Annotated in this window: 44 protein-coding genes and 1 tRNA gene (1 of these 45 cut by a window edge); 24 read left to right on the top strand and 21 right to left on the bottom strand. The window is 60.8% G+C overall.

Annotated elements, in window-relative coordinates:
- Positions 1-159: 159 nt before the first annotated feature.
- On the bottom strand, positions 160-582 hold the full coding sequence (locus G7025_RS16740; protein ID WP_009045862.1) for an OsmC family protein: 423 nt from the start codon (positions 580-582) through the stop codon (positions 160-162).
- 247 nt (positions 583-829) lie between these two features.
- Here G7025_RS16740 and crp point away from each other — a divergent pair, with 247 nt between their 5' ends.
- Complete coding sequence (gene crp / locus G7025_RS16735; RefSeq protein WP_181080255.1) at positions 830-1,474, top strand: cAMP-activated global transcriptional regulator CRP; 645 nt, start codon at positions 830-832, stop codon at positions 1,472-1,474.
- On the opposite strand, the gene G7025_RS16730 is transcribed toward crp, so the two are convergent.
- From G7025_RS16730 to G7025_RS16715, 4 genes are all read right to left on the bottom strand, one after another.
- Positions 1,471-2,163 carry a lipoate--protein ligase family protein gene (locus G7025_RS16730; protein ID WP_181080254.1) on the bottom strand — a complete coding sequence of 231 codons (693 nt, stop codon included), beginning with the start codon at positions 2,161-2,163 and terminating at the stop codon, positions 1,471-1,473. The genes crp and G7025_RS16730 overlap by 4 nt on opposite strands.
- 142 nt (positions 2,164-2,305) lie before the next feature.
- Positions 2,306-3,142 carry an indole-3-glycerol phosphate synthase TrpC gene (gene trpC, locus G7025_RS16725; RefSeq protein ID WP_181080253.1) on the bottom strand — a complete coding sequence of 279 codons (837 nt, stop codon included), beginning with the start codon at positions 3,140-3,142 and terminating at the stop codon, positions 2,306-2,308.
- Complete coding sequence (gene trpD, locus G7025_RS16720) at positions 3,139-4,188, bottom strand: anthranilate phosphoribosyltransferase (protein WP_181080252.1); 1,050 nt, start codon at positions 4,186-4,188, stop codon at positions 3,139-3,141. Before trpD ends, trpC begins: the two co-directional genes overlap by 4 nt.
- 9 nt (positions 4,189-4,197) lie before the next feature.
- Positions 4,198-4,791: an aminodeoxychorismate/anthranilate synthase component II gene (locus G7025_RS16715; protein ID WP_181080251.1), complete on the bottom strand. Its 594-nt coding sequence runs from the start codon at positions 4,789-4,791 to the stop codon at positions 4,198-4,200.
- A 418-nt stretch (positions 4,792-5,209) separates the two neighbouring features.
- Between G7025_RS16715 and estP the strand changes: the two genes are divergently transcribed.
- Positions 5,210-7,132 carry an esterase EstP gene (estP, locus tag G7025_RS16710; RefSeq protein ID WP_181080250.1) on the top strand — a complete coding sequence of 641 codons (1,923 nt, stop codon included), beginning with the start codon at positions 5,210-5,212 and terminating at the stop codon, positions 7,130-7,132.
- Between the two features lie 51 nt (positions 7,133-7,183).
- On the opposite strand, the gene trpE is transcribed toward estP, so the two are convergent.
- The 10 genes from trpE to G7025_RS16660 all read right to left on the bottom strand — a co-directional run bounded on the left by trpE (position 7,184) and on the right by G7025_RS16660 (position 18,842).
- Complete coding sequence (trpE, locus tag G7025_RS16705) at positions 7,184-8,665, bottom strand: anthranilate synthase component I (protein ID WP_181080249.1); 1,482 nt, start codon at positions 8,663-8,665, stop codon at positions 7,184-7,186.
- A gap of 69 nt (positions 8,666-8,734) precedes the next feature.
- Positions 8,735-9,553 carry a phosphoglycolate phosphatase gene (locus G7025_RS16700; protein WP_181080248.1) on the bottom strand — a complete coding sequence of 273 codons (819 nt, stop codon included), beginning with the start codon at positions 9,551-9,553 and terminating at the stop codon, positions 8,735-8,737.
- The gene (gene rpe / locus G7025_RS16695; protein ID WP_181080247.1) at positions 9,550-10,224 is read right to left on the bottom strand and encodes a ribulose-phosphate 3-epimerase; all 675 of its coding nucleotides are present in this window, start codon (positions 10,222-10,224) and stop codon (positions 9,550-9,552) included. Before rpe ends, G7025_RS16700 begins: the two co-directional genes overlap by 4 nt.
- An 84-nt stretch (positions 10,225-10,308) precedes the next feature.
- Positions 10,309-11,457: an iron-containing alcohol dehydrogenase gene (locus tag G7025_RS16690; RefSeq protein ID WP_181080246.1), complete on the bottom strand. Its 1,149-nt coding sequence runs from the start codon at positions 11,455-11,457 to the stop codon at positions 10,309-10,311.
- Between the two features lie 139 nt (positions 11,458-11,596).
- A complete protein-coding gene (locus G7025_RS16685) occupies positions 11,597-12,421 on the bottom strand; it encodes an ABC transporter permease (RefSeq protein ID WP_024077705.1) in 825 nt (274 codons plus the stop codon).
- Between the two features lie 12 nt (positions 12,422-12,433).
- On the bottom strand, positions 12,434-13,681 hold the full coding sequence (locus tag G7025_RS16680; RefSeq protein ID WP_181080245.1) for an ABC transporter permease: 1,248 nt from the start codon (positions 13,679-13,681) through the stop codon (positions 12,434-12,436).
- Positions 13,682-13,776: 95 nt separating this feature from the next.
- On the bottom strand, positions 13,777-14,817 hold the full coding sequence (locus G7025_RS16675) for an ABC transporter substrate-binding protein (protein ID WP_181080244.1): 1,041 nt from the start codon (positions 14,815-14,817) through the stop codon (positions 13,777-13,779).
- Between the two features lie 44 nt (positions 14,818-14,861).
- Entirely contained in the window at positions 14,862-15,974 is a 1,113-nt protein-coding gene (locus G7025_RS16670; protein WP_040267156.1) for an ABC transporter ATP-binding protein, read from the bottom strand.
- 225 nt (positions 15,975-16,199) lie between these two features.
- Positions 16,200-16,829, bottom strand: a complete 630-nt coding sequence (locus G7025_RS16665; protein WP_034101058.1) for a response regulator — start codon at positions 16,827-16,829, stop codon at positions 16,200-16,202.
- An 18-nt stretch (positions 16,830-16,847) separates the two neighbouring features.
- Positions 16,848-18,842, bottom strand: coding sequence for a PAS domain-containing sensor histidine kinase (locus G7025_RS16660; RefSeq protein WP_181080243.1), 1,995 nt, complete (start codon positions 18,840-18,842; stop codon positions 16,848-16,850).
- A 77-nt stretch (positions 18,843-18,919) separates the two neighbouring features.
- On the opposite strand from G7025_RS16660, the gene G7025_RS16655 reads away from it, so the two are divergent.
- Positions 18,920-19,894 (top strand): alpha/beta hydrolase family protein, encoded by a 975-nt coding sequence (locus tag G7025_RS16655; RefSeq protein ID WP_181080242.1) that lies wholly within the window; start codon positions 18,920-18,922, stop codon positions 19,892-19,894.
- A 28-nt stretch (positions 19,895-19,922) separates the two neighbouring features.
- Here G7025_RS16655 and G7025_RS16650 read toward each other — a convergent pair whose 3' ends face one another.
- The 3 genes from G7025_RS16650 to G7025_RS16640 are packed head-to-tail and all read right to left on the bottom strand — an operon-like array spanning position 19,923 to position 22,388.
- Positions 19,923-20,690, bottom strand: coding sequence for a TerB family tellurite resistance protein (locus G7025_RS16650; RefSeq protein ID WP_181080241.1), 768 nt, complete (start codon positions 20,688-20,690; stop codon positions 19,923-19,925).
- A gap of 1 nt (position 20,691) precedes the next feature.
- The gene (gene murU, locus G7025_RS16645; RefSeq protein WP_181080240.1) at positions 20,692-21,366 is read right to left on the bottom strand and encodes an N-acetylmuramate alpha-1-phosphate uridylyltransferase MurU; all 675 of its coding nucleotides are present in this window, start codon (positions 21,364-21,366) and stop codon (positions 20,692-20,694) included.
- Positions 21,363-22,388 (bottom strand): aminoglycoside phosphotransferase family protein, encoded by a 1,026-nt coding sequence (locus G7025_RS16640; RefSeq protein WP_181080239.1) that lies wholly within the window; start codon positions 22,386-22,388, stop codon positions 21,363-21,365. The genes murU and G7025_RS16640 overlap by 4 nt, the downstream gene beginning before the upstream one ends.
- Before the next feature lie 130 nt (positions 22,389-22,518).
- Between G7025_RS16640 and G7025_RS16635 the strand changes: the two genes are divergently transcribed.
- From G7025_RS16635 to G7025_RS16585, 11 genes are all read left to right on the top strand, one after another.
- The gene (locus G7025_RS16635) at positions 22,519-25,332 is read left to right on the top strand and encodes an LPS-assembly protein LptD (RefSeq protein ID WP_181080238.1); all 2,814 of its coding nucleotides are present in this window, start codon (positions 22,519-22,521) and stop codon (positions 25,330-25,332) included.
- Positions 25,307-26,647 (top strand): peptidylprolyl isomerase, encoded by a 1,341-nt coding sequence (locus G7025_RS16630; RefSeq protein ID WP_181080237.1) that lies wholly within the window; start codon positions 25,307-25,309, stop codon positions 26,645-26,647. The genes G7025_RS16635 and G7025_RS16630 overlap by 26 nt, the downstream gene beginning before the upstream one ends.
- Entirely contained in the window at positions 26,644-27,633 is a 990-nt protein-coding gene (pdxA, locus tag G7025_RS16625; protein WP_181080236.1) for a 4-hydroxythreonine-4-phosphate dehydrogenase PdxA, read from the top strand. Before G7025_RS16630 ends, pdxA begins: the two co-directional genes overlap by 4 nt.
- A complete protein-coding gene (gene rsmA / locus G7025_RS16620) occupies positions 27,630-28,442 on the top strand; it encodes a 16S rRNA (adenine(1518)-N(6)/adenine(1519)-N(6))-dimethyltransferase RsmA (RefSeq protein WP_181080235.1) in 813 nt (270 codons plus the stop codon). Before pdxA ends, rsmA begins: the two co-directional genes overlap by 4 nt.
- 106 nt (positions 28,443-28,548) lie before the next feature.
- Positions 28,549-28,929 carry a Co2+/Mg2+ efflux protein ApaG gene (gene apaG / locus G7025_RS16615; protein WP_181080234.1) on the top strand — a complete coding sequence of 127 codons (381 nt, stop codon included), beginning with the start codon at positions 28,549-28,551 and terminating at the stop codon, positions 28,927-28,929.
- Positions 28,929-29,780, top strand: coding sequence for a symmetrical bis(5'-nucleosyl)-tetraphosphatase (locus G7025_RS16610; protein WP_181080233.1), 852 nt, complete (start codon positions 28,929-28,931; stop codon positions 29,778-29,780). The genes apaG and G7025_RS16610 overlap by 1 nt, the downstream gene beginning before the upstream one ends.
- A gap of 32 nt (positions 29,781-29,812) precedes the next feature.
- On the top strand, positions 29,813-30,142 hold the full coding sequence (gene glpE, locus G7025_RS16605) for a thiosulfate sulfurtransferase GlpE (protein ID WP_181080232.1): 330 nt from the start codon (positions 29,813-29,815) through the stop codon (positions 30,140-30,142).
- Positions 30,143-30,427: 285 nt separating this feature from the next.
- Complete coding sequence (locus tag G7025_RS16600; protein WP_181080231.1) at positions 30,428-32,350, top strand: PrkA family serine protein kinase; 1,923 nt, start codon at positions 30,428-30,430, stop codon at positions 32,348-32,350.
- 115 nt (positions 32,351-32,465) lie between these two features.
- On the top strand, positions 32,466-33,737 hold the full coding sequence (locus tag G7025_RS16595) for a YeaH/YhbH family protein (RefSeq protein WP_181080230.1): 1,272 nt from the start codon (positions 32,466-32,468) through the stop codon (positions 33,735-33,737).
- Positions 33,734-35,299: a SpoVR family protein gene (locus G7025_RS16590; RefSeq protein WP_181080229.1), complete on the top strand. Its 1,566-nt coding sequence runs from the start codon at positions 33,734-33,736 to the stop codon at positions 35,297-35,299. The genes G7025_RS16595 and G7025_RS16590 overlap by 4 nt, the downstream gene beginning before the upstream one ends.
- Positions 35,300-35,362: 63 nt before the next feature.
- Complete coding sequence (locus G7025_RS16585; RefSeq protein WP_181080228.1) at positions 35,363-36,592, top strand: multifunctional CCA addition/repair protein; 1,230 nt, start codon at positions 35,363-35,365, stop codon at positions 36,590-36,592.
- Here G7025_RS16585 and folK read toward each other — a convergent pair.
- Together folK and folB are read right to left on the bottom strand one after the other, a co-directional pair.
- Positions 36,587-37,105: a 2-amino-4-hydroxy-6-hydroxymethyldihydropteridine diphosphokinase gene (folK, locus tag G7025_RS16580; RefSeq protein WP_181080227.1), complete on the bottom strand. Its 519-nt coding sequence runs from the start codon at positions 37,103-37,105 to the stop codon at positions 36,587-36,589. The two genes, G7025_RS16585 and folK, sit on opposite strands and share 6 nt — an antisense overlap.
- Positions 37,096-37,449 carry a dihydroneopterin aldolase gene (folB, locus tag G7025_RS16575; RefSeq protein WP_181080226.1) on the bottom strand — a complete coding sequence of 118 codons (354 nt, stop codon included), beginning with the start codon at positions 37,447-37,449 and terminating at the stop codon, positions 37,096-37,098. Before folB ends, folK begins: the two co-directional genes overlap by 10 nt.
- Before the next feature lie 74 nt (positions 37,450-37,523).
- Here folB and plsY point away from each other — a divergent pair, with 74 nt between their 5' ends.
- A complete protein-coding gene (gene plsY, locus G7025_RS16570) occupies positions 37,524-38,093 on the top strand; it encodes a glycerol-3-phosphate 1-O-acyltransferase PlsY (RefSeq protein ID WP_181080225.1) in 570 nt (189 codons plus the stop codon).
- A gap of 20 nt (positions 38,094-38,113) precedes the next feature.
- On the opposite strand, the gene tsaD is transcribed toward plsY, so the two are convergent.
- On the bottom strand, positions 38,114-39,139 hold the full coding sequence (gene tsaD, locus G7025_RS16565; protein WP_181080224.1) for a tRNA (adenosine(37)-N6)-threonylcarbamoyltransferase complex transferase subunit TsaD: 1,026 nt from the start codon (positions 39,137-39,139) through the stop codon (positions 38,114-38,116).
- 202 nt (positions 39,140-39,341) lie between these two features.
- On the opposite strand from tsaD, the gene rpsU reads away from it, so the two are divergent.
- From rpsU to pqqF, 9 genes are all read left to right on the top strand, one after another.
- The gene (gene rpsU, locus G7025_RS16560) at positions 39,342-39,557 is read left to right on the top strand and encodes a 30S ribosomal protein S21 (protein ID WP_002551877.1); all 216 of its coding nucleotides are present in this window, start codon (positions 39,342-39,344) and stop codon (positions 39,555-39,557) included.
- Positions 39,558-39,999: 442 nt separating this feature from the next.
- A complete protein-coding gene (gene dnaG, locus G7025_RS16555; protein ID WP_181080223.1) occupies positions 40,000-41,973 on the top strand; it encodes a DNA primase in 1,974 nt (657 codons plus the stop codon).
- A 67-nt stretch (positions 41,974-42,040) separates the two neighbouring features.
- Positions 42,041-43,891, top strand: a complete 1,851-nt coding sequence (gene rpoD / locus G7025_RS16550; RefSeq protein ID WP_181080222.1) for an RNA polymerase sigma factor RpoD — start codon at positions 42,041-42,043, stop codon at positions 43,889-43,891.
- A 122-nt stretch (positions 43,892-44,013) separates the two neighbouring features.
- Positions 44,014-47,754, top strand: a complete 3,741-nt coding sequence (locus tag G7025_RS16545; protein WP_181080221.1) for a bifunctional diguanylate cyclase/phosphodiesterase — start codon at positions 44,014-44,016, stop codon at positions 47,752-47,754.
- 15 nt (positions 47,755-47,769) lie between these two features.
- Positions 47,770-47,846 (top strand) — tRNA-Ile (locus G7025_RS16540).
- A 248-nt stretch (positions 47,847-48,094) separates the two neighbouring features.
- Complete coding sequence (locus G7025_RS16535; protein WP_181080220.1) at positions 48,095-48,541, top strand: Lrp/AsnC family transcriptional regulator; 447 nt, start codon at positions 48,095-48,097, stop codon at positions 48,539-48,541.
- Positions 48,542-48,687: 146 nt separating this feature from the next.
- Entirely contained in the window at positions 48,688-50,391 is a 1,704-nt protein-coding gene (locus G7025_RS16530) for a flavin monoamine oxidase family protein (protein WP_181080219.1), read from the top strand.
- 11 nt (positions 50,392-50,402) lie between these two features.
- Positions 50,403-51,200 (top strand): carbon-nitrogen hydrolase family protein, encoded by a 798-nt coding sequence (locus G7025_RS16525; RefSeq protein WP_181080218.1) that lies wholly within the window; start codon positions 50,403-50,405, stop codon positions 51,198-51,200.
- Between the two features lie 48 nt (positions 51,201-51,248).
- Positions 51,249-53,274, top strand: partial view of a pyrroloquinoline quinone biosynthesis protein PqqF gene (pqqF, locus tag G7025_RS16520; RefSeq protein WP_181080256.1) — the 5' portion only. Its footprint extends 347 nt past the window's final position; 2,026 of the gene's 2,373 nt are visible here — the first part of the coding sequence; the start codon lies at positions 51,249-51,251; its stop codon lies beyond the right edge, outside the window.

Raw genomic sequence — 53,274 nt, 5'->3', positions numbered from 1 at the left:
GTGTCTTGGGAGCCAAGAAAATGATGCAACTGATGGGCTGAAGAGCCTTTTTCAGCACAAAAACAAACGCCCCGAACAAGTCGGGGCGTTTGGTCTAAGGCCTGTCAGTGTGTTTTCACACAGTCTGTCAAAGCGCCCTTTTCTTTTGCCGAGTGTTGATCAGCCTAACTCGACAATCTCGTAGTCATGGGTAATGGCCACACCGGCCGCGCCCAGCATGATCGATGCCGAGCAGTATTTCTCAGCCGACAACTCGATGGCGCGCTTGACCTGGGCTTCTTTAAGACCGCGCCCCTTCACCACGAAATGCATATGGATCTTGGTGAATACCTTCGGATCTTCAGTGGCGCGCTCGGCGTCCAGGAAAGCTTCGCAGCTTTCCACGGCCTGGCGGGATTTCTTCAGGATACTGACGACGTCGAAATTGCTGCAACCGCCTACACCCAGCAGGAGCATTTCCATCGGGCGTACACCCAGGTTACGACCACCGGCTTCCGGCGGGCCATCCATGACCACCACATGGCCACTGCCCGACTCACCGAGGAACATGGCTTCGCCCGCCCATTGGATGCGTGCCTTCATCGCCCAGACTCCACTGCTTAAAAAGGGTTGCCAGCTTAGCACAGGGCCCGATCACGGCAGTGCATCCCATCAAAGTGATAGATAACGGGGCGTTGCCCAGTAAATTCCCTGATCGAGTCAGAATGCCTCTGTTAAGCTGGCGCCAAATCGATGGCTCATTGCCACACTTTATCCAGCCCGTATCTGTGCCGATACCGCTGCATACAACAACGCCAACCCCCTTGCGACGCCTTTTCGGGATACAACCATGGTTGCCCTTACTCCCATACCCAAGATCAAGAACCTCGACAAGCTGCTGATGCATTGCCAGCGCCGACCCTACCCGGCCAAGCACAACATCATCTGCGCCGGCGAACGCTCCGAAACGCTGTTCTTTATCGTCAAGGGTTCCGTCACCATTCTGATCGAGGATGAGGACGGTCGGGAGATGATCATCGCCTACCTCAACACCGGAGACTTTTTCGGCGAGTTGGGCCTGTTCGAACAAGCAGGTAAGGAGCAGGAGCGCAGCGCCTGGGTGCGCGCGAAGGTAGAGTGCGACGTGGCCGAGATCAGCTACGCCAAATTCCGCGAACTGGCCCAGCACGATCCCGACATTCTGTACGCCCTCAGCGGCCAGATTGCTCAGCGCCTGCGCGATACCACGCGCAAGGTCGGCGACCTGGCGTTCTTCGATGTCACCGGCCGGGTGGCCCGCTGCCTGCTGGAGCTGTGCAAGCAGCCGGACGCCATGACCCACCCCGACGGCATGCAGATCAAGGTCACGCGCCAGGAAATCGGGCGCATTGTCGGCTGTTCGCGGGAGATGGTCGGTCGCGTGCTCAAAGACCTGGAGGAGCGCAACCTGGTGCACGTCAAAGGCAAGACGATGGTGGTGTTCGGTACTCGTTAGGCCAGGATGCCGGCCAGCATCTGGCGGTACAAGGTATCCAATCGGCTGATGGCGTCCGGTGCCGGGAACGCTTCGTGCAGGGCGATATGGCTGTCGGCGCGCACTCGCTGCTCCAGACCACAGGCCTGATTGAAGCGGTTGACCGCCGCAATCAGTGCTTCACGATCGTTCTCCAGTAACAACGCTCCATGCACCAACCCCACCGGGCGACCGCCGCTCTGACGCCAGCGTTGGGCGGTGCCGACCATTTTGCGGCCATTGAGGTTGACGTTGTAACGGCCGTCGCAGAATGCCCCATCGATCTCGCCGACCGAGGCATCGCCGCCCAACTCGATCAACAGATCGCAAATCGGCTGGCATAAACGCAGGTAACCGGTCTCGATGCGGTTCTGGTCGCCTTCGCTGCGTGGCGGCGCGTAGACCAGTGCGATGTTGACCGTAGCCGCCGATTGCGGCACAGGCTCGCCGCCGGTTTCGCGCAAGAGCACCGGCCAACCGGCATCCGCAGACACGCGACTGGCGACATCGAAAGCAGGCAATCTGCTCAAACGGCGTGGCATCACCAATGCCTGGTCACTGGGCTGCCAGAACAACAACCCAAACCCCTGCTCACCCGCGCAAACGGCGGCCAATAAGGCTTGCTCGGCGGCAAGGCCTGCTTCAACACGCATCGACACTGGCTGGATCAATGAGCACCTACCTATCTGAATAAACACAAACCCGAATGTGAGAGGGGCTTGCCCCCGATAGCGGTATGTCAGTCAAGGATGCTCCAACTGAATCGCCGCCATCGGGAGCAAGCCCCCTGCCACACTTGGATCGCATTTCAAATCAATCGAGCGTGGAACCACTGACCGGCACGCCGCGCTCCGGGAAGAACAAGCGCTGCAATTCAGCCCCTGGATTTTCCGCGCGCATGAACGCCTCGCCGACCAGGAACGAATACACGTCGCTGATTTCCATCAGTTCCACGTCGGCACGGTTGAGGATGCCACTCTCGGTGACCACCAAACGGTCGCGCGGGATACGCGGCAGCAGGTCGAGAGTGGTCTCCAGGCTGACCTCGAAAGTGTGCAGGTTTCGGTTGTTGACGCCTATCAGCGGTGTGTCGAGGGTTTTCAGGGCGCGTTCCAGCTCATCGCCATCGTGCACCTCCACCAATACATCCAGGCCGACGCTTTTGGCCACGGCGGCCAGTTCGGCCATCTTCACGTCATCCAGTGCGGAAACGATCAGCAGTACACAGTCGGCACCCAAGGCACGGGCTTCGACGATCTGGTACGGGTCGACCATGAAATCCTTGCGGATCACCGGCAACTTGCATGCGGCGCGAGCCTGCTGCAGGAACAGATCGGCGCCCTGGAAATAGTCAATATCGGTGAGCACCGACAGACACGTCGCCCCGCCCTTTTCATAGCTCACGGCGATCTCGGCCGGCACAAAATGCTCACGGATCACGCCTTTGCTCGGCGAAGCTTTTTTGATCTCCGCGATCACCGCCGGCTGCTTCTTTTTAGCCTGCTCCAGCAGGGCCTTGGCGAACCCTCGCGGCGCGTCAGCCAGCTTGGCTTGGTCTTCCAGTTCAGCCAGGCTGACGCGGGCACGGCGCTCGGCGACTTCTTCGGCCTTGCGGGCCAGGATCTTTTCCAGAACGGTCGGCACACTCATCCTTCATTCTCCATCTTGAATACGGCAGTGAATGCTCCCAGCTCCTCGAGCTTCTCGCGGGCCAGACCGGTGTGCAGTGCATCGTGAGCCAACTCGACACCTTCTTTAAGACTATAGGCATGGTCCGCTGCGTAAAGTGCCGCGCCAGCATTCAGAACAATCATCTCCGCAGCCTTTTGACCGTTTTCGGTCTTACGGCGCCCCAAGGCATCACGAATCAATTCAAGGGAGGCGGCCGGGCTTTCCACCGCCAGGCCATGCAGGCTCTGGCTCTTCATCCCCAGGTCCTCAGGCTCTACCCAATATTCGGTGACCTGATCATTCTTGAGCTCTGCGACAAAAGTCGGCGCGGCCAGGCTGAACTCGTCCAGACCGTCCTTGGAGTGCACCACCAGCACGTGCTTGCTGCCCAGACGCTGCAACACTTCGGCCAATGGTCGGCACAGTGCCTGGCTGAACACACCCACCACCTGGTGCTTCACGCCGGCCGGATTCGTAAGCGGGCCGAGCATGTTGAACAGCGTGCGCAGGCCCAGGTCTTTACGCGGGCCGGCAGCGTGTTTCATCGCACCGTGGTGAGACTGGGCAAACATAAAACCGATGCCGACGTTATCGATGCAGCGCGCCACTTGCACCGGCGTCAGGTTCAGGTAGATACCGGCCGCTTCCAGCAGGTCGGCACTGCCGCTCTTGCCGGACACCGCACGGTTACCATGCTTGGCCACGGTGCAACCCGCCGCCGCGACGACAAAAGAAGCAGCCGTCGATACGTTGAAGATGTTCGCCCCATCGCCGCCGGTGCCCACCACATCGACCACGCCGTCGAGGGTCCTGAGTTCGACCTTGTCCGCCAGCTCGCGCATCACCGACACAGCGCCGACAATCTCGTCGATACTCTCGCTCTTCATGCGCATCGCCATCATGAACGCGCCGATCTGCGCGTCGGTGCATTGGCCGGTCATGATCTCGCGCATCACATCGCTCATTTCGGCGGTGCTCAGGTCCAGATGGCCGACGATACGGCTCAGGGCAGTCTTGATATCCATGGAAAGTCCTTAGCGCGTGCCGCCGCTCTGCTTGAGAAAGTTGGCGAACAGCTCGTAGCCCTGCTCGGTCAGGATCGACTCGGGGTGAAATTGCACCCCCTCGATATTCAATGTCTTGTGGCGCAGGCCCATGATTTCATCGACGCTGCCGTCTTCCAGCTGGGTCCAGGCGGTCAGTTCAAGGCATTCAGGCAAGGTCTCGCGCTTGACCACCAGCGAATGGTAGCGAGTGACCGTCACGGGCAGATTCAAGCCCTGGAAAACGCCCACGTTGTTATGGAACACCGGGCTGGTCTTGCCGTGCATCACCTGGCGCGCGCGCACCACATCGCCGCCGAAGGCCTGGCCAATGGACTGATGGCCCAGGCACACGCCGAGGATCGGCAGCTTGCCGGCAAAATACTTGATCACGTCGAGGGAAACACCCGCCTCGGTCGGTGTGCACGGCCCCGGCGACACCACAATGCGCTCGGGGTTAAGTGCCGCGATGTCGGCCACAGTGAGCTCGTCGTTGCGCACCACTTTGACCTCGGCACCCAGCTCGCCCAGGTACTGCACAACGTTGTAGGTAAAGGAGTCGTAGTTATCAATCATCAGCAACATGGGAGCAAACACCTCTGGAATTCACTGATTTCTAGCCACGGCCTTCAAGGGGATACCCGCTGCCAGGCGCACGTTCCGGTTGCCGGCGTCGCAGGCAAGGGGCGTCAAACAGAGGGTGAAGAAGGCCAAACGGTACAGGTCCGGCGGAGCCGGTGGAGAAAAAGTCAGGCGCGCCAACGCCAACGGGCGTGTGCCTTGACGACTCGCATTAAGAGTTTGCTGATGATCAACACGGGGAGGGTCTCGTCCATACGTTCAGGCACAGTAACGTAGCCTCGGCAGCGGTGCAATATGGAGCAGCAAATACTGGATGCGCGACGCAGAGCATGCAGGAAAAAACGGTTTTCATTGAAGGCAACCCTTACTACATTGCTCATGTTTCGTCACCTTTACAAAAACAACTAAATGGATTTTCGCTATGTTCAGACCCACGGTATTCGCCCCTCTCGCCGGCTGCCTGCTGTCACTGGCCTGTGCCCAGGCGCTTGCAGCGCCAGCGCCGTACTCAACCATGGTGGTGTTCGGCGATAGCCTGGCCGATGCCGGCACATTCCCCGACGGCTCCAACGGCGCCACATTGCGCTTTACCAACCGCACCGGTCCGACGTTCCAAGGCGATTTCGGCCTGGTTTCATCGACCCTGCTCGGTTCACGGCTGGGCGTGCCCACCCACGATCTGAATGCCTCCACCTCCCCCGTTCGGGCCGCCCAGGGCCTGCCGGACGGGAACAACTGGGCCGTGGGCGGCTACCGTACCGACAACATCCTGGACTCCATCACCTCGGTCTCCAACGCCACGATCCCGCCCAACAACCCGGGTGGCGGCACCGTGCTGCGCAGTCGACAGGGCTACCTGCCGGCGAACGGCGGGCGCGCAGACCCGAACGCGCTGTATTTTCTGTCCGGTGGAGGTAATGACTTCCTGCAAGGGCGCGTCCTCAGCCCAAGCCAGGCCGCAGCCGCGGGCGGGCGTCTGGCCGACAGCGCGGACGCCCTGCAACAGGCCGGTGCGCGCTACATCATGGTGTGGATGCTGCCCGACCTGGGTTTGACTCCGGCCCTCAACGGCACGCCGCTGCAGGCCTCGAGTTCGGCGCTGAGTCGCGTGTTCAACCAGGCGCTGGTGCAGCGATTGTCACGTGTCGATGCCCAAGTAATCCCGCTGAACATCCCACTGCTGCTTCAGGAAACTTTCGCCGACCCTGGCCGCTTTGGTCTGGGCATCGGGCAAAACCTCACGGGAACGTGCTTCAGCGGCAGCGGCTGTACCGCCAATCCCACCTATGGCCTCGGCGGCACTGCCCCGGACCCGACCAAGCTCATTTACAACGATTCCGTCCACCCCACCATCGCCGGGCAACGACTGATCGCCGACTACGCCTATTCGCTGCTGGCCGCACCCTGGGAGCTGACCTTGCTGCCGGAAATGGCCCAAGGGACATTGCACGCGCATCAGGACGAACTGCGTAACCAATGGCAAGGCGACAACGGCGCGTGGCAAGCCATCGGTCAGTGGCGCGCGATCGTAGCCGCGGGCGGCCAACGCCTGGACTTCGACGAGCAAAACCACTCGGCCGGCGCCGACGGCAGCGGCTACAACCTCAATATCGGTGGCAGCTATCGGCTCGATGAAGCCTGGCGCGTCGGCGTCGCGGCGGGTTTGTACCGCCAGACTCTGGAAGCAGGCGCCAGCGATTCGGACTACAAGCTCAACAGCTACATGGGCAGCGCATTCGCTCAGTATCAATACAACCACTGGTGGGCCGACACCGCGCTGACCGCCGGCAAGCTGGATTTCGACAGCCTCAAGCGCAAGTTCGCCCTGGGCGTCAGCGAAGGCGCCGAGAAAGGCGACACCGATGGCTGGCTGTGGGCCTTGAGTGGCCGCCTGGGCTATGACATCGCCGCACCGGGCAGCGAATGGCACCTGTCGCCGTTCGTCAGCGCTGACTATGCGCGAGTTCACGTCGATGGCTACGCAGAGAAGGACAACCGCTCAACTTCCTTGACGTTCGCCGATCAACAGCGCGACTCCAAACGTCTCGGCGTCGGCCTGCAGGGCAGCTACCGCGTGACGCCACTCACCCAGGTTTTCGGCGAAGTGGCCCACGAACATGAGTTCGAAAACGACACCCAGAAGGTAAAGATTTCGCTCAACAGCGTGCAGGGGATCGATTTCAAACTGGATGGCTACACGCCGCGCAGCAATTCGGACCGCTTGAGCCTGGGGGTCAGCCATAGACTGACCCAGGAGCTGGCGCTGAAGGCCGCGTATAACCTGAGAAAGGATGACAACCTGACCCAGCAAGGGGTCAGCGTCGGTGTCAGCCTGGACTTCTGACGCGTGCGAACCAATGTGGGCCGGTGCCCCGTTCCCACATTGTGGCCGCCATCAATCCTGCGGGGTCTGTTCGGCCAACGCCACGGCGCGGAACATCGCGCGGCGCTTGTTCAAGGTTTCCTCCCATTCGAGGGCCGGCACCGAGTCGGCGACAATGCCGCCACCGGCCTGAACGTGCAGCTCCCCGTCCTTAATCACCGCAGTGCGGATCGCAATCGCGGTATCCATGTTGCCGTTCCAGGCGAAATACCCTACCGCACCGCCATACACACCACGCTTGACCGGCTCCAGCTCGTCGATGATTTCCATCGCCCGAATCTTCGGCGCACCCGACAACGTACCCGCCGGCAGAATCGCCCGCAGTGCGTCCATTGCGGTGAGCCCGGCTTTCAACTCGCCGGTGACGTTGGACACAATGTGCATCACGTTGGAATAGCGCTCGATCACCATCTTCTCGGTGAGCTTGACCGAGCCGATTTCCGAGACACGCCCGGTGTCGTTGCGGCCCAGGTCGATCAGCATCAGGTGCTCGGCGATTTCCTTGTCGTCGCTCAGCAGGTCTTCCTCCAGCGCCAGGTCCGCTTCTTCGGTCGCGCCGCGCGGGCGGGTACCGGCGATCGGGCGCACGGTGATCAGGTTGTCTTCGACACGCACCAGCACTTCCGGCGAACTGCCCACCACGTGGAAGTCGCCGAAGTTGAAGAAGTACATGTACGGCGTCGGATTGAAGCAGCGCAGCGCCCGGTACAGGTCAATGGGGGCAGCCTTGAAATCGATGGACATGCGTTGCGATGGCACCACTTGCATGCAGTCACCGGCGAGGATGTATTCCTTGATGGTGTCGACCGCGCGCTCGTAGTCATTCTGGGTAAAGCTGGAGCGGAACACCGGGTCGGCCGCCGGCGGACGGCTCAGGTCCAGACCGCGGCGCGGGGTGATCGGTTGGCGCAGCTTTTCCAGCAGCGCTTCAAGGCTGGCCAGGCCTTGCTCGAACGCGTCAGGCTGGGACGGGTCGGCGAGGACAATGGCGTGCATCTTGCCGGCCAGGTTGTCGAACACCACCACTGCGTCGGAGACCATCAGCAGGATGTCCGGTACGCCCAGGGGATCCGGGTTCGGGCACTTGCCCAGGCGTTGCTCCACATAGCGCACGCAGTCGTAGCCGAAATAGCCCACCAGGCCACCGTTAAAACGTGGCAGGCCGGCAATGGTCGGCACGTTATAGCGCGCCTTGAACGCCTCGACGAAGGCCAGCGGGTCTTCTACATCATGGCTTTCGATCTCGACACCATCATGGGTGATGCTGACGTGGTGGTCATACACCCGCAGCACGGTGCGGCACGGCAGGCCGATGATCGAGTAACGGCCCCACTTCTCGCCGCCCTGTACCGATTCCAACAGATAGGAATTAGGCTGGTCGGCCAGCTTCAGGTAGATCGACAGCGGCGTATCGAAGTCGGCCAGGGTTTCGCAGGCCAGGGGAATGCGGTTATAGCCGGCAGCGGCCAAACGCAGGAATTCTTCACGGTTCATGAGGTGCCTCGTGGTGTGAGGGTCTGACGGTCAGGTAGGCAACGTGCCGCAGGGCGCGGCCAGGATCGGTCAGGCGCGCCAACGCCAGCGGGCCAGGGCCTTCATGACTTTCATCCAGAGCTTGCGAGTGACCACCACGATGGCATTTCCAGAAGGGGACGGATCAAGGTCGGGCAACGTTATCTCAGCGCCCGCTCCCAGGCAACCGGGGATTAGCCGTCGCAGGTCATCGATCACCAGCGCCGGCGATTCTTCAGCAATCGGCCGACCATGGTTGTAGCCGTAACTGAGCGCCACACACTGCACGCCCGCCGCCTTGGCCGCCAGCACGTCACTGCGCGAATCGCCGACGAACAACGACTGGGAGGCCGGGATATTGGCCATTTTCATCACAAAAAACAGCGCCGCCGGGTCTGGCTTCTTCTGCGGCAAGGTATCGCCGCCGATGATCCAGCGGAAATAACGACCGATTTTCATCTGGTCCAGCAACGGCGCGACAAAGCGCTCCGGTTTGTTGGTGATCAGGGCCATTTCCACGCCCTGCTTGCTCAACCATTTGAGGGTGTCCCGCACGCCGGGGTAGACCACGGTCAGCTCGTGGCCGCCTTCATACGCTTCGTTGAACAATTCCAGCGCCCGCTCGGCCTCGACGTCATCGACACCTTCGGCATCGATGTGATTGGCCAGGGCGCGGCGCACCAGCATCTGCGCGCCGTTGCCGACCCATTCGCGCACAGCCTCAATGCCCACCGGCTTGCGCCCCAGCTTGAGCAGCATCTGGTCCACCGCCGCCGCCAGGTCGGGCACCGAATCGATCAACGTACCGTCCAGATCGAACATCACCAGCCGTGGCAATTTGCCGGGGAACAACTGCTCAAAGCCGCTCATGGACGCGCCAGCGCCAGTTCGGCGCGCATCGTGGCGATGACGTCCTGATAGTCCGGGGCGTTGAAGATCGCCGAGCCGGCCACAAACGTGTCGGCGCCGGCGGCGGCGATTTCGCGAATGTTGTTGACGTTAACTCCACCGTCGATTTCCAGGCGGATATCACGCCCCGACGCATCGATCAGCGCGCGGGCTTCGCGCAGCTTGTCGAGGGTGCCGGGGATGAACTTCTGCCCGCCGAAGCCTGGGTTGACACTCATCAGCAACACCATGTCGACCTTGTCCATTACGTACTTGAGCACGTCCAGCGGCGTGGCCGGGTTGAACACCAGGCCGGCCTTGCAGCCGCCTTCGCGGATCAACTGCAGAGTGCGATCCACATGCAGCGAGGCTTCCGGGTGAAAGGTGATGTACGTGGCGCCGGCGTCGACGAAGTCGCCGATGATGCGATCCACCGGGCTGACCATCAAGTGCGCGTCGATCGGCGCGGTGATGCCGTACTTGCGCAGCGCCGCGCAGACCATCGGGCCGATGGTGAGGTTGGGCACATAGTGGTTGTCCATGACATCGAAATGGACAAAGTCGGCACCGGCGGCCAATACCTTGTCCACTTCTTCGCCCAGGCGGGCGAAGTCGGCGGAGAGAATCGATGGGGCAATGACGAAGGGCTGCATGACACACCTTTTCTGAGCTAAATCACGATGGCGCGCATTGTATACCTCATGCTTTGCCGCGCGCACCGTGACCTGGCTCAATGGCTAGTAGGCGGCCCGGTAGATTTTCTCGATGTCGGCCGCGCTGAGCTTGCGCGGGTTGTTGCGCATCAGGCGCTCGATACCTGCCGCCTCGGCCGCCATGGCGGGGATGGCATCCTCGGTCACTCCGAAATTGCGCAGCCCGGAGGGAATCTCCACATCCGCGCACAGGCGCGTCATCGCGTCGACGGCCCGGTCGGCGGCCTCAGTGACGCTCAAGCCTGCCACTTCTACCCCCATCGCCTCGGCGATGTCGCGCATGCGTTCGACACACGCCAACTTGTTCCAGTGCATCACATAGGGCAGCAGCAACGAATTGCTCACGCCGTGTCCGACGTTGTAGCGCCCACCCAGCGGATAGGCCAGCGCATGCACGGCACCCACGCCGGCGTTGCCGAAAGCCATCCCGGCCATAAGACTGGCGGTGGCCATATCATCGCGCGCCTGCAGGTTGGCCGGATTGGCGTAGGCCTTGGGCAGCGCGTTGACGATCAGCTTGATCGCGCCAATGGCCAGCGCATCGGTGATCGGCGAGGCGTTGAGCGACAAGTAGGATTCGATCGCGTGCACCAGCGCGTCCACGCCACTGGCGGCGGTGACGCTGCGCGGGCACGTCAGGGTCATCTGCGGGCTGATCAGCGCGACATCCGGCAACAGGTAGTCGCTGACGATGCCTTTTTTAAGCTGGGCGACCTTGTCGGAGAGGATCGCCACATTGGTCACCTCCGAACCGGTGCCGGCGGTGGTGGGAATCGCAATCAGCGGCGGGCCTTTGCGCGGCACCTGGTCGACGCCGAACAAGTCTTGCAGCGCACCGTGGTAACCGGCATAGGCGGCCACGCTTTTGGCAATGTCGATGGCGCTGCCGCCGCCCACGCCGATCAGGCCGTCGTGCCCACCGTCACGGTACGCCTGCATGCAATCCTCGACGATGGCAATCTCGGGGTCGGGCTTCACGCGGTCGAAAATCTCGTAACTGCGCTCGCCCAAATGTTCAAGCGCCAGCGCCACCGTGCCGGACTGGACCAGTGCAGCATCGGTGACGATCAGCGGGTTATCCACATCCAGGCGCGTCAGCTCGGCGGCCAATTGCTCGATGGCACCGGCGCCGGTCAGTAGTTTGTGGGCGATCTTGAATGAGGAAGTACTCATGTGCGCGGCCTCTTTTTAATGGATGGGCTGGCACAAGAGTAGCTGACTGAAACAGGTTGTCTTCCATTCAGCGGCTGAATGGTCAAGGAACCTACGTGGGAGGGGCAGGCCTCTCCCGCAGTTTGATCTGTATTGACCTTTAAACCTGGGCGGTGCGCAGTTTCTCGCTACGCCCGCGCAACCACTCAAGGGTCAGCAACAGCAGCACCGAGAAGGCAATCAGCAACGTCGCCGCTGCCGCGATGGTGGGGCTGAGGTTTTCGCGAATGCCGCTGAACATCTGGCGAGGCAAGGTCGCTTGCTCGGGCCCGGCGAGAAACAGCGTCACCACCACCTCATCGAACGAGGTGGCAAAGGCAAACAGCGCTCCGGAGATCACCCCCGGCGCGATCAACGGTAATGTCACCCGGCGAAACGCCGTCAACGGCGAAGCCCCCAGGCTGGCCGCCGCACGCACCAGGTTATGGTTGAACCCCTGCAAAGTGGCGGACACGGTGATGATCACGAACGGCACACCCAGCACCGCATGCACCACGATCAGCGAGAAGAAACTGTTGCCCAGGCCCAACGGCGCGAAGAACAGGTAGCTGGCCACGCCGATGATCACCACCGGCACCACCATCGGCGAAATTACCAGGGCCATCACCAGCGCCTTGCCGGGGAAGTGCCCACGGGTCAGCCCGATGGCCGCCAGGGTGCCGAATACCATGGCCAGCACCGTGGCCGCCGGGGCGACGATGATGCTGTTTTTCAGCGCGCGCATCCATTCCGCCGAAGCGAAGAAATCCTGGTACCAGTGCAGGGAGAAGCCTTGCAGCGGGTACACCAGAAAACTGCCGCTGTTGAACGACAACGGGATGATCACCAGCACGGGCAGTATCAGAAACAACAGAATCAGGCCGCAGAGAATCCGCAAGCTGTAAAACCACACCCGTTCCACCGGTGACATATAAGGGCTCAGCATCGCAACGTCTCCTCAGCTCAGGCGCAGGCGGCTGGCGCCTACCAGCCGGTTGTAGATCAGGTACAGCAAAACCGTCGCCAGCAGCAGCAGGCCGCCCAGCGCCGTGGCCATGCCCCAGTTGATGCTGGTGTTGGTATAGAAGGCCACGAAGTAGCTGACCATCTGGTCGTTCGGGCTGCCCAGCAGCGCCGGGGTGATGTAGTAACCAATCGCCAGGATGAACACCAGCAGGCAACCGGCGCCGACGCCGGCGTACGTCTGCGGAAAGTACACGCGCCAGAAACTGCTGAACGGATGGCAGCCCAGGGAAATCGCCGCACGCATGTAGGTCGGCGAGATGCCCTTCATCACGCTGTAGATCGGCAGAATCATGAACGGCAGCAGGATATGCACCATCGAGATATAGACTCCGGTGCGGTTGAACACCAGCTCCAGAGGCTTATCGATCAAGCCCATGCTCAACAGCGCGCTGTTGATCAGGCCACCGGATTGCAGCAGCACGATCCATGCCGCCACCCGCACCAGGATCGAGGTCCAGAACGGCAGCAGCACCAGGATCATCAGCAGGTTACTTTTGCGCGCCGGCAGATTGGCCAGCAAGTAGGCCAACGGATACGCCAGCAGCAAACAAATGGCGGTGATCACCAGACCCATCCAGAAGGTACGAGCGAAGATATCCAGATAGATCGCCTGGTCTGGAGTGGCCGGCGCCACTTCGCCGAGGTCGTCGATACGGTGATCCACGGCCGCCAGCAGGTAAAAAGGCGTGACGCTGCTGGTATTGCGCCGGATCGCCTGCCAGTACGCCGGGTCGCCCCAGCGCTCATCAAGGTTTTCCAGCGCTTCTTTATAAGAGGCGGGCGCGTCGGTAAACGGCAGCGCCCGCGCGGTTTTAGTCAGCAGGCTGCGATAGCCGGCCAGTTCCATGTTCAAGCGCTTGGACAGATCGCCCAGGGTCTGGTTTTTGCGCGCCTCGCCCAAGTCCTCGCTGAGGGCCTGGTACACCGGCTCACCCGGCAGGCCACGCCCGTCCCACGCCTTCACCGCCACCACGGTACGCGGCAAACCGCCCACCACTTCCGGGTTGCCGACGCTTTTGTAGAGCAGCGCAACAATCGGCACCAGGAACACCAGCAGCAAAAACAGCACCAGCGGCGCAATCAAAGCCTGGGCTTTCCAGCGATTGAGCCGCTCCGCACGCGCCAGGCGCTGCTTGAGGGTGGGGCTGTCGACCTCGTTAGAGGGAACGGCGATGGCCATGGCTGACTCCGAAACTTGAAAATGAATGCAATCGCTCACACACAAGAAATCCCCTGTGGGAGTGGGCTTGCCCCCTCCCACAGGGTTATGCGGTGTTACTTGGCAGCCCAGGAATTGAAGCGCTGCTCGAGCTGCTCGCCGTTATCCGCCCAGAAGCTCACGTCGATCTGCACCTGGTTGGCGATGTTTTCCGGGGTGGTCGGCATGTCCTTGAGGATGTCCTTGGCCAGCAGCGGGACGGCTTGGGTATTGGCCGGGCCGTAGGCGATGTTTTCCGAGTAGGTCTTCTGCTGCGGCGGCGCGACCGAGAAAGCGATGAATTTCTTCGCCGCTTCGGCACGGTCCTTGGCCAGGCCTTTTGGAATGGCCCAGGCGTCGAAGTCGTAGATACCCCCGTTCCACACCACTTTCAGGTTGCTTTCTTTCTGCACGGCGGCGATGCGACCGTTGTAGGCCGAGCTCATCACCACGTCACCGGAGGCCAGGTACTGCGGCGGTTGAGCGCCGGCTTCCCACCATTGAATCGACGGCTTGAGTTCATCGAGTTTCTTGAACGCACGGTCCTGGCCATCTTTGCCGGCCAGCACTTTGTAGACGTCCTTCGGCGCAACGCCGTCGGCCATCAGCGCGAATTCCAGGGTGTATTTGGCGCCTTTGCGCAGGCCGCGCTTGCCCGGGAATTTCTTGGTGTCCCAGAAATCCGCCCAGCTGGTTGGCGCCGAAGTCAGTTTGTCAGCGTTGTAGGCGAGCACCGTCGACCATACGAAGAAGCCCACCCCGCACGGCTGGATCGCGCCCTTCACGTAGTCGGCGGTGTTGCCAAACAGTTTCGGGTCCAGGGGCTCGAACATGTCTTCGTCACAGCCACGGGACAGTTCCGGCGACTCCACTTCCACCAGGTCCCAGGACACGCTTTTGGTGTCGACCATGGCTTTGACCTTGGCCATTTCACCGTTGTATTCACCGGCGACGATCTTGCCGTTGCCTGCGCTTTCCCACGGTGCGTAGAAGGCCTTGACCTGCGCCGCCTTGTTCGCGCCGCCGAACGACACGACGGTCAGGTCCGGGCCGGCCATGGCATGCGTTGCGCCCATCAAGCCAATTGCCAGGGCCGAATACTTCAGGGATCTCAACATTGTTGTTCTCTCCACGTGCAGGGTTGGTGAAGCCATGGGGGCGATCAATTCGCCTCTAGAAGTGGGTCGAGTGCGCGAACGTGCTCGACTTGCCAGCCAATCGGTACCACGTCGCCGACGGCCAGCGCTGGGTCCAGCTCGGCGATCGGTTGTTTCACAAAAAAATCGGTCTTGCCGCAGACTTCCAGGCGCACGCGCACGTGGTCGCCCAGGTAGATGAACTCCGCCACGCGCCCCGAGAAGCGATTGACGCAGCTTTCGCTGGAGCCATTGAGGCTGACGCGTTCCGGGCGCACCGACAGCGTCACCGGGCCGCCGACCTGGCCGACGTTCACCGCCAGCGCCTCGACCTTCTCGCCCCGCGCCAGCTCAACCACGCAACGTTCGCCGCTGCGGCTGTGCAGGCGGCCGTTGAGACGGTTGTTTTCGCCAATGAAGTTAGCTACGAAGGTGTTCTTCGGCTCTTCATACAGGGTGCGCGGCGCGGCGATCTGCTGGATCTCGCCTTGGTGGAACACCGCCACGCGGTCGGACATGGTCAAGGCTTCGCCCTGGTCGTGGGTCACGTACACCACGGTTACGCCGAGGCGCTGGTGCAGGTGCTTGATCTCCATCTGCATGTGTTCGCGCAGTTGCTTGTCGAGGGCGCCGAGGGGTTCGTCCATCAGCACCAGTTGCGGTTCGAACACAAGCGCCCGGGCCAAGGCCACGCGCTGTTGCTGACCGCCGGAGAGCTGCGCCGGGTAGCGCTGGGCGAAGGCGTCGAGTTGGACCATGCTGAGCACGCGCTTGACGCGCTCGCTGATGTCGGTCTTGCTCAAACCGCGCACCGACAATGGGAATGCGAGGTTCTCGGCAACGGTCATGTGTGGGAACAACGCGTAATTCTGGAACACCATGCCGATATCGCGCTTATGCGGCGGCACGTTGTTGATGGAGCGCCCGGCCAGCTGGATTTCACCGGCGGTCGGCGTTTCGAACCCCGCGAGCATCATCAGGCTGGTGGTCTTGCCCGAGCCGGAAGGCCCAAGCAAGGTGAGGAACTCGCCCTTGCGAATCTCCAGGTTGAGGTCTTTGACGATCAGGTTCTCGCCGTCGTAGCTTTTCTGCACGCCACGAAAGCTGACCAGCACATCATTTGAATCCACCTCGCTCATACCCGCACCTTTTATTTTGGACTGCTGTGGCACAAGCGTAGTCCAGGCGCGAAGCCCCGGAAATCGGGGGCCAGGAGAGAATCACATCAGCCGGCTGGAAGGTTGGGGGTAGGGATCGCCCTACACCGATGGCGGGTACCGGACAGTGCGGCGGCAAGAACCCCGCTGCAAGCGGCAAGAATGGGTGCGGCGCGGTTTTGCGGGGTGTCGCAAATAGATATGCCGCTACAGAAGCTTGTGTTCCATGGCGTACCGCACCAGCTCGGCCAGGGAGGTGATATTAAGCTTCTGCATCAGGCGCGCCTTGTGGGTGCTGATGGTCTTGCTGCTGAGGGCCAGTTGCTGGGCGATGTCATTGACATTGGCGCCCTGCGCCAGGCGTTCGAACACCGAGAACTCGCGCTCCGAAAGCAATGAATGCAGGGGGCGGGCATCGGTGAGGCCGACTTCGAAGACCATCCGGTCGGCCAGGTCAGGGTCGATATAACGCCCGCCGGCCGCCACCTTGCGAATCGCCGTGAGCAGCAACGCCGGATCACTGTCCTTGGTGGCGTAGCCGGCGGCGCCGACCTTCAAGGCCCGCGCGGCCATCTGCGCTTCGTCATGCATCGACAGCACCAGGATCGCCGGCGGGTTGTTCAATGCACGAATCCGCGCAATCGCTTCCAGGCCATTGACGCCGGGCATTGAGATGTCCAGCAGCACCACCTCACAGGCGACGTGGCGCAGCGTCTCCAATAACTGCTCGCCATTGCTCGCCTCCCCCACCACCTGCAGGTCTTTGGCCAGGCCGATCAATTGCTTGATGCCTTCACGGACGATGGTGTGGTCTTCGGCTACCAGTACACGTATCACAAGGGCTTCCTCTTATTGTCAGGCATCCAACGGCACCGTCACGCTCAGGGTGGTGCCCTCCCCCTGCTCGCTGTGCAGGCTCAGTTGGCCGCCCATGATCAACACCCGCTCGCGCATGCCGACCAGGCCGAACGAGGTCGCTCGACCTTGGGCCGGAACGAAGCCGACACCATCGTCACTGATGGTCAGGCGCAGGTCGGCGCCTTCGATCGCCAGGCTCAGTTCCACAGTATGCGCCTGGGCATGGCGCATCACATTGGTCAGTGCCTCTTGCAGGATGCGAAACAGGCCGACGGCCTTGGCGTCGCTCAGCGCCGGCAGGTTATCCGGCACTTGCACCAGGCAAGGAATGTGCGTGCGCGCTTCGAAGCGCCGGGCCTGCCACTCGATGGCCGAGGCAATGCCTGCGTCGAGAATCGGCGGGCGCAACGCGGTAGCCACGTCGCGCACCAGTTGGAACAGCTGAGCGATCAGGCGCTTCATGCTGTTCAAGCGCTCATGCAGGCCGGGGTCCAACTGCGCGTAGGCCAGCTCGCACATCGAGGTTTCCAGCTTGAGCACGGTGAGCATCTGCCCGAGTTCGTCGTGTACTTCCCGGGCGATGCGGGCCTTTTCTTCTTCGCGCACGGTTTCCAGGTGGGCCGACAGCTCGCGCAGTTGCGCCTCGCTTTGCAACAGGGCGGCCAGGGTGCGGCGCAGTTCGGTGACGTCGTTGAGGTAGACCACCAGGTATTCGGCGTCGGCAAAGCGTACAAAACTCAAGGAGACGTTAGCCGGCAGGATGCTGCCATCGGCGCGCACACAATCGGTGGCGAAATTCTGCGGCCCCTCTTCGCTGGCCCGCGCGCGCTTCCACAGGTTGAGCCAGCGGTCCATGTCCAGCGTGGGGTCAAGGTCGACCAGCGGTCGCTCGATCAAAGCGCCGGGGCCATAACCGAGCATGGTCTCGGCCGCCCGGTTGGCATAGCGTACATGGCTGTCCCAGTTGACCCAGAGAATGCCGACAGTGCTTTGATCGATGGAAAACTGCGTCAACCGTAACGCCTGGGCACCGGCGGCGCGGGCGGCGCTTTCTTCACGGGCGGCCAGCAGATCGTGTTCCAGCTGGCGCTGGTGGCGGCGCTGCCAGACCACCACCGCCAGGCTGGCGAGCAGCAGCAGGCCCAGCAACAGGCTGAGGTTTTGCCACAGCCCGGGAGATTGCGACAGCCGAGGGTATTGGGGCTGCAGCCAACGGGTGTGCAGTTGGTCCAGGTCACGGGCGGGGATGGCGCGCAGCGCGCTTTCCATGATGCCGGCCAGCTGCGGCCATTCGCGGCGGGTGGCCACGCGCAAGAGTTGCGGCAGGCCGATATCGCCCACCACCGCCAGCCCGGCGAATTCCGCCTCCGCTGATAAACGGCTCAGTTGCGCTTCATCCACCACGGCGTAGCGCGCCTGCTGGCTGACCAGCAACTGCAGGGCCTGACGCTCCATGGGCACGCCTTGCAGATTCAGATTGGGGTACGTGCTGCGCAGGTAATCGGCCACGGCGCTGGGCATGCGCACCGCGACGCGAGATTGATCATCGAGTTTTTCCAGCTCCACCGCACCGCCGCCCTCCCGAATGCCGACCACACGCTGGGGCACGCGCATGTAGGGGTCGCTGAACAACCACAGGCGCAGGCCGGCCGGGGTTTGCTGCAGGCCGGGCGCGATGTCCACTTCACCTTCGCGCACAGCCTCTTCGAGCTGCTCCTGAGAGGGAAAATTGCGCCAGGTCAGCTCGATATTCAGCGCCTTGGCCAGCCACTGCATCAACTCAACGTTGGCCCCGGACAAGCGCTGCAGGCGCCGATCGTATTGCGCATAAGGCGCTTGCAGCACCACACCCACGCGCAGTTCCGGGTGCGCCGCCAGCCATTCGCGCTGCTGCGCGGTCAACTGCGCCGGCCCGACGGCAGACGCGGGAGCGGCGTTTGCCATCAAGGCAACGCACCAACAGCCGATAACCAGCAGACAGCGAAAACCCATGATCCACGTCTCACATCACTGACAAATACTGACCAACCCATTAGGCTGCTGGAATCACTTCTGGCCGGGAATTAACGATGCCCTTTCACCACCGCTCGGCACTGCCAGCATTGTGCCTGTCGCTGCTTTTTACCAGTGCCTTTTCCGTACAGGCCGCTGACGCTCCCGCGCCAGAAGCCGAAAAGCCCGTGGAACGCCAACCTCTGCCCGAACGCAGCCAGGCAGAGGCCAGCGCTCTGGAACGCAAAATCCCGCAACAGGAGCAACAGCAATTACAGGCCGGCAGCGATTCTTTCCTGGCCCTGTGGAAACCGGCCAACAGCGCCGAACCCGAAGGTCTGGTGATTATCGTACCGGGCGCCGGTGAAAATGCTGACTGGCCGCAGGCAATCGGCCCGTTGCGCCGCAAATTGCCGGACGCCAATTGGGGCAGCCTGAGCCTGTCGTTGCCGGACGTCAGCGTAGACACGCTGCCGCCGCGTGTCATGGAAGCGCCCAACGCCACGGTCGACACCAGCAGCAAGGAAGCCAGCACCGCCGACAAACCCATCGAGCAAGCCGCCAGCGCCGAAGCCGAGGGCACCGACCCTTCGGTGGTTCCGGGTGCCGACGAGCAGGATAAAACCGATGCGTCGCGTATCTTTGATCGCATCGACGCCGCCGTGGCGTTCGCCCAGACCCAAAGCGCACGCAGCGTGGTACTGCTCGGCCATGGCACCGGGGCCTGGTGGGCCGCGCGCTACTTGAGCGAGAAGCAGCCGGCCCAGGTGCAGAAACTGGTCATGGTCGACGCCAAGACACCCCGCGGCCGGCAGCCGGATGTGCAGCAACTGGCCCCAGGCTTGAAACTGCCGACCGCCGATGTCTTCTATCAGGATATCCCGCAAGCCAGCAAAAACGCCGTGGCCCGCCTGCAAGCGGCCAAGCGTTTGAAGAATGACGGCTATAAGCAGGTGTCGCTCAAGACCCTGCCCGGCAACAGCGCCGCCGAGCAGGAGCAGCTGTACCGCAGGATCCGCGGCTGGTTAAGCCCCCAGGCCAACACAGATTGAAGAACAGCACTCCCTTGAACGGCGGCGACTAACGAAAATCCCGGCGTTCGCGAATCAATGCGTAGGCGTTATGCAACTCGCGCGTGCGTTCGGTAGCTTCACGCACCTGCGCCGGGCTGGCGCCGGTGCCGGCGATCTTGTCCGGGTGGTGGCGGCTGAGCAGGCGGCGATAAGCACGCTTGATCGCCGACGGTTCCGTGGTAGCCGTTACTCCGAGCAGGCGCAAGGCGTCTTGATAACTCGCGCCTCGGTTCGCCAACGGCTTGCGCTCGGGGGTGTAGTCAGCGGCCAAAGCCTTGAGCTGTTGCGGTGTCCAGCCGAGCCAGCGGCCCCATTGATTGATCAGATCGCGCTCGGCATCGTCCGCGCGACCGTCCGCCCAGACCATCCGCCAACACGCTCGCAATACGCCTTCGGCGGCATGGGGTTGAGCCTTGAGCACGCGCAGGTACCTGCGCACACGGTCAGAACCGGACTTGCCCCGGTTGAACGCCGCAATCGCCCGACGCTGGGCCGATGCGCTCATGTCCAGCGCGCGCATCTCTTGCCGCGCCTGCTGGATATGCCCGTCCACGACGCGGCCATTGCTCTTGGCCAGCCGCCCCAACAACACAAACAGCAATTCGTCATTGCGTAACGCCGGGCGGCCGCCCAGGCGTTCGCGCAACTGCGCCCAACTGTGCAGTTGCAGGCGACGATCCAACGCCTGCCCCAACAGCGCCCCTAACAAAGCCCCCGGAATACTGGCAATGGCATAGCCAGCCCCGGCGCCGATCAGCGTCCCTGGCCACAACATGCTACTGCCCCGCTGTGAGCAGGGTTTCGACTTGCGCCAGGCGCTCCAGCGTGCCGACATCAATCCAGCGTCCTGCCATGTGCTCCCCCGTTACCTGACCTTTCGCCATGGCCGCCCGCAACAGCGGCGCCAGCTTGAAGGCACCCGCGCTGCAACCCGCGAACAACTGAGGGTGGAGCACGGAAATGCCACTGAAGGTCAGGTTATCGGCACCGGGCGCCGCATCATGAAGCAGACCGTGATCCAGGTAGAAGTCACCACCCGACGGGTGATGCGCCGGGTTATCGACCATGACCAGGTGCGCCAGGCCCTGGAGCGGTTGCTTGAGCCGGCTGAAGTCGTAATCGGTCCAGATATCGCCATTGACCACCAGGAAGGGTTCGTCTCCTAACAAAGGCAGTGCCTGGAAAATCCCGCCGCCGGTCTCCAGCGGCTCGCCTTCCGGGGAGTAACGGATGCGCAGACCAAATTGCGCGCCGTCGCCCAGGTAGCTTTCGATCTGCTGGCCAAGCCAGGCATGGTTGATCACGATGTCGGTGAAACCGGCCCTGGCCAGTGCCTCCAGGTGATACTCGATCAAGCGTTTGCCGCCGGCCTGCACCAGCGGCTTGGGCGTGTGCAAGGTGAGCGGACGCATCCGCTCGCCTTTGCCGGCGGCCAGGATCATGGCCTTCATACCACCGCCTCCGCGGGCTGGCGCAGGCTGGTCAACAATTCGGAGAGTTCGCTCAGCTCCGAACGCTCAGCCAAGACCGCCTCTATAAAGGCGAAGAAGCGCGGCACGTCCGCCAGATAACGAGGCTTGCCGTCGCGATGGCAAATACGCGCAAAAATACCGATCACCTTGAGGTGGCGCTGCACGCCCATCAGGTCGCTGGCACGCAGGAACTCATTGAAATCCGTCTGCACCGGAATACCCAGTTGCACGGCGCGCTCCCAATAAACACGCTGCCATGCCCGCACACGGGCCTGGGGCCAGCTGAGAAAGGCGTCCTTGAACAGGCAGGTGATGTCGTAGGTGACCGGGCCGTAGACCGCATCCTGGAAATCCAGCACGCCGGGGTTCGGCTCGCTGATCATCAGGTTGCGCGGCATGTAGTCGCGGTGCACCAGCACCTTCGGCTGCGCCAGGGCGCTGTCGATCAACTGGTCGCTGACGCGCTGCCAGAGCGCTTGTTGCTGGGTATCCATGTCGATACCCAGGTGGCGGCGCACGTACCACTCGGGAAACAGTTCCAACTCGCGACGCAGCAGGGCGACGTCGTAACTGGGCAGCGGTGCATCCATTGGCAACTGCTGGAAGGCCAGCAAGGCATCGATGGCGTCGGCGAATAATTGATCGGCGTTGTGCTCGTCGATCACGTCCAGGTAGGTTTTTGTGCCCAGGTCATTGAGCAAAAGAAAGCCTCGCGGCAGATCCTGCGCATAAATTTTTGGAACATTTATGCCCGACGTCGCAAGTAAATGGGCGATATCGACGAAAGGTTTGCAGTTTTCCTGGGGGGGCGGCGCGTCCATTACCACGAAAGTCCGGCCACCGCCCTCCCATCGAAAGTACCGCCTGAAACTCGCGTCGCTGCTGGCCGCGGTCAATGTGGCCGGGGGTACGACGCCCCAGTCCTGAGCGTTGAAAAGGATCGGCAACTGCTCATCCAGCCAGACTTTCAGCTGTTGTAAACGTAGATCTTGCTCGGGCATTACAAGGGTCTCCGACGGCGCTAGCCGTCAAGCGGGTCATGCTTTATTATCACGCATCTTTTTCAGACCATCGAGAGGCGTGCGGCCCACACCGCGGGCAGATGGCACGCAGGAAGCCCGGACTAATAAGATGGCATTGAAATCCCCCGCGTTTCGTAGAAAATTTCCGTTGCTGGTAACCGGCAGTCTGCTGGCCATGCAACCCTTCGCCACCTCATTCGTGGTCGCCGCGGAACAGTATGACTGCTCAGTCTCTGCTTCGGGTGCCTGGGATTGCGCGCCGAAAACCGCCGCAGCCCCGCTACCACCGCGTCCGGTGCATGACGGCGCTGCCGTCAGCTCGGCCAACAGCACGGCACAGGCCGAGGCGGGTGGCAGCACCGAGGCCGAGCCCAAGACCGCACTGGTCACCGAAGCCAAGGGCCGCGGCCTGCGTTCGCGCAGCGCCGACTACAGCCACCTGGATTGGGTGCCGCGCGACAAGCTGACCGCAGCCCAATTGGCCGAAACCGGTCCATATTGCGGCGGTGCGTACATCGAACCGACGCGTCCGGGCATGAACGACAAGACGAACAAGAGCGACGCGCCGACCTTCATCGGTGCCAAGGCCTCTCGTTACGAGCAGGAATCGCAAGTCGCGACCCTGGCCGGTGATGTCGTCATGCGCCAGGGCAGCATGCAGCTCGAATCCCAGGAAGCCAGCCTGTACCAGGCCGAGAACCGTGGCGAGCTGAACGGCAACGTGCGCCTGCGTGACAACGGTGCGCTGATCGTCGGCGACCACGCCCAGGTTCAACTGGACACCGGCGCCGCGCAGATCGACAACGCCGAATATGTGATGCACAAGTCGCGAATCCGCGGCAACGCGCTGTACGCCAAGCGTGCCGAAAACGCGATCATCCGTCTCAAGGACGGTACGTACACCACCTGCGAGCCGGACAGCAACGCCTGGCAGCTCAAGGGCAACAACATTACGTTGAACCCCGCCACCGGTTTCGGCACGGCGACCAACGCGACGTTGCGGGTCAAGAACATCCCGATCCTGTACACCCCTTACATCTATTTCCCGATCGACAATCGTCGTCAGTCCGGTTTCCTGCCGCCGAGCTTCGCCACCGGTGGCGAAACCGGCTTTGCCCTGACCACGCCGTACTACTTCAACCTGGCGCCGAACTACGACGCCACGTTGTACCCGCAATACATGACCAAGCGCGGCCTGTTGATGGAAGGCGAATTCCGCTACCTCACCAAGTCCAGCGAAGGTCAGTTCGGCGGCGCGTACCTGAACGACGACAACGACGAGCGCAGCAAGCAGACCGATTACGAGAAAACTCGCTATATGCTCAATTGGCAGCATAAGGGTGGGTTGGATTCGCGGTTGTCGACTCAGGTGGATTACACCCGGATCAGCGATCCTTATTACTTCCAGGATCTGAAAAGCAACCAGATTGGGGTGGAGTCTCAGGACTACTTGAACCAGCAAGGTGCATTGACCTACCGTGGCGACACATATACAGCGCGCTTGAGCCTCCAAGCGTATCAATTGGCGACTATCTCCCAGATCACCCCTTATGACAGACTGCCGCAGATCACATTCAGTGGCGCACTGCCGTACCATCCCGGTGGTTTAAATTTTTCCTATGAGACTGAAGCCGTAAGGTTTGACCGTGACCTAAAAACAGGTACGTTCACGGGGGAGAATGGCGTTCCAGATAAGCGATTGGATGAGTATGTTTCCGGGTTGAACCGCGTCAATGGCAACCGTTTGAACGTAGCGCCCACAGTTGAGCTACCACTCAACTGGACGTATGGTTTTATTACCCCCAAGCTCAAGTACGTCTACACCAAATATGATCTGGATCTAGACAGCCGAGGCCAAAACGACCTGATCGCAGCGCAGGATGCCGCTATGGCAGCCAACACTCGCTACACTGGCAGCAAGTTCTCGAGTTCTCAGGATCGAGCGATCCCCATCGCAAGCATTGACAGCGGTCTTTATTTCGACCGGTCGACGCAATGGTTTGGTAAGAATTACTCCCAAACCCTCGAACCTCGCTTGTTCTATCTGTATGTGCCCAATAAAGACCAGAACGACATACCTATTTTCGATACTGCGGAAACCTCGTTCAGCTACGCGTCGCTGTTCCGAGATAACCGGTTTGTCGGTAACGACCGTATCGGTGATGAAAACAAGTTGTCCTTGGGTGTAACCAGCCGCTGGATTGAAGAAAACGGTTTCGAACGGCAGCGCATAAGCGTAGGCCAGGCACTTTATTTCAAAGACCGCGAGGTTCAATTACCAGGTATCTTGGCCGCTGACCGTGCTGATTCCCAGACAGACATATCCCCTGTTGCACTGGACTACGAGTTCCGCTTCAACCGCGACTGGCGCGCCACTGCCGACTACAACTGGGACACCGAAGAACACAGTCCTCGCTCCGGCAGTGCGATGTTCCACTACCAACCGGAAGACAACCCCAACAAGGTGGTCAACCTCGGTTATCGCTATCGCAACGACCAGGTGGTTTACAACCAGTTGACCGGCAAGTGGCAGTTCGGCGGGGACTACGGCACCCAAGGTCAACCGAACTTCGTGAAGGATTACTACAAGATCCAACAACACGACTTCTCGATGATGTGGCCGATCATTCCGCAGTGGAACCTGATCACCCGCTGGCAGTATGACTATGCCCGCAACCGCACCCTGGAAGCTTTTGGTGGTTTCGAATACGACAACTGCTGCTGGAAATTGCGCGTCATCAACCGTTACTGGGTATCCAACGACGAATATACCCAGCTCGCCCCGCTTAACGAAAAGGGTGACCACGGGCTCTTCTTCCAGATCGTCCTCAAAGGACTCGGCGGCCTGACCGGCGCCAAGGTAGAGAGCTTCCTCGACAAAGGCATTCAAGGTTATCGTGAACGTGAAGATCAAGCTTTCTGATTGTCTGCGCCCGCTCGTACTGGGCGCGCTGTTCCTGGGGACCGTCTCGGCACACGCGGCGGTCCAACAGTTGGACAAAGTGGTGGCCATTGTCGATAACGACGTGATCATGCAGAGCCAACTCGACCAACGGGTCAAGGAAGTTCAGCAGACCATCGCCAAGCGTGGCGGCGGTGTGCCACCTACCAGCGTGCTGGACCAGCAGGTGCTGGAACGCCTGATCGTCGAGAACCTGCAATTGCAGATCGGCGAACGCTCCGGCATCCGTATCTCGGACGAAGAGTTGAACCAGGCAGTGGGCACCATTGCCCAGCGCAACAACATGAGCATTGACCAGTTCCGCGCGGCGCTGGCTCACGATGGTTTGTCCTACGAGGACGCCCGTGACCAGATCCGCCGTGAAATGATCATCAGCCGTGTACGTCAGCGCCGCGTCGCTGAGCGCGTCCAGGTTTCGGAGCAGGAAGTGAAGAACTTCCTGGCATCGGACCTGGGCAAGATGCAGCTTTCCGAAGAGCTGCACCTGGCCAATATCCTGATTCCGACCCCGGACAGCGCCAACTCCGAACAACTCAATGCGGCAGCTGCCAAAACCAAGGCGATTTATGATCGCCTCAAGGCCGGTGCCGATTTCGCGCAAATGGCGATCGCCCAGTCCGGCAGTGACAATGCCCTTGAAGGCGGTGATATGGGCTGGCGTAAAGCCGCTCAATTGCCACCTCCGTTCGATCGTGAACTGAGCGCCATGGAAGTGGGCGGCATTACTCAGCCAGCTCGCACGCCAGGCGGTTTCATCATCCTCAAGTTGCTCGAGCGCCGTGGCGGCCAGACGTCGTTGAAAGACGAAGTGCATGTTCGCCACATCCTGGTCAAGCCAAGCGAAATCCGTAGCGAAGCGCAAACCAAGGAGCTGGCCGAGAAGATCTACGACCGTATTCAGAACGGTGAAGACTTCGCCACCCTGGCCAAGAGCTTCTCGGAAGATCCGGGTTCTGCCCTCAACGGCGGCGACCTGAACTGGATCGATCCGAAAGCCTTGGTACCAGAGTTCCAGCAGGTGATGGCCGATACTCCGCAGGGCGTGTTGTCCAAGCCGTTCAAGACGCAATACGGCTGGCATGTCCTGGAAGTCCTTGGCCGTCGTGCCACCGACAACACCAGCCAGGCTCGCGAGCAACAGGCTCTGAACGTGCTGCGTAACCGCAAATACGACGAAGAGCTGCAAACCTGGTTGCGTCAGATCCGTGACGAAGCCTATGTGGAAATCAAGCTGCCAGGCGCCGGACCAACAGGCACCGACCAGGCAGCCCAGTGAAACCAAAGCGTTTCGCGGTGACTCCCGGCGAGCCCGCCGGCATCGGTCCAGACCTGTGCCTGCTGCTCGCCTCGCAACCTCAGCCACACCCCCTGATTGCCATTACCAGCCGTGGCCTGCTCGTTGAGCGGGCCGCGCAGCTGGGTGTGGCTGTCACCCTGTTGGATGCGTCACCGGGCAATTGGCCTGACGCGCCCGCGCCCGCCGGCAGCCTGTACGTGTGGGACACCCCGCTGCAGGCCAAGGTCGTAGCGGGTCGCCTGGACAAGGCTAACGCGGCATTTGTGTTACAGACCCTGACTCGCGCCGGGCAAGGCTGCCTCGACGGCGACTTCGCCGGCATGATCACCGCGCCGGTGCACAAGGGCGTGATCAACGAGTCCGGCATCGCGTTTTCCGGACACACCGAGTTTCTCGCCGAGCTGACTCATACCGCGCAGGTGGTAATGATGCTGGCCACGGGCGGCCTGCGTGTGGCGCTGGTGACCACACACCTGCCCTTGCGCGAGGTGGCCGACGCCATCACCGCCGAGCGTATAGAGCGCGTGACTCGCATCCTGCACGCCGACCTGCGCCACAAATTCGGCATTGCCCAACCGCGTATCCTGGTCTGCGGGCTCAACCCTCATGCCGGAGAAGGTGGCCACTTGGGCCATGAAGAAATCGACATCATCGAACCCACCCTGGAGCGTCTGCGCCAAGAAGGCATGGACCTGCGCGGCCCGCTGCCCGCAGACACTCTGTTTACCCCCAAATATCTGGAGCACTGCGATGCAGTGCTGGCGATGTACCATGACCAGGGGCTGCCGGTGCTGAAATACAAAGGCTTCGGCGCCGCCGTCAACGTGACCCTGGGCCTGCCGATCATTCGTACCTCCGTCGACCATGGCACCGCCCTGGACCTGGCGGGCAGCGGCAAGATCGATACCGGCAGCCTGCACGTGGCCCTGGAAACCGCCTACCGGATGGCCGAGACCCGTATATGACCGAGCATTACCAACACCGGGCGCGTAAGCGCTTCGGGCAAAACTTCCTGCACGACGCTGGCGTGATCGACCGAATCCTGCGCTCTATTCATGCCAAGCCGGAAGATCGCCTGCTGGAAATCGGCCCGGGCCAGGGAGCATTGACCCAAGGCCTGCTGGCCAGCGGTGGGCAGCTGGACGTGGTGGAACTGGACAAAGACCTGATCCCGATCCTCAATCAGCAGTTCGCCGGTAAGCCCAACTTCAACCTGCATCAAGGCGATGCACTGAAGTTCGACTTCAATACCCTTAACGCCGCGCCCAACAGCCTGCGCGTGGTGGGTAACCTGCCGTACAACATTTCCACGCCGCTGATTTTCCACCTGCTGAATAACGCCGGGATCATCCGCGACATGCACTTCATGCTGCAAAAAGAAGTGGTGGAACGCCTGGCTGCCGGCCCTGGCGGCGGTGATTGGGGCCGCCTGTCGATCATGGTTCAATACCACTGCCGCGTCGAACATCTGTTCAACGTCGGCCCGGGGGCCTTCAATCCGCCGCCGAAGGTCGATTCGGCCATCGTACGCCTGGTTCCCCACGCAGTGCTGCCACACCCGGCCAAGGATCACAAACTGCTTGAGCGCGTCGTACGCGAGGCGTTCAACCAGCGGCGCAAAACCCTGCGCAATACGCTCAAGGCGCTGTTGAGCAACGCCGAGATCGAAGCCGCCGGCGTCGACGGCAGCCTGCGACCCGAACAACTGGATCTGGCCGCGTTCGTGCGCCTGGCTGACCAGTTGGCCGTCCAGCCTGCGCCAGCCGCGGACTGAGCCTGCCGTGCACCAGGCCGGACAGCATGTCTGGCCTAGTACACACTTCTTGGCCTAGACTGATCCGCATCTGCTGTCTTCCGCTTTTGCTTTTAAGGCCTCTTGCATGTCCGATCCTCGCTACCAGATCGACGTCAGCGTCGTCACCCGCTTCCTGGCGGAACAATCGCAACCTGAACAAAACCGCTTCGCCTTTGCCTACACCATCACGGTGAAAAACAATGGGCTGGTGCCGGCCAAACTGCTCTCACGCCACTGGGTGATCACCGACGGTGACGGCCAGGTCGAAGAAGTCCGTGGCGCCGGCGTCGTCGGCCAGCAGCCACTGATCGACAGCGGCGCCAGCCACACCTACAGCAGCGGCACGGTGATGACCTCCAAGGTCGGCACCATGCAGGGCTCATATCAGATGAAAGCCACCGATGGCCATGTGTTCGATGCCATGATCAAGCCTTTTCGGCTCGCCGTGCCAGGAGCCCTGCACTGATGGCGACATATGCGGTCGGGGATTTGCAAGGCTGCCTGGAGCCCCTCAAGTGCCTGCTGGAACGGGTAGCCTTCGACCCGGCGCAGGATCGCCTGTGGCTGGTGGGCGACCTGGTCAATCGTGGCCCCGCGTCACTCCAGACCCTGCGCTACTTATATAGCCTGCGCAATTCGTTGGTCTGTGTTCTGGGCAATCATGACCTGCACCTGCTGGCCGCCGCGAATAACATCGAACGCCTGAAAAAGGGCGATACCCTGCGGGAAATTCTCGACGCACCGGACCGCGCCGAGCTGCTCGACTGGCTACGTCGGCAAAAACTCATGCATTACGATGAAAGCCGCAATATCGCGCTGGTCCATGCAGGTATTGCGCCGCAATGGACACTGAAGAAAGCCCTCAAGTGTGCCGCCGAAGTTGAATGCGCCCTCGCCGACGACAGCCTGTACACCGCCTACCTCGATGGTATGTACGGTAACGAGCCGGTCAAGTGGGATAACGATCTCACCGGTGTCGCTCGCCTGCGGGTCATTACCAATTACTTCACCCGCATGCGCTTCTGCACCGCCGAAGGAAAACTTGATCTCAAGAGCAAGGAAGGCGCCGACACCGCCCTGCCCGGCTATAAACCCTGGTTCGCCCACAAGGAACGCAAGACCCGCGACACGAAGATCATCTTCGGTCACTGGGCGGCCCTGGAAGGCCACTGCGATGAACCCGGCGTATTCGCCCTCGACACCGGCTGCGTGTGGGGTGGCGCCATGACCTTGATGAATATCGACACCGGCGAGCGCCACCGCTGCCAGTGCCCACCCCCTCTTGCCGTTACACAGCCGGCCGCCGCCAAGCGCTAGACACCGCTTGCCGCCCGCCCAAGGAGCCCGCCATGAGCGAATTCAAACGTATCCCTCCCGAACAAGCCCAGGCCCTGCGCGAACAAGGCGCAGTGGTGGTCGATATCCGCGACCAGCCTACTTACGCCGCTGCCCACATCACTGGTGCCCAGCACCTGGACAACGTCAACATCGCCGATTTCATTCGCGCCGCCGACCTTGACGCACCGCTGATCGTGGCCTGCTACCACGGCAACTCCAGCCAGAGCGCAGCCGCCTATCTGGTCAGCCAGGGCTTCTCGGACGTCTACAGCCTGGATGGCGGATTTGAGCTATGGCGTGCGACCTTTCCTGCAGAAATCGCATCAGGCGACTCGCAATAATTTTTTTCACACCCCGCCACCCCGCGTGTCACTTGGGCTCGCGCCGTTTCTGACGAACGGCGCGGGCAAACTAATTACGTCTCGCACCTTGACCTCTCCGATTCCGAACTATCCTTAAGCGCAGGCCATCCGAATCAGGGGAGAGCCGGTACACCGGCGTGCGGGTCATCGGTAGCGTTTCAGGGTGTTCTGGGGGGAAAACAACCATTGGCGATCGTCAATGGTTGCCAGCATCAACTGATTGATCCGGCGTCGGCTCCACGTATCGAGCGAGGTGACGACGTCATGAGTATTTTTAGCCACTTCCAACAACGCTTCGCGTCCACACAGCAGGAAGAACTCACGCTTCAGGAGTATCTCGACCTGTGCAAACAGGACCGAAGCGCCTACGCATCCGCTGCCGAACGCCTGCTGCTGGCGATCGGCGAGCCGGAGCTGGTAGACACCTCGAATAATTCGCGCCTGTCACGAATATTCTCCAACAAGGTGATCCGCCGCTATCCGGCCTTTGAAGACTTCCACGGCATGGAAGAATGCATCGACCAGATCGTTTCCTACTTCCGCCATGCCGCCCAAGGCCTGGAAGAGAAGAAACAGATCCTCTACCTGCTCGGCCCCGTCGGCGGCGGTAAGTCGTCCCTGGCCGAAAAACTCAAACAGTTGATCGAGAAGGTGCCCTTCTACGCTATCAAGGGCTCACCCGTTTTCGAGTCGCCCCTGGGCCTGTTCAACGCCACGGAAGACGGCGCGATTCTCGAAGAGGACTTCGGCATTCCACGGCGCTACCTCAACACCATCATGTCGCCCTGGGCTACCAAGCGCCTGGCGGAGTTTGGCGGTGATATCAGTCAGTTCCGCGTGGTGAAACTCTACCCGTCGATCCTCAACCAGATCGGCGTGGCCAAGACCGAACCGGGCGACGAGAACAATCAGGATATTTCGGCGCTGGTCGGTAAAGTCGATATCCGCAAACTCGAAGAATTCCCGCAGAACGACGCCGACGCCTACAGTTACTCGGGCGCATTGTGCCGGGCCAACCAAGGCCTGATGGAGTTCGTGGAAATGTTCAAGGCACCGATCAAGGTGCTGCACCCACTGCTGACCGCCACTCAGGAAGGCAACTACAACAGCACCGAAGGCCTGGGGGCGATTCCGTTCACCGGGATCCTGCTGGCCCACTCCAACGAATCGGAATGGCACACCTTCCGCAACAACAAGAACAACGAGGCGTTCATCGATCGGATCTACATCGTCAAGGTACCGTACTGCCTGCGGGTCAGTGATGAAATCAAGATCTATGACAAATTGCTGTTCAACAGCTCCCTGTCCAAGGCCCATTGCGCGCCCGACACCTTGAAAATGCTCGCTCAATTCACCGTGCTGTCGCGCTTGAAAGAACCGGAAAACTCGAATATCTACTCCAAGATGCGCGTGTACGACGGCGAAAACCTCAAGGACACCGACCCCAAGGCCAAGTCGATTCAGGAATATCGCGACTCCGCCGGCGTGGACGAGGGCATGAACGGCCTGTCGACGCGTTTTGCGTTCAAGATCCTGTCCAAAGTGTTCAACTTCGACCCCCACGAAATTGCCGCCAACCCGGTGCACCTGCTTTATGTGCTGGAGCAGCAGATCGAACAGGAACAGTTCCAGGCCGAGACCCGCGAGCGTTACCTGCGATTCCTCAAGGAATACCTGGCACCGCGCTATATCGAGTTTATCGGCAAGGAAATCCAAACCGCGTACCTGGAGTCTTACAGCGAATACGGCCAGAACATCTTCGACCGCTACGTGCTGTATGCAGATTTCTGGATTCAGGACCAGGAATACCGCGACCCGGAAACCGGCGAGATTCTCAACCGCGTAGCCCTCAACGAGGAACTGGAAAAAATCGAGAAACCGGCAGGTATCAGTAATCCGAAGGATTTCCGCAACGAAATCGTCAACTTCGTGTTGCGTGCCCGCGCCAACAATAACGGCAAGAATCCGACCTGGCTCAGCTACGAAAAGCTGCGGGTGGTGATCGAGAAAAAAATGTTCTCCAACACCGAGGATCTGCTGCCGGTTATCAGCTTCAACGCCAAGGCCAGCAAGGAGGACCAGCAAAAACACAACGACTTCGTTACTCGAATGGTCGAGCGTGGCTACACCGACAAACAGGTACGCCTTCTTTCGGAATGGTACCTGCGGGTTCGGAAATCGCAGTGAGAGAAGCAGCTGTAAGCTTCTAGCGACAAGCGGCAAGGGAAAAGCGACAGAGCCCGTCAGCGGGTTCTGCCTTGCGGCTTGAAGCTCACGACTTGAAGCTCCCCGGAGGGGCCCCATGAGCTATGTGATCGACCGACGCCTCAATGGCAAGAACAAGAGCACGGTAAACCGCCAGCGTTTCCTGCGGCGTTACCGTGACCACATCAAAAAGGCGGTGGAAGAGGCCGTCAGCCGCCGCTCCATCACCGACATGGAGCATGGCGAACAAATCAGCATTCCCGGACGCGACATCGACGAGCCGGTGCTGCACCACGGCCGGGGCGGCAAACAGACCGTCGTGCATCCCGGCAACAAGGAGTTCACCACAGGCGAGCATATCCAGCGCCCTCCAAGTGGGGGTGGCGGCAAGGGGCCGGGCAAGGCCGGTAATTCCGGCGAGGGCATGGATGAGTTTGTGTTCCAGATCACCCAGGAAGAATTCCTCGAATTCATGTTCGAGGACCTGGAGTTGCCCAATCTGGTTAAACGCAATCTCACGGGCACCGACACCTTCAAGACGGTGCGCGCCGGCATCAGCAACGAAGGCAACCCTTCGCGGATCAATATCATCCGAACCCTGCGCTCGGCCCACGCCCGGCGTATTGCCCTATCGGGCAGCAGCCGCGCCAAGCTCAAACAGGCCAAGGAAGAGTTGGCGCGGTTAAAGCGCGAAGAACCGGATAACTTCGGCGATATCCAGGAAATCGAGACGGAAATCGAAAAACTCAGCGCGCGGATTCGCCGCGTGCCGTTCCTCGATACCTTCGACCTGAAATACAACCTGCTGGTCAAGCAACCCAACCCCAGCTCAAAGGCAGTGATGTTCTGCCTGATGGATGTGTCCGGATCCATGACCCAGGCCACCAAAGACATCGCCAAACGCTTCTTTATCCTGCTGTACCTGTTCCTCAAGCGTAATTACGACAAGATCGACGTAGTTTTCATCCGTCACCACACCAGCGCACGGGAGGTGGACGAAGAGGAGTTTTTCTACTCGCGCGAAACCGGCGGCACCATCGTCTCCAGTGCCTTGAAACTGATGCAGGAGATCATGGCTGAACGTTACCCCGCCAACGAATGGAACATCTACGCAGCCCAAGCCTCCGACGGCGACAACTGGAACGACGATTCGCCGATCTGCCGCGACATTTTGATCAACCAGATCATGCCGTTCGTGCAGTACTACACCTATGTCGAAATCACCCCTCGGGAGCACCAGGCCCTGTGGTTCGAATACGAGCGTATCGGCGAAGCCTTCGCCGAAACGTTCGCCCAGCAACAACTGGTCTCGGCCGGCGATATCTATCCGGTCTTCCGTGAACTCTTCCAGCGCAGGTTAGTGACATGACCGCCAAAAAAGAGACTAAGCGCCAACCCATTTCCACCGGGTCCGAATGGACCTTCGAACTGATCCAGGCCTATGACCGGGAAATCAGCCGTATCGCGGCGGGTTATGCCCTGGACACTTACCCCAACCAGATTGAGGTAATCACCGCCGAGCAGATGATGGACGCCTATGCCTCGGTCGGCATGCCCCTGGGCTATCACCATTGGTCCTACGGCAAGCACTTCCTCAGCACCGAAAAGTCCTACAGCCGCGGCCAGATGGGCCTGGCTTACGAAATCGTGATCAACTCAGACCCGTGCATCGCTTACCTGATGGAGGAAAACACCATCTGCATGCAGGCACTGGTGGTCGCCCACGCCTGCTATGGGCATAACAGCTTTTTCAAAGGCAATTACCTGTTCCGCACCTGGACCGACGCCAGTTCGATCATTGATTACCTGGTGTTCGCCAAGCAGTACATCATGCAATGCGAAGAGCGCCATGGCATCGACGCGGTGGAAGACCTGCTCGACTCCTGCCACGCGCTGATGAATTACGGGGTCGACCGCTACAAACGCCCTTACCCGATTTCCGCCGAAGAAGAACGCCTGCGTCAGAAAGAGCGCGAAGAACACCTGCAGAAACAGATTAACGACCTGTGGCGCACCATCCCCAAGCGCGCCGGTAAAAACAACGACAAGGATAATGCACGCTTCCCCGCCGAACCTCAGGAAAACATTCTGTATTTTCTGGAAAAGCACGCTCCGCTGCTGGAGCCGTGGCAGCGCGAGATTGTGCGAATCGTGCGCAAAATTGCCCAGTATTTTTACCCGCAGCGCCAGACCCAGGTGATGAACGAGGGCTGGGCCACCTTCTGGCACTACACCCTGATGAACGACTTGTACGACGAAGGCCTGGTCACCGACGGCTTCATGATGGAGTTCCTCACGTCCCACACCAGCGTCGTGTTCCAGCCAGGTTTCGACAGCCCGTATTACAACGGTATAAACCCCTACGCCCTGGGGTTTGCGATGTACCGCGATATCCGGCGCATGTGCGAAAACCCCACCGAGGAGGACCGCCGTTGGTTCCCGGAAATCGCTGGCAGCGACTGGCTGTCCACCATCAAGTTCGCCATGAGCAGCTTCAAGGACGAGAGCTTCATCCTGCAGTACCTGTCGCCCAAGGTGATCCGTGACCTGAAGTTGTTCAGCATTCTCGATGACGACCTTAAGGACGACCTGGTGGTACCGGCCATCCATGATGAACCGGGCTATCGCATTATTCGCGAGACGCTGGCCGCGCAATACAACCTGGGCAATCGCGAACCCAACGTGCAGATCTACAGCATCGATGTGCGCGGCGACCGCTCGCTGACCCTGCGTCATCAGCAACATGATCGCAAACCCCTGGGGGACTCCACCGAGGAAGTGCTCAAGCACCTGCATCGCCTGTGGGGCTTCGATATTCACTTGGAAACCCTGCAGGGCGATCAGGTGATGAAGACTCATCATGTTCCGCCGCGCAGCGACCACAACGATAATGACTACGGTCGCCTGGACATGGCCGTCGTCCATCTGTGAAACAGCAAAGCCTCCATTGGCCAGGGACAGGCGTTATCCTGTGCCGCTAATGGAGGCTTTTTCATGAAAATCTATAAAGTTGGCGGCGCGGTGCGCGACCGCTTGCTGGGCATCGACGTCACTGACATCGACCGTGTCGTTGTCGGCGCGACCACTGAAGAAATGCTCGCCAAGGGTTTCAAGCCGGTCGGGGCTGATTTCCCGGTGTTCCTGGACCCGAAAAACGGCGATGAGTACGCCCTCGCCCGCACCGAACGCAAGAGCGGCAAGGGCTACGGCGGCTTTGTATTCCATGCAAGCCCAGACGTTACGCTGGAGGAAGACCTGATTCGGCGCGACCTGACTATCAATGCCATGGCGCAAGACGATGACGGCAACCTGACCGACCCCTATCACGGCCAACAAGACCTGCAAGCCCGCATACTCCGGCATGTATCCCCGGCGTTTGCCGAAGATCCGTTGCGCGTACTCAGAGTCGCGCGTTTTGCCGCGCGTTATGCACACCTGGGTTTCACAGTGGCGCCGGAAACCCTCGAGTTGATGTGCCAACTCAGCGAATCCGGCGAACTGGAGGCCCTGACGCCCGAACGCAGTTGGAAAGAAATCTCTCGCGCACTGATGGAAGATCAACCTCAGGTATTTATTCAGGTGTTACGCGACTGCAATGCGTTGAAAACCCTGATGCCAGAAATCGATGCGCTGTTCGGCGTGCCGCAACCCGTGGCACACCACCCTGAAATCGATACGGGCGTGCACACCCTAAGCGTGCTGGAACAGGCCGCCGTGCATCGGCAACCGCTGACCGTACGCTGGGCTTGCCTGCTGCACGACCTGGGTAAAGGCCTGACGCCTGTGGATAAGTTGCCGCAGCATATTGCCCATGAACACAGGGGTTTGAAGCTGATCAAGGCGGTCAATGAGCGCTTCAAAGTGCCAAGGGACTGCCAGGAACTGGCGCTGCTGGTCGGCCAGTATCACACCCACGGCCATCGCGCATTGGAGCTGAAGGCCTCGACGCTGCTGGAGTTGTTGCAGAGTTTTGACGTGTATCGCCGGCCGCAGCGCTTCGAGGAGTTCGTGGTTGCCTGTGAAATGGACGCGCGTGGCCGCAAAGGCCTGGAGCAGCACAGTTATCCACAGGCCGATTATTTGCGCGGTGCAGCGCAGGCAGCGCGCGGCGTGGCCGTAGCGCCGCTGCTGGAGAAAGGTTTCAAAGGTCCGGAACTGGGCGAAGCGCTCAAGCGGGAAAGGCTCAAGGCACTCAAGGCCTACAAGGAAAAGTGCGCGTTATAACAACCCACTCGGCGTGAGCTGCTGGCCCTGCCATTCGAACGCGACGGGGGCCAGCACCTGATCAATCTGCGCATCGCGCCATAAGTGGGCCATTGTCTTGCCCGCCTCAGGGTGCATGCGATCCGGCGCCATCAACGACAACGGCCATAACACAAAGGCGTTTTTCAGGATCTCTGCCCGTGGCAGCACCAAACCGTCAAAGTTACCCACCAGCTCGCCATACAGCAGCACATCGATATCCAGCGGCAAGCCTTTGCGGTCCGGTGCATAGCGGCCGTTATCCGCCTCGATCAACTTCAACCGACGATCCAGTTCCATCAACGCCAGATCGGTATACGCCGACACCACCAAATTGAAGAACGGCCCGCTCTTGATGCCGACCGGCTGACTCTCGAACACCGCCGAACAGCGTATGTCCACCAGCAAACCCGCCAGCGCGTCCAGCCCCGCGCGCAAGTGGCGCTCACGCTCGATGTTGCTACCAAGACCAAGGTAAACCTGAGTTAGCGACATCCGCGCTCGATCTCCACACCGACACCCTTGGCGGCCGGCACGGCGCCGGGCTTGGTCAATTTGAGGCGCAGCCAGGGAATGTTGAACTCGCGCATCAGCACTTCAGCCAGGCGCTCGGCAAACGTTTCCACCAACTGGTATTGGGATTGCTCGGCGAACGCCTGGATGCGCGCAGACACGCTCGCGTAGTCCAGCGCCAGGGTCAGGTCGTCGCCGGCCGCAGCCGGGCGGTTATCCCAGGCGAAGCTCAGGTCCAGACGCAGGCATTGTCGGATCCCGCGCTCCCAGTCGTAGGCCCCGATCACGGTGTCGACTTCCAGGCCTTCGATAAACACTCTGTCCAAGCACTCTTCTCCGCAGCACGACAAGGGCGCGATGCCCCGTTAGAATCAGGGCGTCCTCGCCCGGAATAGTTAGCATGTTTTGGTCACTGGCGATTCTCGCCTACCTGCTCGGCTCGCTGTCCTTCGCCATTTTGCTCAGCCGCCTGACGGGTAACCCCGATCCGCGAATGGGTGGCTCCGGCAATGCCGGCGCTACCAATATGCTGCGCCTGGCCGGCAAGAAGCTCGCCGTACTGACGTTGCTGGGCGACATCTGCAAAGGCTTGTTACCCGTGCTGATCGCCAGCCTCGCCGGCCTCACCCTGCAACAGCAGGCCTGGGTGGGCGTATGCGCCGTCCTCGGCCATCTGTTTCCATTGTACTTTCGCTTTCGCGGCGGCAAAGGCGTCGCCACGGCGGCCGGCATGCTGCTGGGGATCTACCCACCCGCCGCGCTGCTGGCCGTACTGGCCTGGCTGCTGACGTTTTACTTGACCCGCACCAGCTCGCTGGCCGCGCTGATCGCCACGCCCCTGACCCTGCCACTGCTGGCCTGGCAGGAGCCGGCGGCGCTGTTACCCATGAGCGTGCTGACGCTGCTGATCGTCTGGCGCCATCGCGGCAATCTACGCGACCTGTTTGCCGGGCGCGAACGGCATTTTTAAATACCGACGCACCTCGTGTCCTACAACGGCGACAGCTGCTCCATCGGCCAACGCGCCTGCACGCTGATCGCCAGGCTTTCATGCTGCCCCGCCTGTAACCGCTGACAACCGGCGTAGGCGATCATCGCGCCGTTATCCGTGCAGAATTCAGGTCGGGCATAGAACACATCGCCGTTCATATCGCCGAGCATTTTCTCCAGGGAACTGCGCAACGCCTTGTTGGCGCTGACGCCGCCGGCGATCACCAGACGCTTCATGCCCGCCTGCTTGAGGGCGCGCTTGCACTTGATGGTCAAAGTCTCCACCACGGCCTGCTGGAACGCCAGTGCGATGTCGCAACGGACTTGCTCGCTGTCGTCCCCGGCGCCGAGGCTTTGCTGCCAGGTGTTGAGTGCGGAGGTTTTCAGGCCGCTGAAGCTGAACATCAGGCCTGGGCGATCGCACATCGGGCGCGGGAAGGTGTAGCGGCCGGCGACGCCCTTTTCGGCGAGGCGTGCGATCTCCGGACCGCCGGGGTAATTGAGGCCCATCATCTTGGCAGTCTTGTCAAAGGCTTCGCCGGCCGCGTCATCCAGGGACTCGCCGAGCAGCGTGTATTGGCCGATGCCATCCACCTGAACCAGCTGCGTATGCCCGCCCGACACCAACAAAGCGACGAACGGGAACTGTGGCGGTGTTTTTTCCAACATGGGTGCCAGTAAATGACCTTCCATATGGTGCACACCGAGTGCCGGAATGCCCCAGGCGAATGCCAGCGCCTGGGCGCAAGAGGCCCCAACCAGCAGGGCTCCGACCAATCCGGGGCCGGCCGTGTAGGCAATCGCATCGATCTCGGTGGGCACGCAACCGGCCTCATCCAGCACCTGGCGAATCAACGGCAGCATGCGCTTGACGTGATCACGGCTGGCGAGCTCCGGCACCACGCCGCCATAGGCGCGGTGCAAGTCGATCTGACTGAACAGTGCATCGGCCAGAAGCCCGCGTTCACTGTCGTAAAGGGCGACGCCGGTTTCGTCGCAGGAGGTTTCAAGTCCCAGTACTAGCATGGGTTTGCGCCTTGTAGAGGCTGAATTCGAAGGCGCGCATAATAGTCGCCGCTCCACCTCCCGACTAGCGGTTTTCGATCAGAGGCTTTGCATTCCAGGCAATGAGGGGTTAACATCCGCAACCCTTAAAAACCGACGACCTCAGCCGTGAATTGTTTGCGACGAGAACGTTGATCCCGGTAATGAAAGAAGGTAGCTCTGGATGCCAGCCGTCAAAGTTAAAGAGAACGAACCCTTCGACGTAGCTCTGCGTCGTTTCAAGCGCTCCTGCGAAAAAGCCGGTGTACTGGCTGAAGTTCGTAGCCGCGAATTTTACGAGAAGCCAACTTCTGAGCGTAAGCGTAAGGCAGCAGCCGCTGTTAAGCGTCACGCCAAGAAAGTTCAGCGCGAACAGCGCCGCGCCGTTCGTCTGTACTAATACACAGACGATCGTAGCAAGCTTCTGCCAAGCCCGGCCCTCAGCCGGGCTAATGGCATTTGCGGATATCGCTTGATGCTTCATCGTCGACGCCGCACACGCGACCGAGACACTGCTTCACACGTCAGGACTGGCTCTTCTGCCAGCGGTGCGCGTCTCTTCTGACGAGCCTTACAAGGCTACTGACGAGCACACTTATTTTATAAACAGGCGATCAACTGCGTCGGCTGTGCCCACCACCGAGCTTCCGAGGCCTGCCATGGGTCAAGACCGGATGCCTGGGCAACATTTCAAGCCGAAGACTGATAGACACTAACGTCAGCGAATGTCCGGCAGATACACTTCCTGACAGTCCAAACAGATAATTGATGATCAAGCCCGCATGACGTGCGCTTGAATACTTCATGGGCCCTCATTTACACGCAGTGATGACGAGAACGCCATGGCCGGGCTGATTCCCCAGAGCTTTATTGACGACCTTCTGAACCGCACCGACATCGTCGATGTGGTCAGCTCGCGCCTGCAAATGAAGAAGGCGGGCAAGAACTACACCGCCTGCTGCCCGTTCCACAAAGAAAAGACCCCCTCGTTCAGCGTCAGCCCCGACAAGCAGTTCTATTACTGCTTTGGCTGCGGCGCAGGCGGTAATGCCCTTGGCTTTATCATGGACCACGACAACCTGGACTTCCCCCAGGCCGTCGAGGAACTGGCCAAAGCCGCCGGCATGGAAATCCCCCGCGAAGAAAGCGGCCGTTCGCACAAACCACGACAACCCACCGACTCGCCGCTGTACCCGTTGCTGACGGCCGCTGCCGACTTTTATCGTCAAGCGCTTAAAAGCCATCCGCAGCGCAAAGCGGCCGTCGAGTACCTCAAGGGGCGCGGCCTCACGGGTGAAATCGCCCGCGACTTCGGCCTTGGCTTTGCACCGCCGGGCTGGGACAACCTGTACAAACACTTGAGCAGCGACACCCTGCAACAGAAAGCCATGATCGATGCTGGCCTATTGGTGGAAAACGCCGAGACCGGCAAGCGCTATGACCGCTTCCGCGACCGCGTGATGTTTCCGATCCGCGACAGTCGCGGCCGCATCATCGCCTTTGGTGGCCGCGTGCTGGGTGACGACAAGCCTAAATACCTGAACTCCCCGGAAACCCCGGTATTCCACAAGGGCCAGGAACTTTACGGGCTGTTCGAAGCGCGCAAGAACAACCGCAACCTTGACGAAATCATCGTGGTTGAAGGCTACATGGACGTGATAGCCCTCGCTCAGCAAGGCTTGCGCAACGCCGTCGCTACCTTGGGTACCGCCACCAGCGAAGAGCACATGAAGCGCCTGTTTCGCGTGGTGCCCAGCGTCCTGTTCTGCTTCGATGGCGACCAGGCCGGCCGTAACGCCGCGTGGCGAGCGCTTGAGGCCACGCTGTCGAGCCTGCAGGACGGGCGTCGCGCGCGCTTCCTGTTCCTTCCCGAAGGCGAGGATCCGGACACCCTGGTGCGCTCTGAAGGCACCGACGCCTTCCGTGCGCGAATCAACCAGCACGCGCAGCCGCTGGCGGATTATTTTTTCCAGCAACTGACCGAAGAAGCCGACCCACGCTCCCTTGAAGGCAAGGCCCACATGGCGACCCTCGCGGCGCCGCTGATCGACAAGGTGCCCGGCGCCAACCTGCGCACACTGATGCGTCAGCGCCTGCTGGAAATTACCGGTTTGAGCGGCGAGGCCGTGAGTCAGCTGGTGCAGAGCGCGCCACAGGACGCCCCGCCCGCCTACGACCCAGGCATGGACTACGACGCCATGCCGGACTATGCCGATTTTCATCCACAGCAAGACGCCTATGCGCCCCAGCAGGAGTGGACGGCGAAGAAGCCCGGCGCCGGCGGCAAGAAATGGGACAACAAAAAACCCTGGAGCAAGAACGGCAAGCGTGGCGATCGAGATGAAGCCTATGCCCCGCGCACACCGGTCGCGGTGGAAGCGCCTACGCTGATTGCACTGCGCACGCTTATTCATCACCCGCAACTGGCGGGCAAGGTTGACAGTGCCGAGCACTTTGCCAACGAGAGCAACACTTACGCGCAGGTACTGATCGCTTTGATCGAGGCGGTGCAGAAAAACCCCAGGCTAAACTCCATTCAGCTGATGGCAAGATGGCATGGCACCGAACAGGGTCGATTATTGAAGGCACTCGCGGAAAAGGAGTGGCTAATTGACGGCGAAAACCTTGAACAACAGTTTTTAGACACCATTACTAGGTTATCCGCGGGCCAGCACACGCAGACCCTCGACGAACTTATCAAGAGAGCAAGGCAGCCTGGATTATCGGCTGAAGAGCAGATTCAGATAGCAAAACAGATGCGCGACCTCTTAAAACAGAATGTTTCCGCATCAAACCCGACCTCAGCTGGCGTGTGAGGTCATAGCTCGGGTATAATCCTCGGCTTGTTTTTTGCCCGCCAAGACCTTCAGTGGATAGGGTGTTATGTCCGGAAAAGCGCAACAGCAGTCTCGTATCAAAGAGTTGATTCTTCTTGGTCGTGAGCAGGGTTACCTGACTTACGCGGAGGTCAACGACCACCTGCCTGAGGATATTTCAGATCCAGAGCAGGTGGAAGACATCATCCGCATGATTAACGACATGGGGATCAACGTATTCGAAACTGCGCCAGATAAGGATTCCCTTATGCTGGCCGACGCCGATACCGACGAAGCCGCCGCTGAAGAAGCTGCCGCCGCGTTGGCTGCGGTGGAGACCGATATCGGTCGCACGACGGACCCTGTGCGCATGTATATGCGTGAAATGGGCACCGTCGAGCTGCTGACACGCGAAGGCGAAATCGAAATCGCCAAGCGTATCGAAGAGGGCATCCGCGAAGTGATGGGCGCAATTGCGCACTTCCCCGGCACGGTTGACCACATTCTCTCCGAGTACACCCGCGTAACCACCGAAGGTGGCCGCCTCTCCGACGTCCTGAGCGGTTATATCGACCCGGACGACGGCATTGCGCCGCCAGCTGCCGAAGTTCCGCCGCCTGTCGACGCCAAGGCCGCCAAGGCGGACGACGACACCGACGACGACGAGGCTGAAGCCAGCAGCGACGACGAAGAAGAAGTCGAAAGCGGTCCGGACCCGGTGATCGCGGCTCAGCGTTTCGGTGCGGTTTCCGATCAAATGGAAATCACCCGCAAGGCCTTGAAAAAGCACGGTCGCGCCAATAAGCAGGCTATCGCCGAGCTGCTGGCATTGGCTGAGCTGTTCATGCCCATCAAGCTGGTGCCTAAGCAATTCGAAGGCCTGGTTGAGCGCGTTCGCAGCGCCCTTGAGCGCTTGCGTGCTCAAGAGCGAGCAATCATGCAGCTTTGTGTGCGTGATGCACGCATGCCGCGTGCCGACTTCCTGCGCCAGTTCCCGGGCAATGAAGTGGACGAAAGCTGGACCGACGCTCTGGCCAAGGGCAAGGCGAAGTACGCCGAAGCCATCGGCCGCCTGCAGCCGGACATCATTCGTTGCCAGCAGAAGCTGAGCGCGCTTGAGGCCGAGACCGGGCTGACGATTGCCGAGATCAAGGACATCAACCGTCGCATGTCGATCGGTGAGGCCAAGGCCCGTCGCGCGAAGAAAGAGATGGTTGAAGCAAACTTGCGTCTGGTGATCTCCATCGCCAAGAAGTACACCAACCGTGGCCTGCAATTCCTCGATCTGATCCAGGAAGGCAACATTGGTTTGATGAAGGCTGTGGACAAGTTCGAATACCGTCGCGGCTACAAGTTCTCGACTTATGCCACCTGGTGGATCCGTCAGGCGATCACTCGCTCGATTGCCGACCAGGCCCGCACCATCCGTATTCCGGTGCACATGATCGAGACCATCAACAAGCTCAACCGTATTTCCCGTCAGATGCTGCAGGAAATGGGTCGCGAACCGACCCCGGAAGAGCTGGGCGAACGCATGGAAATGCCTGAGGATAAAATCCGCAAGGTGTTGAAGATCGCTAAAGAGCCGATCTCCATGGAAACCCCGATCGGTGATGACGAAGACTCCCATCTGGGTGACTTCATCGAAGATTCGACCATGCAGTCGCCCATCGATGTCGCCACCGTTGAGAGCCTCAAGGAAGCCACCCGCGACGTACTGTCCGGCCTCACAGCCCGTGAAGCCAAGGTACTGCGCATGCGTTTCGGCATCGACATGAATACCGACCACACCCTTGAGGAAGTCGGTAAGCAGTTTGACGTAACCCGCGAGCGGATCCGTCAGATCGAAGCCAAGGCGTTGCGCAAGTTGCGTCACCCGACGCGAAGCGAGCATCTTCGCTCCTTCCTCGACGAGTGATCCCAGAACCCCCGGCCCAGGCCGGGGGTTTTGTTTTGCCCAGATAAAAATCCCCGCGACACCCCTCCTGCGAAATGCCCGTCTACACTCGAAACAATTCCCCGTGCCATAACGAGACCGTTATGCCCAGTTTGCCGACCGTGATACTACTGTCGCTGCTGATCTGGACCGCAACGGCTGGCGCGTTGACTCTCACCGATCAAGAGCGTGCCTGGTTGGCGGACCATCAGGAGCTGCGCCTTGGCGTGGACACTTCGTGGCCACCTTTCGAATACCGTGACGAGAATGGGCATTATCAAGGTCTCGCCGCCGACTATGTGCGACTGATCCAGGATCGCCTGGGCGTCAAGGTCAAACTGATCGAACCACCGCGCTGGGGCATGGTGCTGGAGCTGGCCCGAGACAATCAACTCGATCTTGTCCCCGGCGTCATGTCTACGCCCGAGCGCCAGAAATACCTGGCCTTTACCCGGCCCTATATCGACTTTCCGATGGTCATTCTCGCCCATGAAGGCGGAGCGCGACCGCGAAACCTCAAAGACCTCTACGGGCTGAAAATCGCCGTAGTGGACAGCTACGCCCCCCACGAACTGCTGCGTACCCATCACCCTGACCTGAATCTGGTGGCCATGCCCAACGTCAGCTCCACCCTGCAGGCACTGGCCACAGGAAAAGTGGACGCCGTCGTCAGCGACCTCGCGTCCAGTGTCTGGAGCCTGCGCGAACTCAAACTTGAAGGCCTTTACGTCAGTGGTGAAACGCCCTACCGCTATCAACTGGCGATGGGGGTACCAAGCGAAGACAAGCTATTGGTGGGTATCCTCGATAAAGTGCTGGCCGACCTCAGCCTGGACGAAATCAACGCAATCCAGCACCACTGGGTTGGCAACTTCTCGGATAACCGCACGTTCTGGAGCGATCTGCTGTTATACGGCGTGCCGGCGCTACTGCTGCTCAGCACCGTATTGGTCATCGTCATCCGAATCAATCGTCGGCTCAGCTCGGAAATTTCCCGCCGTGTCGCACTCGAACAGGAGCTGCGCAGCAGCGAATATCATTACCGTGGCCTGGTAGAAAGTCTGTCCGCCATCGCCTGGGAAGCCAGCATTACCGACTTCACCTACAGCTACGTGTCTCCCCACGCCGAAGAACTGCTCGGTTATCCACGCGCCCATTGGCTGATACCCGGCTTCTGGCGCAACATCATACACCCCGCAGACCTCACCCGCGCCGAAGCTTATTGCTGGCGCGAAACCCGTGCCAATCGCGATCACAGCGTCGATTACCGAGTGATAACCGCCGACGGCCGCTGCCTGTGGGTGCGCGATATCGTCAGCCTGATCGAGCACGGCCATGAGCCGGTACTTCGTGGCTTGATGATTGATATCAGCGAGGCCAAGCGCACCGAGGAGGCCTTGCAACGCTCCGAACAGAAGTTCGCCTCGGTGTTCCAGCAATGCCCCGACATTCTGGTAATCGCACGCCTGAGCGATGGCTGCCTGCTGGAGGTCAACAAAGCGTTTGAAGACCAGATCGGTTTAAGCGCCGCCGACGTGCTGGGCAAAACCGCCACTGACCTGAATATCTGGGGTGTTGACCAAGCAGGCCCCGACCTGCTGCACCGCGTACAAACCACCAGCATTCGCAACCTGGAAATGGCGTTCCGACGCAGCAATGGCCAAGCCTTCACCGGGCTGGTATCCGCCGAACCGTTCCAGCTCGATACGGTGGAAGCCATTGTGGTAGTGGTGCGCGACATCAGCCAGTTGAAGGAAACCCAGCAACAACTGCAGACCTCCGAGGAGAAATTCGCCAAGGCCTTTCATGCCTCGCCCGACGGTTTACTGCTGAGCCGCCAGCGCGACGGGCTGCTGATCGAGGTCAACGAGGGTTTCAGCCGCATTACCGGTTTCACCGCTGCCACTTCGATTGACCAGACCGCTTTGGAACTGGGCATCTGGGTCGACCTCAACGAGCGCAAACATCTGCTGGAACTGATGCGGCGCGACGGGTTTGTGCGTGACTTCATCTGCCACATCCGCCGGGCCGACGGGCTGATACGCCTGTGCGAATTGTCCAGCCGCCCGCTGCCCATCGGTGACGAGGACTGCATGCTCACCATCGCCCGGGATATCACCGAGCGCCAATTGATGCAGGAAAAGCTGCAACAGGCCGCTACCGTATTCGAGAGCACCGCCGAGGGCGTGCTGATCACCGACACCCGGCAAAACATCAGCGCCGTCAACCGCGCCTTCAGCGAGATCACGGGCTACAGCGAGGCCGAAGCGCTTGGCGAAACGCCGAGGCTGCTGGCATCAGGCCTGCACGACAGCGCTTTCTATGCCGCCATGTGGCACCAGTTGACCGCCTATGGGCACTGGCAAGGCGAGATCTCCAACCGCCGTAAGAACGGTGAGCTATACCCCAGTTGGCTGACCATCAGCGCCGTGCGTAACGGCGACCAGGTGACGCATTTTGTCGCGGTATTCGCCGATATCTCCAGCCTCAAACTCGCCCAGGCCCGCCTCGACTACCAGGCGCACCACGACCCCCTCACCGGTCTGCCTAACCGCACACTGTTTGAAAACCGCCTGCAGGCCGCGTTGAACGGCCAGCAGGAAACCGGCAAACAGGGCGCGGTGCTGTTTCTCGACCTCGACCGCTTCAAGCACATCAACGACAGCCTCGGCCACCCCGTTGGCGACCTGTTGCTCAAGGACATCGCCCTGCGCCTCAAAGAGCAACTGCGGGACATCGACACCGTCGCGCGCCTGGGCGGCGACGAATTCATCATCCTGCTGCCCGGCCTGCAACACCCCAGCGATGCCGAGCACCTGGCCAATAAACTGCTGGCGTGCTTCACCCCGCCATTCCAGGCCGGCGAACACGAGTTCTTTATCAGTGCCAGCATCGGCACCAGTCTCTACCCGCAGGACGGCACCGACGTCGCCACTCTGGTCAAGAACGCCGACGCCGCGATGTACCGCTCCAAAGCCAAGGGGCGCAACCGGGTTGAAAGCTACACCCGCGACCTCACCGCACAGGCCAAGGAGCGCGTCGCCCTGGAACAAGAACTTCGCCGCGCCATCGAACGCAACGAATGCAGCCTCTACTACCAACCCAAACTGTGCCTCAAGACCCACGCGCTGATCGGCGCCGAAGCCTTAATCCGCTGGCACCACCCGACCTTCGGCGACGTGCCGCCCGAACATTTCATCCCCCTTGCGGAAGAAAACGGCATGATCCTGCAGATCGGCGATTGGGTGCTGGAGCAGGCCTGCCGCCAGCTTCACGCCTGGCAAGGCACTTTCGACGATTTCGGCCCGCTGTCGGTCAACCTCGCCGGCGCACAACTGCGCCACCCCAAACTGCTGCCGCGCATCGAACAGTTACTGCGCGACTACCGCCTGGAGCCAGGCTGCCTGCAACTGGAGATCACCGAAAACTTCATCATGAGCCAGGCCGAAGAAGCCCTCGACGTACTGCACGAACTCAAGCGCCTGGGCGTCCAACTGGCGATCGATGACTTCGGCACCGGGTACTCCTCCCTCAGCTACCTCAAACGCCTGCCGTTGGACTTCCTGAAAATCGATCAATCCTTCGTCCGCGGCCTGCCCGACGACACCCATGACGCCGCCATCGTGCGCGCCATCATCGCCCTGGGCCACAGCATGCAATTCACCATCATCGCCGAGGGCGTGGAAAACCCCGCACAGCAAGCCTTTCTGGCCGATGAAGGCTGCGAACAAATGCAAGGCTACATCGTCAGCCTGCCTCTGCCGCCAGCACTTTTCGCCGCAACCTTCCTTCGTATGAAGGTTGAGGACTTTTCGGATAGCACAGCGAGGAAACCATCGTTATAATCCGCGACCTGTTAAGGGCCTATAGCTCAGTTGGTCAGAGCAGAGGACTCATAATCCTTTGGTCCACGGTTCAAGTCCGTGTGGGCCCACCAACTCCAAAGCCGCGCATTGCGCGGCTTTCGCGTTTCTGGCAGTTGGAAAGTCGCGGGCAATCAATCTTTAAAAACCTGACTCTTTGCAAAAACGTCCACATCTCACTTGGCAAACAACTGCCCAATATCCCTGAACGCCTTGAACTACAGCCCACCCGATTTGCCAGTTCCCCACTGTTCGCGCGCTGCCTGCCGCCGATGCAAGTCTGTAACATGCGCATCCATCGCTGCCCCACGGAGTTCTGCCCTTGTCTGTCCTGGATGAAATCGATCGCCAGCTGATCGCTGCGCTGCAGATCAACGCCCGCGAAAGCGTGGCCATGCTGGCCAGGCGCTTAGGCATTGCGCGTACCACGGTCACCTCGCGCCTGGCGCGCCTGGAAAAAACCCAAGTGATCACCGGTTATGGCGTGCGCCTGGGCCAGCGCGTGGTGGATGGCGGCCTGCAGGCTTATGTCGGCATCACCGTACAGCCGCGCTCCGGTAAAGAAGTGCTGCGCAGGCTTAGCGCCATGGCCCAGGTGCAACAGCTGTGCGCGGTGAGCGGCGAGTTCGATTACGTGGCCTGGCTGCGTACCGATTCGCCGGAGCAGCTGGACCAACTGCTGGACCAGATCGGTAGCGTCGACGGGGTCGAGAAAACCACCACCTCGATCATCCTCAGTAACAAATTGGATCGCGGTCAGCCAATCTGACCGAACACTTCGTCATATCGACTGAAATGAAGCCAATCCGACGACACATTGCGCCTTATTAACGAGCGCAACGCTGCCTAAACTGGCTGCCATCTTTTCCTATACTCAGCGGGTCGCGTCCCGCCGAGCCGTCAGTAAGGTCAGCCATGAGCATTCCGTCGAGCACTGTCAGCAAGCCCCATCGCCACCCCGCAGACGGGAAAAAACCCATCACCATTTTTGGCCCGGACTTCCCGTTTGCCTTCGATGACTGGATCGAACACCCCGCCGGCCTGGGCAGCATCCCGGCTGAACAGCATGGCGCCGAAGTGGCGATCGTGGGGGCGGGCATCGCCGGGCTGGTCGCGGCGTACGAGCTGATGAAGCTGGGCCTCAAACCCGTGGTGTACGAAGCCTCGAAGATGGGCGGGCGCCTGCGCTCCCAGGCGTTTGAAGGGGCCGAAGGGATCATCGCCGAACTCGGCGGCATGCGCTTCCCGGTGTCGTCCACCGCGTTCTACCACTACGTGGACAAGCTGGGACTGGACACCAAACCATTCCCCAACCCACTGACGCCCGCCTCCGGCAGTACCGTGATCGACCTCGAAGGCCAGACCCACTACGCACAGAAACTGTCGGATCTGCCAGCCCTATTTCAGGAAGTGGCTGACGCCTGGGCCGATGCGCTGGAGGCCGGCTCGCAGTTCGGCGATATCCAGCAAGCCATCCGCGACCGCGACGTGCCACGCCTCAAGGCCCTGTGGAATAAGCTGGTGCCGTTGTGGGACGACCGCACCTTCTACGATTTCGTCGCCACCTCCAAAGCCTTCGCCAAGTTGTCGTTCCACCACCGGGAAGTGTTCGGCCAGGTCGGTTTCGGCACCGGCGGCTGGGACTCGGACTTCCCCAACTCAATGCTGGAGATCTTCCGCGTAGTGATGACCAACTGCGACGATCACCAGCATCTGGTGGTCGGCGGCGTGGCCCAGGTGCCCATGGGCATCTGGCGCCATGTGCCGCAGCGTTGCGCCCACTGGCCGGCGGGCACCAGCCTCAGTTCGCTGCACCGTGGTGCGCCACGGGCCGGGGTCAAGCGCATTGCCCACGCCGCCGACGGCCGCTTTGCCGTCACCGACACCTACGGCGATACTCGCGAATACGCGGCTGTGCTCACCACTTGCCAGAGCTGGCTGCTGACCACCCAGATCGAGTGCGATGAAACGCTGTTCTCGCAAAAAATGTGGATGGCCCTCGACCGCACCCGCTACATGCAGTCCTCGAAAACCTTCGTGATGGTCGACCGCCCGTTCTGGAAAGACAAAGACCCTGAAACGGGCCGCGACCTGATGAGCATGACCCTCACCGATCGCCTGACTCGCGGTACCTACCTGTTCGATAACGGCGACGACAAACCTGGCGTGATCTGCCTGTCGTACTCGTGGATGAGCGACGCACTGAAAATGCTCCCGCAGCCAATCGATAAGCGGGTGAAACTGGCCCTCGACGCGCTGAGCAAGATCTACCCGAAAGTCGATATCAAGGCCCGCATCATCGGCGACCCGATCACCGTGTCCTGGGAGGCCGATCCACACTTCCTCGGTGCCTTCAAGGGCGCGCTGCCCGGTCACTATCGCTATAACCAGCGCATGTACGCGCACTTCATGCAAAAGGACATGCCTGCCGAACAACGCGGGATTTTCATCGCCGGCGATGATGTGTCCTGGACACCCGCCTGGGTGGAAGGCGCGGTGCAGACCTCGTTGAATGCCGTGTGGGGCATCATGAATCACTTCGGCGGCCGCACTCATCCTGAAAACCCAGGGCCAGGTGACGTGTTCGACGAGATCGGGCCAATCGCCCTCGCCGATTAAGGAGCCAAGCCATGCGTGTCGCCCTCTACCAATGCCCGCCCCTGCCGCTGGATGTGGCGGCTAACCTCAAGCGCCTGCACACCGTGGCGCATGAGGCATCCGGCAGCGCCGATGTGCTGGTGCTGCCGGAGATGTTTCTTACCGGCTATAACATCGGTGCCGAAGCCGCCGGGGCCCTGGCCGAAGCGCAGGACGGGGACTCGGCGCAGGCGATTGCCGAGCTTGCGAAAAACGCCCGCCTGGCCATCCTCTATGGCTACCCGGAGCGCGCCGCAAACGGGGATATCTACAATGCCGTGCAGTTGATCGACGCCAACGGCCAGCGCCTGTGCAACTACCGCAAGACCCATTTGTTCGGCGACTTGGACCACTTGATGTTCAGCGCCGGGGAGGATGATTTCCCGGTGGTGGAACTCAACGGCTGGAAGCTGGGGATGCTGATCTGCTACGACCTGGAGTTCCCTGAAAACGCCCGCCGCCTGGCCCTGGCCGGCGCTGAACTGATCCTGGTGCCCACCGCCAATATGGTGCCGTTCGACTTTATCGCCGACGTTACCGTGCGTGCGCGCGCGTTCGAGAACCAGTGCTACGTGGCGTATGCCAACTACTGCGGGAACGAAGAGGACATTCACTACTGCGGGCAAAGCAGCCTGGCAGCGCCGAATGGCGAGCGCATTGCCCTGGCAGGCCTGGATGAAGCCCTGATTGTCGGCACCGTGGATCACCAGGCAATCCTCGACGCACGCATCGCCAATGACTATTTGCACGACCGCCGCCCCGAGTTGTACGGCACGCTGCACAAGCCCTGATCCCGCGGGTTTGCTAGCATGGGCACTTCCCACGTTCTGGAAGTGCCCATGCCCGCCCCGGCCCACCCTCACTCTGCCACTCTGACTCTGGCCAATGGCCTGCATGTCATCCTGCACGCTGCTTCCCATTTACAGCGCTGCGCCGCTGTTGTGCGGGTGGCCGCCGGTAGTCATGACGCGCCCTTGGCGTGGCCGGGGTTGGCGCATTTTCTGGAACACCTGTTGTTCCTGGGAACCGAGCGTTTTCCGACAGGCGAAGGGCTGATGACCTACGTGCAGCAGCATGGTGGACAGGTCAACGCCAGTACCCGCGAGCGCATCACCGAATTTTTCTTCGAACTGCCGGTGCCGAACGTTGCACAAGGGCTGGAGCGCTTGGCGGACATGCTCGCCCGACCACGCCTGGCACTCGACGATCAGCTACGCGAGCGCGAAGTGCTGCAGGCAGAGTTTGTCGCCTGGTCGAGGGATGCCAAGGCCCAGCAGCAAGTGGCATTGCTCGAAGGTGTCGCGAACGGTCATCCGCTTCGGGACTTCCATGCCGGCAACCGGGACAGCCTGCCGGTCGAAACGGAAGCCTTTCAGCAAGCCTTGCGAGCATTTCACGCACAGTTCTACCAGAGTGGGCAGATGACATTGAGCCTGGCCGGTCCCCAACCGCTGGACGAACTCCAAGCCCTGGCACACCGCTTCGGCGAAATCATCCCCACCGGCTCTGGACATCCACAGGCCGCACCACCGGCCCTGATGGACGGCCAGCCCCAGGCTTATCGCCATGTCGCCGGCCAGCAACTGCACCACGTCATCGCCTGCAACGCGCCACGCGAAACCTTGGAGTTTCTGTGCACCTGGCTCAACAACCCGGCGCCCGGCGGGCTGCTGGCTGAACTGCAAGCCCAAGGCATGGCCACCGCGTTACATGCCAGCGTGCTCTACCACTTCGCCGGGCAGGCGCTGTTGGATATCGACTTTACCCTCAACCAGCCAGGCGAATCGGTCACACCGGTTGAAGCCTTGCTGCACGATTGGCTGAGCTTTTTCGCACACAGTGACTGGACGCCACTGCGCGAAGAATTCGCCCGAGTGACCGTGCGCCAGCGGCAGGTTCAGGGCGCACTGGCACTGGCCCGCAACGACAGCGAAGCGCTGTCAGACCACAGCATCGCGGCGCTGCACACGCTGCTGGATTCACTGCAACTGCCAGCCGCCAAGCACACGTGGCAACGGCCACCCGACAACCCCTTCCTACGCCCCTCCGACACAGAACCGCGTGCCGGCCTGATTCGTGGCCAGACCAGCGCCCACCGCGGCTTGCGTACCTTTGCCCAGGACCGCTCGCGGGGTCGCCGGGAAGCATCCGCGCTGACCTTCATCAGCCAGGCTGTACCCACAGACCGCCAGGAAGGCGCGTTGTACCTGAACTGGCGGTTTGACTCACCCGCGCCGTCCGGACTGGAAGGTGCGTTGCACGTCTTGAGCGAAAACGCTCGCCAGGCTGGGCTGGCGTTAACGTTTGAAACGACCGGCCACGATTGGCGGATCAGCATGGTCGGGCTTCACGCGCTCATGCCGAAGGTACTCGAAGCGTTGGCGCAAAGCCTTACGCAGGCGCACCCAACACCCGACACCACGCCGCCGCCGCTCGCCATTCGCGCATTGCTTAAAGCATTGCCCGCTTACTGCGTAGAGACCACGGCCGAGCGCGCACATCAGCCTGCTTCCTGGCATACCGCCCGTTGGCATGGGCTGGGTATAGGCTTGCCGGCAACATGCGAGGCGCTGATAAAAACAGCTGCCGCCGGCTTGCCGGGGCAACCGGCGGGCATTGAGCGCCAACCCCGTGACCTCAACGGTCAGTGCGTGTGGCATGCAGTTAAAACCGACGCCGGCGAAGCCGCATTGTTGCTGTTCTGCCCGACACCCAGTCTTTCCCTGGCGGATGAAGCCGCATGGCGCCTGCTTGTTCATCGGGTGCAGGGGCCGTTTTACCAACGCTTGCGGGTGGAACAGCAAATCGGCTACGCCGTGTTCAGCGGTATCCGACAGATCAACGGGCAGACTGGCATGTTGTTTG

This window comes from Pseudomonas lurida (assembly GCF_013522705.1).
Lineage (GTDB): Bacteria > Pseudomonadota > Gammaproteobacteria > Pseudomonadales > Pseudomonadaceae > Aquipseudomonas > Aquipseudomonas quebecensis.
The sequence above is the reverse complement of the archived record's forward strand: the minus strand, read 5'-3'. Positions and strand labels throughout refer to the sequence as shown.

Bases quoted from the DNA above. Each gene is read 5' to 3' on its own strand.
- murU (WP_181080240.1), bottom strand. From the start codon at position 21,366: ATGAAGGCCATGATCCTGGCCGCCGGCAAAGGCGAGCGGATGCGTCCG.
- G7025_RS16690 (WP_181080246.1), bottom strand. From the start codon at position 11,457: ATGAGTACTTCCTCATTCAAGATCGCCCACAAACTACTGACCGGCGCC.
- plsY (WP_181080225.1), top strand. From the start codon at position 37,524: ATGTTTTGGTCACTGGCGATTCTCGCCTACCTGCTCGGCTCGCTGTCC.
- G7025_RS16600 (WP_181080231.1), top strand. From the start codon at position 30,428: ATGAGTATTTTTAGCCACTTCCAACAACGCTTCGCGTCCACACAGCAG.
- rsmA (WP_181080235.1), top strand. From the start codon at position 27,630: ATGACCGAGCATTACCAACACCGGGCGCGTAAGCGCTTCGGGCAAAAC.
- crp (WP_181080255.1), top strand. From the start codon at position 830: ATGGTTGCCCTTACTCCCATACCCAAGATCAAGAACCTCGACAAGCTG.
- G7025_RS16680 (WP_181080245.1), bottom strand. From the start codon at position 13,681: ATGGCCATCGCCGTTCCCTCTAACGAGGTCGACAGCCCCACCCTCAAG.
- G7025_RS16700 (WP_181080248.1), bottom strand. From the start codon at position 9,553: ATGAGCGGCTTTGAGCAGTTGTTCCCCGGCAAATTGCCACGGCTGGTG.
- rpoD (WP_181080222.1), top strand. From the start codon at position 42,041: ATGTCCGGAAAAGCGCAACAGCAGTCTCGTATCAAAGAGTTGATTCTT.
- G7025_RS16530 (WP_181080219.1), top strand. From the start codon at position 48,688: ATGAGCATTCCGTCGAGCACTGTCAGCAAGCCCCATCGCCACCCCGCA.
- G7025_RS16650 (WP_181080241.1), bottom strand. From the start codon at position 20,690: ATGTTGTGGCCAGGGACGCTGATCGGCGCCGGGGCTGGCTATGCCATT.
- G7025_RS16655 (WP_181080242.1), top strand. From the start codon at position 18,920: ATGCCCTTTCACCACCGCTCGGCACTGCCAGCATTGTGCCTGTCGCTG.
- folK (WP_181080227.1), bottom strand. From the start codon at position 37,105: ATGTCGCTAACTCAGGTTTACCTTGGTCTTGGTAGCAACATCGAGCGT.
- G7025_RS16545 (WP_181080221.1), top strand. From the start codon at position 44,014: ATGCCCAGTTTGCCGACCGTGATACTACTGTCGCTGCTGATCTGGACC.
- G7025_RS16715 (WP_181080251.1), bottom strand. From the start codon at position 4,791: ATGTTGCTGATGATTGATAACTACGACTCCTTTACCTACAACGTTGTG.
- estP (WP_181080250.1), top strand. From the start codon at position 5,210: ATGTTCAGACCCACGGTATTCGCCCCTCTCGCCGGCTGCCTGCTGTCA.
- G7025_RS16590 (WP_181080229.1), top strand. From the start codon at position 33,734: ATGACCGCCAAAAAAGAGACTAAGCGCCAACCCATTTCCACCGGGTCC.
- G7025_RS16675 (WP_181080244.1), bottom strand. From the start codon at position 14,817: ATGTTGAGATCCCTGAAGTATTCGGCCCTGGCAATTGGCTTGATGGGC.
- trpD (WP_181080252.1), bottom strand. From the start codon at position 4,188: ATGGATATCAAGACTGCCCTGAGCCGTATCGTCGGCCATCTGGACCTG.
- G7025_RS16595 (WP_181080230.1), top strand. From the start codon at position 32,466: ATGAGCTATGTGATCGACCGACGCCTCAATGGCAAGAACAAGAGCACG.
- G7025_RS16525 (WP_181080218.1), top strand. From the start codon at position 50,403: ATGCGTGTCGCCCTCTACCAATGCCCGCCCCTGCCGCTGGATGTGGCG.
- trpE (WP_181080249.1), bottom strand. From the start codon at position 8,665: ATGAACCGTGAAGAATTCCTGCGTTTGGCCGCTGCCGGCTATAACCGC.
- G7025_RS16740 (WP_009045862.1), bottom strand. From the start codon at position 582: ATGAAGGCACGCATCCAATGGGCGGGCGAAGCCATGTTCCTCGGTGAG.
- G7025_RS16685 (WP_024077705.1), bottom strand. From the start codon at position 12,421: ATGCTGAGCCCTTATATGTCACCGGTGGAACGGGTGTGGTTTTACAGC.
- glpE (WP_181080232.1), top strand. From the start codon at position 29,813: ATGAGCGAATTCAAACGTATCCCTCCCGAACAAGCCCAGGCCCTGCGC.
- dnaG (WP_181080223.1), top strand. From the start codon at position 40,000: ATGGCCGGGCTGATTCCCCAGAGCTTTATTGACGACCTTCTGAACCGC.
- apaG (WP_181080234.1), top strand. From the start codon at position 28,549: ATGTCCGATCCTCGCTACCAGATCGACGTCAGCGTCGTCACCCGCTTC.
- G7025_RS16610 (WP_181080233.1), top strand. From the start codon at position 28,929: ATGGCGACATATGCGGTCGGGGATTTGCAAGGCTGCCTGGAGCCCCTC.
- tsaD (WP_181080224.1), bottom strand. From the start codon at position 39,139: ATGCTAGTACTGGGACTTGAAACCTCCTGCGACGAAACCGGCGTCGCC.
- G7025_RS16585 (WP_181080228.1), top strand. From the start codon at position 35,363: ATGAAAATCTATAAAGTTGGCGGCGCGGTGCGCGACCGCTTGCTGGGC.
- G7025_RS16660 (WP_181080243.1), bottom strand. From the start codon at position 18,842: ATGGGTTTTCGCTGTCTGCTGGTTATCGGCTGTTGGTGCGTTGCCTTG.
- G7025_RS16640 (WP_181080239.1), bottom strand. From the start codon at position 22,388: ATGCCCGAGCAAGATCTACGTTTACAACAGCTGAAAGTCTGGCTGGAT.
- rpe (WP_181080247.1), bottom strand. From the start codon at position 10,224: ATGCAGCCCTTCGTCATTGCCCCATCGATTCTCTCCGCCGACTTCGCC.
- rpsU (WP_002551877.1), top strand. From the start codon at position 39,342: ATGCCAGCCGTCAAAGTTAAAGAGAACGAACCCTTCGACGTAGCTCTG.
- G7025_RS16635 (WP_181080238.1), top strand. From the start codon at position 22,519: ATGGCATTGAAATCCCCCGCGTTTCGTAGAAAATTTCCGTTGCTGGTA.
- trpC (WP_181080253.1), bottom strand. From the start codon at position 3,142: ATGAGTGTGCCGACCGTTCTGGAAAAGATCCTGGCCCGCAAGGCCGAA.
- G7025_RS16670 (WP_040267156.1), bottom strand. From the start codon at position 15,974: ATGAGCGAGGTGGATTCAAATGATGTGCTGGTCAGCTTTCGTGGCGTG.